This is a genomic window from Yinghuangia soli, assembly GCF_021502675.1.
GTDB lineage: Bacteria > Actinomycetota > Actinomycetes > Streptomycetales > Streptomycetaceae > Yinghuangia > Yinghuangia soli.
In genome coordinates, this window is the sequence record NZ_JAKFHA010000028.1 from 1 (window position 1) to 57,671 (window position 57,671).

At 74.0% G+C, this 57,671-nt stretch carries 42 protein-coding genes, 1 rRNA gene and 1 pseudogene (1 of these 44 running past the window's edge); 35 read left to right on the top strand and 9 right to left on the bottom strand.

The annotated features are described in order from the left end of the window. Positions 1-9: 9 nt before the first annotated feature. Positions 10-126, top strand: a 5S ribosomal RNA gene (gene rrf, locus LZ495_RS32460). A 40-nt stretch (positions 127-166) separates the two neighbouring features. On the opposite strand, the gene LZ495_RS44340 is transcribed toward rrf, so the two are convergent. Continuing rightward, a complete protein-coding gene (locus tag LZ495_RS44340) occupies positions 167-1,948 on the bottom strand; it encodes a hypothetical protein (RefSeq protein ID WP_268823630.1) in 1,782 nt (593 codons plus the stop codon). Positions 1,949-1,975: 27 nt separating this feature from the next. On the opposite strand from LZ495_RS44340, the gene LZ495_RS32470 reads away from it, so the two are divergent. Then, complete coding sequence (locus LZ495_RS32470) at positions 1,976-2,938, top strand: tetratricopeptide repeat protein (protein ID WP_308268674.1); 963 nt, start codon at positions 1,976-1,978, stop codon at positions 2,936-2,938. Between the two features lie 135 nt (positions 2,939-3,073). Here LZ495_RS32470 and LZ495_RS32475 read toward each other — a convergent pair whose 3' ends face one another. Continuing rightward, complete coding sequence (locus LZ495_RS32475; protein WP_235056593.1) at positions 3,074-3,799, bottom strand: DJ-1/PfpI family protein; 726 nt, start codon at positions 3,797-3,799, stop codon at positions 3,074-3,076. 116 nt (positions 3,800-3,915) lie between these two features. Between LZ495_RS32475 and LZ495_RS32480 the strand changes: the two genes are divergently transcribed. After that, positions 3,916-5,019, top strand: coding sequence for a GlxA family transcriptional regulator (locus tag LZ495_RS32480; RefSeq protein WP_235056595.1), 1,104 nt, complete (start codon positions 3,916-3,918; stop codon positions 5,017-5,019). A 73-nt stretch (positions 5,020-5,092) separates the two neighbouring features. On the opposite strand, the gene LZ495_RS32485 is transcribed toward LZ495_RS32480, so the two are convergent. Beyond that, on the bottom strand, positions 5,093-6,391 hold the full coding sequence (locus LZ495_RS32485; RefSeq protein WP_235056598.1) for a DUF1015 family protein: 1,299 nt from the start codon (positions 6,389-6,391) through the stop codon (positions 5,093-5,095). Positions 6,392-6,419: 28 nt separating this feature from the next. Here LZ495_RS32485 and LZ495_RS32490 point away from each other — a divergent pair, with 28 nt between their 5' ends. Together LZ495_RS32490 and LZ495_RS32495 are read left to right on the top strand one after the other, a co-directional pair. Then, complete coding sequence (locus LZ495_RS32490; protein WP_235056604.1) at positions 6,420-6,974, top strand: tetratricopeptide repeat protein; 555 nt, start codon at positions 6,420-6,422, stop codon at positions 6,972-6,974. Beyond that, the gene (locus LZ495_RS32495; protein WP_235056608.1) at positions 6,971-7,993 is read left to right on the top strand and encodes an HAD-IIA family hydrolase; all 1,023 of its coding nucleotides are present in this window, start codon (positions 6,971-6,973) and stop codon (positions 7,991-7,993) included. The genes LZ495_RS32490 and LZ495_RS32495 overlap by 4 nt, the downstream gene beginning before the upstream one ends. 39 nt (positions 7,994-8,032) lie before the next feature. Here the strand turns inward: LZ495_RS32495 and LZ495_RS32500 are convergent, their stop codons facing one another. Beyond that, a complete protein-coding gene (locus LZ495_RS32500) occupies positions 8,033-8,374 on the bottom strand; it encodes a sterol-binding protein (protein WP_235056609.1) in 342 nt (113 codons plus the stop codon). Positions 8,375-8,532: 158 nt separating this feature from the next. Between LZ495_RS32500 and LZ495_RS32505 the strand changes: the two genes are divergently transcribed. The 10 genes from LZ495_RS32505 (at position 8,533) to LZ495_RS32550 (ending at position 20,791) form a co-directional block, all read left to right on the top strand. Continuing rightward, on the top strand, positions 8,533-9,273 hold the full coding sequence (locus LZ495_RS32505) for a histone (protein WP_235056611.1): 741 nt from the start codon (positions 8,533-8,535) through the stop codon (positions 9,271-9,273). 218 nt (positions 9,274-9,491) lie between these two features. Continuing rightward, positions 9,492-9,953 (top strand): hypothetical protein, encoded by a 462-nt coding sequence (locus LZ495_RS32510; RefSeq protein ID WP_235056612.1) that lies wholly within the window; start codon positions 9,492-9,494, stop codon positions 9,951-9,953. A 160-nt stretch (positions 9,954-10,113) separates the two neighbouring features. Beyond that, entirely contained in the window at positions 10,114-10,917 is an 804-nt protein-coding gene (locus LZ495_RS32515; RefSeq protein ID WP_235056615.1) for a TlyA family RNA methyltransferase, read from the top strand. 97 nt (positions 10,918-11,014) lie between these two features. After that, on the top strand, positions 11,015-12,034 hold the full coding sequence (locus LZ495_RS32520) for an NAD kinase (protein WP_235056617.1): 1,020 nt from the start codon (positions 11,015-11,017) through the stop codon (positions 12,032-12,034). A 23-nt stretch (positions 12,035-12,057) separates the two neighbouring features. Beyond that, positions 12,058-13,785: a DNA repair protein RecN gene (gene recN / locus LZ495_RS32525; RefSeq protein ID WP_235056705.1), complete on the top strand. Its 1,728-nt coding sequence runs from the start codon at positions 12,058-12,060 to the stop codon at positions 13,783-13,785. 218 nt (positions 13,786-14,003) lie between these two features. Further along, complete coding sequence (steA, locus tag LZ495_RS32530; RefSeq protein WP_235056619.1) at positions 14,004-15,185, top strand: putative cytokinetic ring protein SteA; 1,182 nt, start codon at positions 14,004-14,006, stop codon at positions 15,183-15,185. Further along, positions 15,182-16,318, top strand: coding sequence for a copper transporter (locus tag LZ495_RS32535; RefSeq protein ID WP_235056622.1), 1,137 nt, complete (start codon positions 15,182-15,184; stop codon positions 16,316-16,318). Before steA ends, LZ495_RS32535 begins: the two co-directional genes overlap by 4 nt. Beyond that, positions 16,315-17,193, top strand: a complete 879-nt coding sequence (locus tag LZ495_RS32540) for a hypothetical protein (protein WP_235056624.1) — start codon at positions 16,315-16,317, stop codon at positions 17,191-17,193. Before LZ495_RS32535 ends, LZ495_RS32540 begins: the two co-directional genes overlap by 4 nt. A 287-nt stretch (positions 17,194-17,480) precedes the next feature. Beyond that, positions 17,481-19,211 carry a murein biosynthesis integral membrane protein MurJ gene (murJ, locus tag LZ495_RS32545; RefSeq protein ID WP_235056627.1) on the top strand — a complete coding sequence of 577 codons (1,731 nt, stop codon included), beginning with the start codon at positions 17,481-17,483 and terminating at the stop codon, positions 19,209-19,211. Positions 19,212-19,657: 446 nt separating this feature from the next. After that, a complete protein-coding gene (locus tag LZ495_RS32550) occupies positions 19,658-20,791 on the top strand; it encodes a glycosyltransferase family 4 protein (RefSeq protein ID WP_235056636.1) in 1,134 nt (377 codons plus the stop codon). Between the two features lie 40 nt (positions 20,792-20,831). Here LZ495_RS32550 and LZ495_RS32555 read toward each other — a convergent pair whose 3' ends face one another. Beyond that, complete coding sequence (locus LZ495_RS32555; protein WP_235056641.1) at positions 20,832-22,199, bottom strand: DUF2254 domain-containing protein; 1,368 nt, start codon at positions 22,197-22,199, stop codon at positions 20,832-20,834. A gap of 61 nt (positions 22,200-22,260) precedes the next feature. Next, on the bottom strand, positions 22,261-24,090 hold the full coding sequence (locus LZ495_RS32560; RefSeq protein ID WP_235056643.1) for a glycoside hydrolase family 15 protein: 1,830 nt from the start codon (positions 24,088-24,090) through the stop codon (positions 22,261-22,263). A gap of 463 nt (positions 24,091-24,553) precedes the next feature. On the opposite strand from LZ495_RS32560, the gene pyrG reads away from it, so the two are divergent. The 18 genes and pseudogenes from pyrG to LZ495_RS45075 all read left to right on the top strand — a co-directional run bounded on the left by pyrG (position 24,554) and on the right by LZ495_RS45075 (position 50,534). Further along, the gene (gene pyrG, locus LZ495_RS32565) at positions 24,554-26,263 is read left to right on the top strand and encodes a CTP synthase (protein ID WP_235056706.1); all 1,710 of its coding nucleotides are present in this window, start codon (positions 24,554-24,556) and stop codon (positions 26,261-26,263) included. Between the two features lie 108 nt (positions 26,264-26,371). Then, positions 26,372-27,040: an NUDIX domain-containing protein gene (locus LZ495_RS32570; RefSeq protein WP_235056644.1), complete on the top strand. Its 669-nt coding sequence runs from the start codon at positions 26,372-26,374 to the stop codon at positions 27,038-27,040. A 106-nt stretch (positions 27,041-27,146) separates the two neighbouring features. Further along, on the top strand, positions 27,147-29,264 hold the full coding sequence (locus LZ495_RS32575; RefSeq protein ID WP_235056645.1) for a tetratricopeptide repeat protein: 2,118 nt from the start codon (positions 27,147-27,149) through the stop codon (positions 29,262-29,264). A gap of 638 nt (positions 29,265-29,902) precedes the next feature. Beyond that, a complete protein-coding gene (ald, locus tag LZ495_RS32580) occupies positions 29,903-31,018 on the top strand; it encodes an alanine dehydrogenase (protein WP_235056646.1) in 1,116 nt (371 codons plus the stop codon). Between the two features lie 255 nt (positions 31,019-31,273). Continuing rightward, positions 31,274-32,164 carry a tyrosine recombinase gene (locus LZ495_RS32585; protein ID WP_268823636.1) on the top strand — a complete coding sequence of 297 codons (891 nt, stop codon included), beginning with the start codon at positions 31,274-31,276 and terminating at the stop codon, positions 32,162-32,164. A 361-nt stretch (positions 32,165-32,525) separates the two neighbouring features. Beyond that, positions 32,526-33,500 carry a ParA family protein gene (locus LZ495_RS32590; protein ID WP_231779721.1) on the top strand — a complete coding sequence of 325 codons (975 nt, stop codon included), beginning with the start codon at positions 32,526-32,528 and terminating at the stop codon, positions 33,498-33,500. After that, positions 33,485-34,105 carry a hypothetical protein gene (locus LZ495_RS32595; RefSeq protein WP_235056647.1) on the top strand — a complete coding sequence of 207 codons (621 nt, stop codon included), beginning with the start codon at positions 33,485-33,487 and terminating at the stop codon, positions 34,103-34,105. Before LZ495_RS32590 ends, LZ495_RS32595 begins: the two co-directional genes overlap by 16 nt. Before the next feature lie 372 nt (positions 34,106-34,477). Beyond that, positions 34,478-35,782 (top strand): segregation and condensation protein A, encoded by a 1,305-nt coding sequence (locus tag LZ495_RS32600; protein ID WP_235056648.1) that lies wholly within the window; start codon positions 34,478-34,480, stop codon positions 35,780-35,782. Positions 35,783-36,120: 338 nt separating this feature from the next. Continuing rightward, a pseudogene (scpB, locus tag LZ495_RS32605) lies at positions 36,121-36,657 on the top strand (SMC-Scp complex subunit ScpB); the annotation flags it as partial. 470 nt (positions 36,658-37,127) lie between these two features. Then, positions 37,128-38,495 carry a pseudouridine synthase gene (locus tag LZ495_RS32610; RefSeq protein ID WP_235056649.1) on the top strand — a complete coding sequence of 456 codons (1,368 nt, stop codon included), beginning with the start codon at positions 37,128-37,130 and terminating at the stop codon, positions 38,493-38,495. Between the two features lie 52 nt (positions 38,496-38,547). Further along, positions 38,548-39,195 (top strand): Uma2 family endonuclease, encoded by a 648-nt coding sequence (locus LZ495_RS32615; RefSeq protein ID WP_235056650.1) that lies wholly within the window; start codon positions 38,548-38,550, stop codon positions 39,193-39,195. Between the two features lie 193 nt (positions 39,196-39,388). Beyond that, a complete protein-coding gene (locus LZ495_RS32620) occupies positions 39,389-39,979 on the top strand; it encodes a Uma2 family endonuclease (protein WP_235056651.1) in 591 nt (196 codons plus the stop codon). Positions 39,980-40,052: 73 nt separating this feature from the next. After that, positions 40,053-40,751: a Pr6Pr family membrane protein gene (locus LZ495_RS32625; RefSeq protein WP_235056652.1), complete on the top strand. Its 699-nt coding sequence runs from the start codon at positions 40,053-40,055 to the stop codon at positions 40,749-40,751. Positions 40,752-40,916: 165 nt separating this feature from the next. Continuing rightward, positions 40,917-43,400, top strand: a complete 2,484-nt coding sequence (locus LZ495_RS32630; RefSeq protein WP_235056653.1) for a hypothetical protein — start codon at positions 40,917-40,919, stop codon at positions 43,398-43,400. A 2-nt stretch (positions 43,401-43,402) separates the two neighbouring features. Beyond that, the gene (locus tag LZ495_RS32635; protein WP_235056654.1) at positions 43,403-45,547 is read left to right on the top strand and encodes a hypothetical protein; all 2,145 of its coding nucleotides are present in this window, start codon (positions 43,403-43,405) and stop codon (positions 45,545-45,547) included. Positions 45,548-45,579: 32 nt separating this feature from the next. Continuing rightward, positions 45,580-45,819, top strand: coding sequence for a hypothetical protein (locus tag LZ495_RS32640; RefSeq protein ID WP_235056655.1), 240 nt, complete (start codon positions 45,580-45,582; stop codon positions 45,817-45,819). Between the two features lie 125 nt (positions 45,820-45,944). Then, complete coding sequence (locus LZ495_RS32645; RefSeq protein ID WP_268823646.1) at positions 45,945-47,036, top strand: prephenate dehydrogenase; 1,092 nt, start codon at positions 45,945-45,947, stop codon at positions 47,034-47,036. Positions 47,037-47,249: 213 nt separating this feature from the next. Then, on the top strand, positions 47,250-50,534 hold the full coding sequence (locus LZ495_RS45075) for a helicase-associated domain-containing protein (RefSeq protein WP_235056657.1): 3,285 nt from the start codon (positions 47,250-47,252) through the stop codon (positions 50,532-50,534). Here LZ495_RS45075 and LZ495_RS32655 read toward each other — a convergent pair. Then, positions 50,527-51,903 (bottom strand): FAD-binding oxidoreductase, encoded by a 1,377-nt coding sequence (locus tag LZ495_RS32655; protein ID WP_235056658.1) that lies wholly within the window; start codon positions 51,901-51,903, stop codon positions 50,527-50,529. The two genes, LZ495_RS45075 and LZ495_RS32655, sit on opposite strands and share 8 nt — an antisense overlap. 230 nt (positions 51,904-52,133) lie before the next feature. Beyond that, positions 52,134-52,820: a TetR/AcrR family transcriptional regulator gene (locus LZ495_RS32660; protein ID WP_235056659.1), complete on the bottom strand. Its 687-nt coding sequence runs from the start codon at positions 52,818-52,820 to the stop codon at positions 52,134-52,136. A gap of 618 nt (positions 52,821-53,438) precedes the next feature. On the opposite strand from LZ495_RS32660, the gene LZ495_RS32665 reads away from it, so the two are divergent. Further along, positions 53,439-55,064, top strand: a complete 1,626-nt coding sequence (locus LZ495_RS32665; RefSeq protein ID WP_235056660.1) for a hypothetical protein — start codon at positions 53,439-53,441, stop codon at positions 55,062-55,064. Between the two features lie 552 nt (positions 55,065-55,616). Next, positions 55,617-57,143, top strand: coding sequence for an MFS transporter (locus tag LZ495_RS32670; protein ID WP_235056661.1), 1,527 nt, complete (start codon positions 55,617-55,619; stop codon positions 57,141-57,143). 58 nt (positions 57,144-57,201) lie between these two features. On the opposite strand, the gene LZ495_RS32675 is transcribed toward LZ495_RS32670, so the two are convergent. Continuing rightward, positions 57,202-57,671 carry the 3' portion of a MarR family winged helix-turn-helix transcriptional regulator gene (locus LZ495_RS32675; protein ID WP_235056662.1) on the bottom strand. Its footprint extends 145 nt past the window's final position, so 470 of the gene's 615 nt are visible here — the last part of the coding sequence; the start codon falls outside the window, past its right edge — the gene reads right to left on this strand; the stop codon is at positions 57,202-57,204.

The window sequence follows — 57,671 nt, forward strand, 5'->3', positions numbered from 1 at the left end:
CGACAGGTTTCCGGTGGTCATGGCGAAGAGGAAACGCCCGGTCCCATTCCGAACCCGGAAGCTAAGCTCTTCAGCGCCGATGGTACTGCACTCGAAGGGGTGTGGGAGAGTAGGACGCCGCCGGAATTAACTTCAAATAAGGGGTTCCACCGCTCGGTGGAGCCCCTTATTTGCTTTTCTGTACAAATTTCTTCCCCGCATGAATTTCCGTGGGCCATGGCCGGCGGTGGCTGCCCGGTGCGCCGGGTGCCTTCGGGTGCGGGACAATGGGGTGCGGCCGTGTTGTCGGCCTGCCCGTTCGATGATCCGAGGAGCCAATCCCATGTCCTATCCCTCTGAGGGGCGACCGCATCGCCGTTCCGGTGGTTCGCAGAACTCGGGGGGTGCCGGCCGGCGCGGACCTGGTGGCGGCGGACGCTTCTCGGGCGGAGGTCAGGGCGGTCAGGGCGGTGGCGACCGCCGTCCGTTCCGTTCGGACAGCGGAGGCTCGGGATCGCGCGAGGGTGGCGGCAGCGGCGAGCGCCGTTCGTTCCAGCAGCGTGACGATCGTGGCGGCCGTCCTTCCTACGGGGACCGGGACCGCCAGGGGCAGGGCGGCGGGGACCGTCGTCCGTTCAACCGCGACCGCGATGACCGCGGTGGCCGTCCCTCCTACGGGGACCGCGACCGTCAGGGCGGCGGCCAGGGCGGAGGGGACCGTCGTCCGTCGTACGGGCAGCGGGACAACCGCGAGGGCGGGGAGCGCCGTTCGTTCCAGCCGCGTGATGACCGCGGTGGCCGTCCCTCGTATGGGGACCGCGACCGCCAGGGCGGCGGCGAGCGTCGTCCGTTCAACCGGGACCGCGATGACCGCGGTGGCCGACCCTCCTACGGGGACCGGGACCGTCAGGGTCAGGGTGGTGGCGGCGAGCGCCGTTCCTTCCAGCAGCGTGACGACCGGGGCGGGCGTCCCTCGTACGGGGACCGCGACCGCCAGGGCGGCGGGGACCGCCGTCCGTCCTACGGCCAGCGGGACGACCGCGGCGGCCGGGGCGAGGGCCGGCCGTACCAGCAGCGTGATGACCGCGGTGGCCGTCCCTCGTTCGGTGGCGACCGTGATGACCGCCGTCCGTCCTACGGGCAGCGTGACGACCGTGGAGACCGCCGTCCGTCGTCGTACGGACAGCGGGACAACCGCGAGGGTGGGGAGCGCCGTTCGTTCCAGCCGCGCGATGACCGTGGCGGGCGTCCCTCCTACGGGGACCGCGACCGTCAGGGCCAGGGCGGCGGGGAGCGCCGGTCGTTCCAGCGGGACGACCGCGGGCCGCGTCGGGACAGTGGCGACCGCCCGTCCTACGGCAACCGGGACCGCGATGACCGCGGTGGCCGTCCGTCGTACGGCGACCGGGACCGTCAGGGTCAGGGTGGTGGCGGCGAGCGCCGTTCCTTCCAGCAGCGTGACGACCGGGGCGGGCGTCCCTCGTACGGCGACCGCGACCGACAGGGCGGCGGCGACCGTCGTCCGTCCTACGGGCAGCGCGACGACCGCGGCGGCGACCGCGGCGGGCGTCCGTCCTACGGGGACCGGGACCGTCAGGGCGGTGGCGACCGCCGTCCGTCGTACGGGCAGCGGGACAACCGTGAAGGCGGCGGCGAGCGTCGTTCGTTCGCGCCGCGTGATGACCGTGGCGGGCGTCCCTCGTATGGCGACCGCGACCGTCAGGGCCAGGGCGGCGGCGAGCGCCGGTCGTTCCAGCGGGACGACCGCGGGCCGCGCCGGGACAGTGGCGACCGCCCGTCCTACGGCAACCGGGACCGCGACGACCGCGGCGGCCGACCGTCGTACGGGAACCGGGACCGCGATGACCGCGGCGGGCGTCCGTCGTACGGGAACCGGGACCGGGACGACCGCGGTGGCCGTTCCTCCTACGGGGACCGCGACCGCGGCAACCGCCGGCCGTTCCAGCACGACGACCGCGAGCGCGCGAACCCGCCGGTGGACCGGCTGCCGATTCCGCCGGACGTGACGGGCGAGGAGCTCGACCAGGCGGCGCGGCGCGAGCTGATGAGCCTGCCGAAGACGCTGGCCGACGACGTCGCGCGGAACCTGGTGATGACCGGGCGCCTGATCGACGAGGACCCGGAAGAGGCGTACCGCTACTCGCGGGTGGCGCTGCGGCTGGCATCGCGCGTGGCCGCGGTGCGGGAGGCTGCGGGTATCGCCGCGTACATGACGGGCCGGTACACCGAGGCGCTGTCGGAGCTGCGTGCCGCGCGGCGGATGACGGGGTCGGCGGAGCACTGGGCGGTCATGGCCGACTGCGAGCGCGGTCTGGGCCGTCCGGAGCGGGCCCTGCAGATGGCCGGTGCGCCGGAGGTCCAGGAGCTGGACAAGGCCGCGCAGATCGAGCTGCGGATCGTGGCCGCGGGTGCGCGCCGCGACATGGGCCAGCTGGACGCTGCCGTGGTCACCCTCCAGGTGCCCGAGCTCAACGCCCAGGGCGCGAAGGAGTGGACGGCCCGGCTGCGGTTCGCCTACGCGGACGCGCTGATGGCGGTGGGCCGCGAGGACGAGGCGCGCGAGTGGTTCGCGCGGGCCGCGGACGCGGACACCGACGGTTCGACGGGTGCCGCACAGCGCCTCGCCGAGCTCGACGGCCTCGAGTTCGTGGACGCTTATGACCCCGAGCTGGACGACGTGGACGAGGACCTCGACGACGCCGAGGAGCGCCGCGACGTGCGGGCCTCGCGGTCGCGCGACGAGGAGGACGTCTTCGCGGACGACGACCTCGACGATGACGACGACCTCCCGGCCGACGAAGGCGACTTCGAGGACGACGAGGACGACGAGGAGATCGACGACGCGGACTCGGACGACGAGGAAGAAGACGACGAAGAAGACGAGGACGAGGACGAGGTCGAGGGTGACGAGCCCGAGGCGGGCGACCGTCGCGCCTGACGTATGACCGAGCGGAGGCCCGGCACCTGATCGAGGTGCCGGGCCTCCGCTTTTTTCATTTCTGCGGCCTGTGGGCCTGCCGGCCTGCGGGCACGCTGTCGTCGGTGCCCGCAGGCGGGGGTGACTGCTCGGCCGTCAGGCCTGCTTCGCGTCGAGCAGCTTGGCCATCAGCTCGGGGTGCCCCTCGAGCGCCGTGCGGATCTGGCCGTCGGCGATCGGGTCGTACGACGGGATGTCGATGGCGTCCCAGTCCAGCGGGCCCTGCGGCGGCTGCGGGTCGTACTCGATGAACAGCTGGGTGAGACGCGAGAATTCGGTGCTGACCAGGCGTTCGACGAGCTTGAGGGCCATGTCGATGCCGGCCGCGACGCCGGCCGCGGTGATGACGGGGCCGTCCTCGACCCAGCGTTCGGCGACCGGGGTCGCGCCGAAAACGGGGAGGCGCTCGCGGTAGATCCAGTGCGTGGTGGCGCGGCGTCCGTCGAGGAGTCCGGCTTCGCCGAGCAGCAGGGCGCCGGTGCAGACCGAGGCGATGACCTGGGCGGTGGCTCCGGCGGTGCGGATGTAGTCGACGAGTTCCTTGTCGGCGAGCGCGGCGAGGGTGGGTTCCTCGCCGCCGGGGACGATGAGGACGTCCGGGGCGGGGACTTCGGCGAAGCTGCGATTCGCGGTGATGCCGAGCGGCGTGTCGGTGCCCATGGGCGTGTCCTTCTGCGCGGCGACGGTCACCACCTCGAAGGGGAGGTTGAAGCGCGGCAGTGCGGCGAGGGTCTGGAGCGGGCCGGCGATGTCGAGCAGGGTCAGCCCCGGGTAGGCCACGAAGGCGATGGTCTTGCGGGGAGTTGCATCGGTTTCCGTCATGGCAGCCACCTTGCCGCCGGGCGGGCCGCCGCAGAGCGTCGATGTCCGTATTCCTGCGATGCCTGTCTGCCGGACCTCCTGCCCGGGCCCAGGCAGGGCTGGGTACCGTCGTCGCCATGGCGAACGAGCAAGCAGTGGAGGCGTTCCGGCGTGTCGTGGTGGTCGGCTACCACGATGCCTCGCTGCTGGACATCGCGTGCGTGGTGGAGACGTTCGACGCGGCCAATACCTTGGGCGCGGTGCCGCCGTACCGGGTCGAGCTGGTGTCGCCGAAGGGCCGCCCGGTGGTCGGTACGGCCGGGTTCACGCTGGCCGTGCACGGGGCTCTGGAGACGGTGACGGGCCGGATCGACACGTTGGTGGTGGCGGGGGGCTACGGGCACGAGGAGGCGGCCGAGGCCGACGGCATGGTGCGGCACGTCCGGCGTCTGGCGCCTGCGTCGCGGCGGGTGGCCTCGGTGTGCACGGGGGCGTCGGTGCTGGCGGCGTCCGGGCTGCTGGACGGCCGGCGGGTGACGACGCACTGGGCGTTCGCGGCACGGCTGGCCCGGCGGCACCCGGCGGTGCACGTCGACCCGGCGCCGCTGTACGTCAAGGACGGGGACGTCTACACGTCCGCCGGGGTGACCTCGGCGCTCGATCTGACGCTGGCCTTCGTGGAGGAGGACAACGGGGCTGCGCTGGCCCGCTCGGTGGCGCGCGGGCTGGTGACGTATTTGCAGCGGCCGGGGAACCAGGCGCAGGTGAGCATGTTCGTGGCCGGGCCGCCGCCGGACCATCCGGTGATCAGGAAGCTGGCCGGCCATATTGCCAAGAACCCTGCGGACGACCTGTCGCCGGCGGCGTTGGCGCGGGCGGCGGGGGTGAGCAGCCGGCATCTTGCCCGGCTGTTCGAGGTGCAGATGGGCACGACGCCGGCGCGGTATGTGCGGGCGGTGCGTACCGAGCATGCCGCGCAGTTGCTGTCGTCGTCGGCGCTGCCGTTGAGCGGGGTCGCGCGGCGGTGCGGGTTCGGGTCGACGGAGACGCTGCGGCAGGCGTTCATGGACATGTACGGGGTGTCGCCGTCGGCGTACCGGCGGATGCACCGGGGCTCGGCCGAGCCGCAGGACACGCAGGACACGCAGGACATGCAGGGCAAGCAGGAAACGCACGAAACGCAGGACGCACGACACCCACAGGCCGCGCAGGCGACAGGGGACGCTTCCGAGGTGTCCTGACCGGTCATCCCCGGCTATATGTCGCTGATGTCCCGTCAGTTGATCTTGATAACTAGCCCGAGCTGACTGGGCCTCAGCCCAGTGCAAGACTCCGCAGCACCAGACCGGTCGCCGGCTTCGGCCCGAACGACGTGGACTTCCGCGGCATCCGCACCGCCTCCTGGGCCAGCTCCCGCACCACGGACTCGGTCGTGGCCCGCAGCAGCAGCGCGCTGCCGCCGGTGCGCTGCGCCTCGCGGATCGCGGCCACCGCGTCGTGGTGGTACGTGATGTGCTCGGGGTCGTCGGGGACCTGCCACACGTGGTCCAGCAGCGCCGAGTGCAGGATCGTCGCGTCCAGGCTGCGCCACGCCTCCGGCCGGTCCTCGCGCACGGTGGCGGCCAGGAGTTCCGGGTCGGGGTCGGTGAGCAGGTGGAAGGCTCCGTCGCCGGCCAGCAGGAAGGCCGGGCCTTCGATGCGTTCGAGGGTCCACAGCACCGACGGCCAGGGGTCCTCGACGCGGCGGGCCAGGAACGCCCCCGAGCCGGCCGGGCCCTGGGTGCGCAGCAGGTCCAGGATGCGCGGCACCGGCAGGCCGGGCAGCACGCGGTGGATCGCGCCGACCTGCAGCGGGTAGCGGGCCGTGTCCACGAGGAGGACCAGGCCGCGGTCCCACGGGCCCGGGCCGCGCCCGGCGGCGTACGCGTCGTCGCGCAGCCTGCGGTAGCCGGCCCAGCGGTGGTGGCCGTCCGCGACGAGCGCCTGGCGCTTCGTCAGGTCGGCGGCGATGAGGGCCAGTTCGTCCGGGTCGGTGATGGCCCACAGGCGGTGCTCGGTGCCGTCCGGGGTGCGCGTGTCGAGCAGCGGCGGGCCGGCGGTCGTGGCGCGGTCGACGGCGTCCGAGGCGGGCCCGTCGCCGGTGTAGACGAGGAGGATCGGCTCGGGGTTGGCGTCGGTGGCGCGCATGAGCTCGGTGCGGTCCGCGACCGGGCCCGGCATGACGTCCTCGTGCGGCAGCACCGCGGGGTTGCCCGGGCCGTCGCCGAGGGCCAGCGCACCGATCAGGCCGCGCTGGTGCGCGGTCGCGGTGATCTGCTCGTAGACGTACAGCGCGGGTTCCGGGTCGGGCCGCAGGACGCCTTCGGCGAGCCAGGTCCGCAGCGTCACGCCCGCGTGCGCGTAGGGGCCTTCCGCGCCGCACGCGTCGGCGCGCGGCAGCACGACGCGCACGATGTTGTGCGGATCGGCGTCTTCGAGCAGCCCCACGCCGCCGGGCTCGACCACGTCGTACGGGGGAGAGGTGACCAGCGACAGGTCGCCGACCATGGCGGGGTCGTAGCGCAGCCCGCGGAAGGGGGCCAGATCAAGCCCGTTCGTGTCGGCGTGGTCCATGACGGGCATGCTACGTCCAAGATCGCGCGTGAGCCGACGGGTCGGGCTGCCGCGCATCGCCGGAGCGGCATCGCGCGACGGACAGGAGCGGACGATGACGGGTGGGCAGCAGGAGCAGTTCGGCGGTGAGGCCGGCGGTGATGCGGACGGCGGGGGCGGCGCCCCGCACGGGGACGTGTACGACTGGTACCGGCGCGGGCTGGACCTGCTGGACCGGGGGCATCCGGCCGCGGCCGCGCAACTGCTGGCGCGGGCGGCGGGGGCGGTGCCGGAGTCGCGCAGTCTGCGCGAGGCGCTCGCCCGGGCGCTGTTCGACGCGGGGCGGCATGCCGAGGCGCTGGCCGAGTTCCGGGCCGTCGCGCAGTCCGATCCGGCGGACGACTACGCGCAGTTCGGCTGGGGGCTGGCGGCCGCGCGGGTGGGTGATTTCGAGACCGCGGTGGAGCACTTGGCGCTGGCGGTCGCAATGCGGCCGGGGACCAAGCACTACCGTGTGGCGCTGACCCAGGCGCGGGCGACGTTGCGTGCGCGGGAGAGCGCCCGGCAGGCCGGGGACGGAGAAATGGGAGGCAGGCGCGCGTGAGCGGTGGCGGTGCGGCAGAAGGCTCGGTGGTCCCGGTCCGGGCGTACGACGTTGCGCTGCTCGACCTCGACGGGGTCGTCTACACCGGGCAGCGGGCCGTGCCGCACGCACCCGAGGCGCTCGCGGAGGCGCGGGCGGCGGGGATGACGCTGGCGTTCGTGACCAACAACGCGTCGCGTACGCCGGAGGCGGTCGCCGCGCATCTGGCCGGGATCGGGGTGCCGGCCGAGCCGTCCGACGTGGTGACGTCGGCGCAGGCCGCGGCGCGGCTGGCGGCCGAGCAGGTGTCGGCCGGTTCGCCGGTCCTGGCGGTGGGCGGCGAGGGGCTGACCGCGGCGCTGCGCGAGCGCGGGCTGGTGCCGGTGGCCTCGGCGGCGGACGAACCGGTGGCGGTGGTCCAGGGGTTCGCGCCGACGGTGGACTGGGCGCTGCTGGCCGAGGCGTCGTACGCGGTGGGTGCGGGGCTGCCGTGGATCGCGTCGAATCTGGACCTGACGATCCCGACCGAGCGCGGTATCGCGCCGGGCAACGGGGCGCTGGTGGGTGTGGTGCGGGCCGCGACGGGGCGGGAGCCGGTGGCGGCCGGGAAGCCGGAGCTGCCGCTGCACCGCGAGTCGATGCTGCGGACCGGGGCGCGGAACCCGCTCGTGGTGGGGGACCGGCTGGACACCGACATCGAGGGTGCGGTCGCGGGCGGGGTGGACAGCCTGCTGGTGATGACCGGGGTGACGGACGTGCCGGGGCTGCTGGCCGCGCCGGAAGGCAGCCGCCCGACGTTCGTGGCGGCGGATCTGCGGGCGCTGTCGGCGGAGTTGCCGCGGGCGCGGGAGGGCGCCGACGGGCGGTGGGAGTGCGGCGGCTGGACGGCGGCGGTCGACGGCAGGTCGCTCGTGCTGGCCGGCGGGGGAGAGCCGTACGACGCGCTGCGGGCGGCGTGCGCCGCGGTCTGGGCTGCGGGCGGCGCGTCCGAGGTCGATGTCGACGAGGCCGCGAAGGCGCTGGCGGCCGCGGGCCTCTAGCCGGATCACCGCAGGTGCCGGGTCACTGCGGCAGCCGGGTCACAGCAGTTTGCGCAGCGTCAGCAGGTCCTTGAACGACGCTTCGAGTTTGACGCGGCCGCGGGCCCAGGCGGAGGCGAAGTTGAGCTCGCCGTCGACGAGCGCGACCAGGTCGTCGCTGCCGGCTTCCAGTCGGATCTGGGCCTTCTCCGGGCTCGGTTCGGTGGTGATGTCCTGCAGTGCGCCGTCGTGCAGCCGGCCGGAGAAGGTGACGCCGAGGTCGGGGACCCGGCAGCTGAGGCTGCGGTCCAGGCGTACCGCCTTGCCCAGGTCGCCCTCGGCTCCGCCGAGCTTGGCGGAGAGCTGCTCGAGTGCGGTGCGGCACTCTTCGACGGTCGCCATAAGGGGAATGGTCCTTTCCGTTCCTGGGCCGCTGCCGACGGTACCCCAGCCCTCGATCGGACCGTTGCGGGCGGCCCGGGGCGCGCCGAGGCGGTAGCGTCGAGAGGGACGAATGGGCGCAGTCCCGCCCGACCCGAGTCCTCAGGAGGCGCCCGACCATGCGTGACGCACTGCGTAGTTACCTGCAGATCGCGACCGGCCTGACCGAGATGACCGTCATGCGGGTCACCGAGGTGGCGAAGCAACTGGTCGAGAAGAGCGGTGTGGACCTCGACACCGTGCCGTCGCAGGTGGCGCAGCAGGCCCAGGCGGTTCCGCAGTATGTGCAGCAGGTCGCGGACGATCTGTTCACGACCGGCAAGGCCAACCGGGACCTTCTGGTGGGCGTGGTGCGCAGCGAGGTGGACAAGGCCATGGGCCGGTTGCGGCCGTGGATGGACGACGTGACCCGGGTGTCGGACGACGTGGAGCGCGTCGAGCGGCGGGTGACGGATCTGGAGCACCGGCTGGCGGTCGCGGCGGCGGCGCCGCGGGCCCCGCGGGTGCAGCCGGTGCCGGAGGCGGACGAGGAGCCGGTGCCGGTGCGGCGGGCGGGTGCGCGGGCGAGTGCTCCGGCGGCTGCGGCCGCTCCGGTGGCGCCGGCTGCGGACGAGGCGGATGTGCCGGTCGCGAAGCGTACGGTGACGCCGGCGCGGGCTTCGGCGAAGAAGGCCGCGGCGAAGAAGAGCCCGGCCAAGACTGCGGCCGCGAAGAAGGCCGCGGGGGACAGGCTGCCGGCGAAGAGTGCCGCGAAGAAGACGGCCGGGGGTGCGGCGGCGAAGAAGACCGCGCCGCGGCGTCCGGTGCCGAAGGCGGCCCCGAAGAGTGCGCCGGAGTCCGCTCCGGGCGCGGGTGAGTAGTCCGGCATGGCCGTGGTGACGGCGAGCCTCGAGGGCCGGAGCGCCGCCGGGGTGCGGGCGGCCGTGGACGTGGCGGTGCGCGGCGGGCGGTGTGCCGGGGGCGGAACGTGCCGCGGCGTGTCGGAGCTTGCGGTGCGGGTCGGGGTCGCGGCCGGTGCGCGAGTCTTGGTCGGACGGGCGGCGTGGGTCCGCGCGAGTGCGATGGCGAAGGACTGCTTGTGAACGTGTGGGATGGCGCGCCGAAGCCGGGTCCGCGGCCGGGGCCGAGGCCTGGCCCGGCGCCGGGCTTCGGGTCGGGGCCGGCCGGCCGGGACCTCGACGAGGACCGGGGCCTCGGGTCCGGTCCGGACCGCGACCCGGACAACGACCTGGACCACGACCTGGACCACGACGCGGACCAGGACCCGGGCCGGGAAGGCGGGTTCGCAGCGGCGGGCACTCCCGAACCTGCCCCGCAGGTCGCCGCTCAGGGCGCGGCCGGTGCGGTCGCCGCGGCTGCGGATCCGGACGAGATCGTGCCGCTCGGGCTGGATGCCCCGGAGCCGTCCGGGGATGCCGTCGTGGACCGTGCCGTGCAGCGGTTGACGCAGGTGGACGTCCTGCCGACGGACCGGCATGGGCAGGTGTACGAAGATGTGCACCGGGAACTGCGTGAGGTGCTGACCGGTCTCGACCGCTGAGCACGCCGCAGCCCGCGGGCGGCACGTGGCGACGCGCATTGCGTGCCGCGCCGTCCGCGCCACCGCACGAAGCAGATCGCGCCCGTGCCGGGGCACGGCCCGAGGTCCGGGCGCGTGCCGCGGGCTCAGGCCGTACCGGATCGAAGGCAGGCAGGACACCGTGGCACGACGCAGGCTCGATGCGGAGCTGGTGCGCAGGGGATTGGCGCGGTCGCGGGAGCACGCGGGCGAGTTGATCGCGGCCGGGCGGGTCTCGGTGGGCGGGGCGACCGCGACGAAGTCGGCGACGCAGGTGGAGACGAGTGCCGCCGTGGTGGTGGCGCAGGACGACTCGGATCCGGATTACGTGTCGCGCGGGGGCCACAAGTTGGCGGGTGCGCTGGCCGCGTTCGTGCCGATGGGGCTGGTCGTCGAGGGGCGCCGCTGCATTGATGCAGGGGCGTCCACCGGCGGGTTCACGGATGTGCTGCTGCGGTCCGGGGCCGGGCATGTCGTCGCGGTGGATGTCGGCTACGGGCAGTTGGCGTGGTCGCTGCAGAGCGACGAGCGTGTGACCGTGGTGGACCGGACGAACGTCCGCGAGTTGACGCTGGATCAGGTGGGCGGGCCGGCCGGGCTGGTGGTGGGCGACCTGTCGTTCATCTCGCTGGGCCTGGTGCTGCCCGCGCTGGTGCGCTGCTCGGCGCCGGATGCGGACCTGGTGCTGATGGTGAAGCCGCAGTTCGAGGTCGGCCGGGAGCGGCTGGGCACGGGCGGTGTGGTGCGGGATCCGGCGCTGCGTGCGGAGGCGGTGCGCGGGGTGGCCGCGCAGGCCGCCGGGCTGGGCCTGGGGGCGCTGGGGGTGGTGGCGAGTCCGCTGCCGGGGCCGTCGGGGAATGTGGAGTATTTCCTGTGGATGCGGCGCGGTGCACCGGAGCTGGAGGCGGCCGCGGTGGACCGGGCGGTTGCGGAGGGCCCGCAGTGAGGCCGCCGCGCGATGACGGGGGTACGCGGTACGGTCGCCGGATGCGGGTGTTCAGGGCGGCCGGCGTCGGTTCCGGCGGAGACGGGTGGGCAGGGGCATGACCGGGGGCTCGATGGCCGGGCGCACTGTGCTGGTGGTCGCGCACACCGGGCGTCCTGCTGCGCTGCGCAGTGCGCGGCTGGTGGTGGACGGTCTGGTCGCGGCGGGGATCGTGGTGCGGGTCCTGGAGTCGGAGGCCGAGGAGCTGGCGCTGCCGGGCATCGAGGTGGTGCCCGCGGAGCCGGGTGCGGCCAAGGGCTGCGAGCTGGCGATCGTGCTGGGCGGCGACGGGACGCTGCTGCGCGGTGCGGAGCTGGTGCGGGATGCGCGGGTGCCGATGCTCGGGGTGAACCTGGGCCGGGTGGGTTTCCTGGCCGAGGCCGAGCGCGAGGACCTCGGCGAGGTGGTCGAGCGGGTGGTGCGGTTCGACTACGACGTCGAGGAGCGCATGACGCTCGATGTGGTGGTGCGTACCAACGGCGATGTGGTGCACACGAACTGGGCGCTGAACGAGGCGGCGGTGGAGAAGGCCGCCCGGGAGCGGATGCTGGAGCTGGTCACCGAGGTGGACGGGCGTCCGCTGTCGCGGTGGGGCGGTGACGGTGTGGTGTGTGCGACGCCGACGGGTTCCACGGCGTATGCGTTCTCGGCGGGCGGCCCGGTGGTGTGGCCTGAGGTCGAGGCGTTGCTGATGGTGCCGATCAGTGCGCATGCGCTGTTCGCGAAGCCGCTGGTGGTGTCGCCGCGTTCGGTGCTGGCGGTGGAGGTGCTGCCGGAGACGCCGAAGGGCGTGCTGTGGTGCGACGGGCGGCGCACGGTGGATCTGCCGCCGGGGGCGCGCGTCGAGGTGCGGCGCGGGGCGGTGCCGATCCGGTTGGCGCGGCTGCACGAGGCGCCGTTCACCAACCGGCTGGTGGCGAAGTTCGCGCTGCCGGTGCGGGGTTGGCGCGGGGGTCCGCACGACGGGCCGGACGCGGAGCACGGAACCGAAGAAGCGGCCGGGCCCGACCGGGTGTTCGCCGCCGAGTCCGCCGATGTTTCCCCGGACGGTGCCGTCCCGGGGCCGAAGAACCCGTAGGGTCGGTCGCCGTGCTGGAAGAGATGCGCATACAGGGCCTCGGTGTGATCGAGGACGCCGTGGTCGAACTCGCGGCCGGTTTCACGGTGGTGACCGGTGAGACGGGTGCGGGCAAGACGATGGTGGTGACCGGTCTGGGGCTGCTGTTCGGCGGCCGGGCCGATGCCGGGCTGGTGCGGACCGGGCAGGGCCGTGCGGTGGTCGAGGGCCGGGTGCGGTTGTCCGCGGACGCGCCGGCCGCGGTGCGGGCCGCGGAGGCGGGTGCCGAGCTGGACGAGGACGCGCTGCTGCTGAGCCGTACCGTCTCGGCGGAGGGCCGGTCGCGGGCGCATGTGGGCGGCCGGGCGGCGCCGGTGGGTCTGCTGACCGACCTGGCCGAGGAGCTGATCGCGGTGCACGGGCAGACGGACCAGCAGCGGTTGCTGCGGCCGTCCCGGCAGCGTGCGTCGCTGGACCGGTATGCGGGCGAGGCGGTGGCGAAGCCGCTGGCGTCGTATGCGCGGGTCTACAAGCGGCTGCGGACGGTGGTCGCGGAGCTGGAGACGATCACCACCCGGGCCCGGGAGCGGGCCCAGGAGGCGGATCTGCTGCGGTTCGGCCTTAACGAGGTCGAGCAGGCCGCGCCGCTGCCCGGTGAGGACGTGGAGCTGGCCGCGGAGACCGAGCGGCTGGGGCATGCGGATGCGCTGCGCGGGGCGGCGACGACCGCGCATGCGGCGCTGCTGTCGGATCCGGAGGCGGGCGACGAGGGCCCGGATGCGGTGACGCTGATCGGGGCGGCGCGGCGGGCCGTGGAGGCGGTCGCGGCGCACGACCCGGCGCTGGCGGCGTTGGCCGAGCGCCTCGGCGAGGTCGGCTATCTGGTGTCGGACGTGGCGACCGAGCTGGCGTCGTACGCGGCCGGGGTGGATGCGGATCCGGTGCGGCTGGCGCTGGCCGAGGAGCGGCGTTCGGTGCTGTCCGGGCTGACCCGGAAGTACGGGGCGGACATCGGCGAGGTGCTGGCGTGGGCGGAGCGTTCCGCGATGCGGCTGGCCGAGTTGGACGGCGACGACGACCGGGTGGGCGAGCTGGCCGAGGAGCGCGAGGCGCTGCGGGCCGAGCTGGCCGAGCTGGCCGGCGAGGTGTCGGCGGCGCGGGCCGCGGCGGCGGGCCGGTTCGCGGACGCGGTGACGATAGAGCTGGGTGCGCTGGCGATGCCGCATGCGCGCGTGTCGGTGGCGATCACCGGGGTCGACGATGCGGAGGGGCTGCCGGTCGGCGGCCGGGTCTTGGCGTACGGGCCGAGCGGGGTGGACGAGGTGGAGCTGCTGCTCGCGCCGCATCCCGGGGCGCCGCCGCGGGCGCTGAACAAGGGGGCGTCGGGCGGTGAGCTGAGCCGGGTGATGCTGGCCGTCGAGGTGGTGTTCGCGGGTGCGGACCCGGTGCCGACGTTCGTGTTCGACGAGGTCGATGCGGGGGTCGGCGGCAAGGCTGCGGTCGAGGTCGGGCGGCGGCTGGCGATGCTGGCCCGGTCCGCGCAGGTGATCGTGGTGACGCATCTGCCGCAGGTGGCGGCTTTTGCGGACCGGCACTTGGTGGTGGAGAAGTCGAACGACGGCACGGTGACGCGGTCGGGCGTGGTGGCGCTGGACGACGAGGCGCGGGTGCGGGAGCTGTCGCGGATGCTGGCGGGTCTGGAGGACTCGGAGCTGGGCCGGGCGCATGCGGAGGAGCTGCTGGCGACGGCGGCGAAGGCGAAGCGCGGCTGAGCGCCGCGCGGCCGGGCGGCTGCGGGTCCGCGGGCCGGTCGGGGCGGCGGCTCAGGGGTGGCCCTGAGGGTGCGTCCGGCAGTTCCCGATCATGAGTCACGACCGGATAACGGCTTGGGTACGGGCGTGCACCGGGGGTCGGCGCGGCGTGTGAAGGGCGCCATAGGGGCCACCAGTACCGCCCTGACCAGGACCGTCTGCATGGCAGGATGACCACGATGAGGATTCCCGTGCTGCGCCGACGCCGCGTGCCCGAATACGAGGGCATCGCCGGCGCAGCCAGGCTGGACCGGCGTACCAAGAACCTCACCAAGCGGCTGCAGCCGGGCGACATCGCGGTCATCGACCATGTGGACCTGGACCGGGTGGCCGCGGAGGCGCTGGTGGCGTGCCGGCCGGCCGCGGTGGTCAACGCGTCGGCGTCGATCAGCGGCCGCTATCCGAACCTGGGTCCGGAGATCATCGTGGCTGCCGGGATCCCGCTGCTCGACTCGGTCGGCCAGGGCGTCATAGGGCGCCTGCCCGAGGGCGAGTGGGTGCACATCGAGGACGACATCCTGTATCGCGGGGACCGTCCGGTGGCGGTCGGCACGATGCTCGACAAGGAGTCGGTGCGCGCCGCGATGGAGGAGGCCCGGGCGGGGCTGTCCACCCAGATCGAGGCGTTCGCGGAGAACACCCTCAAGTACATCCGCGAGGAGCGCGACCTGCTCCTGGACGGGGTCGGGGTGCCGACCATCCGGACCGCGATGGACGGCCGGCAGGTCCTGATCGTGGTGCGGGGCTACCACTACCGCGAGGACATCGCCGCGCTGCGCCCGTACATCCGGGAGTACCGGCCGGTGATGATCGGCGTGGACGGCGGTGCGGACGCGCTCATCGAGGCGGGCTACAAGCCGCACATCATCATCGGCGACCTGGACTCGGTGTCCGACGAGGCGCTGCGCTGCGGTGCGGAGATCGTGGTGCACGCGTACCGGGACGGGCGGGCGCCGGGCATGGAGCGCCTGGACGAACTGGGCCTGGAGGGCATCCCGTTCCCGGCCACCGGCACCAGCGAGGACATCGCGATGCTGCTGGCCGACGACAAGGGCGCCAACCTGATCGTGGCGGTCGGCACGCACGCGACGCTGGTGGAGTTCCTGGACAAGGGCCGTGAGGGGATGGCCAGTACCTTCCTGACCAGGTTGCGGGTGGGCGGCAAGCTCGTGGACGCCAAGGGCGTCAGCCGCCTGTACCGCAGCCGCATCTCGACCACTTCGCTGCTCGTGATGTGTCTGGCCGCGCTCATCACGATCGCGGTGACCATCCGGGTCAGCCCGCTCGGCCAGGCGTACTACCACGTGTTCAAGGCGCAGTGGGACTCGCTGGTCTTCTGGCTCCAAGGAATCTTCTCTTGATCGATTTCCGCTACCACGTCGTGTCCATCATCGCGGTGTTCCTGGCGTTGTCGGTCGGCCTCGTGCTGGGCAGTTCGTTCCTGGGCGACATCGCGTCGAAGAACCTCGACAAGCAGATCAAGGACCTCGGGAAGACCGCGGACGGGCTGCGCCGCGACCTGACCGCGGCGCGCGAGGAGCGCGACGACCTGAGCCGGTTCATCGACGCCGCCAAGCCCGACCTGGTGCAGGACAAGCTCAAGGGCAGGTCCGTGGTGCTGGTGACGCTGCCGGACGCCGACTCGGACGTGACCGCGGCGACCGTGAAGACGCTGGAGGAGTCGGGCGCGACGGTCACCGGCACGGTGGCGGTCAAGTCGGCGTGGGTGGACCCGGAGAAGGAGGCGGCGCTGTCCGCCGCCGCGGGGGTGCCGAACGGGCAGACGCCGACCGACCGCACCACCGAGAAGGCCGCCGACCGGGCCGCGGCCGCGCTGGCCGGCGCGGTGGTGCACAAGTCGAAGAACGGGTCGGGGACGCCGAACCCGGGCGGCGCGCCGACCGGTTCGACCACGCCGCCCGCCACGCCGCCCACCGGCGCGCCGACCGGGGACGCCCCGACCGGCGGCATCGGCCCGACGCCCACCGCGACGGCGAACGGCGGCACCGGCGGCACCGGGAACGGGAACGGGAACGGCAGCGGGAACAGCGATGCCGCGCTGACCGTCCTGGAGCGCCTCAAGAGCGCCGGGTTCATCGACGTGAAGGGCCACCCCGAGAAGGGCGCCACGCTCGCCGTGGTGGTCGCCCCGGCCGGCCCGGTCACCGGCAGCGACCCGGCCCGCGCCAACACCCTCTACCTCGGTCTGTCGCGCACCCTGGACGCGTCCGACGACGGTACGGTCATGGCCGGGGACACCGCGTCCGTGCAGGACGGCGGCACGGTGGCGGCGCTGCGCCGCGACGACCGCACCGCGAAGGTCGTGTCCTCGGTGGACGCGGCCGAGACGACGGCCGGCCAGGTTTCGGTGGACTGGGCGCTGGTGGTCGAGTCCGAGGAAGGCAAGTCCGGCCAGTACGGGGCCACCGGCACGGACGGCTGGCTGCCCGAACTCCCGGACGCCACGAACGAGAATGCGGGGAAGACGTCGTGAGTTCGGCACGCCGCGCGGTGCGCACCGCGCTGGTCGCGGGCACCGCGGCCCGGGTCGCGTACACCGTGGCCGGGCGCGTCCCGCCCGGGCGCGCGGTGGGGGAGCGCCGCAACCACCGCGGCGAGGCGGTGACGCTGCTGGAGGGGCCGGCGGCCGCGCTGGGCACCGCGCTTGCCGCGGCGACCGCGCCGGGCGTGCCGGGCCGGCAGCGGGCCGCGGCTGTGCTGGCGACTGCGGCGGCGGCCGGGTTCGGGGCGTACGACGACCTGCTCGGGGCGACCGACAAGCGCGGTTTCAAGGGCCACTTGGGGGCGCTCGCCAAGGGCGAGGTGACCAGCGGCGCGGTGAAGATCCTCGGGATCGGCGCGACCGGCCTGGCCGCGGGTGCGCTGCTGCAGCGGCGCCCGGTCGACAAGCTGCTGGCCGGCGTGGTGGTGGCCGGGACGGCGAACGCGGTGAACCTGTTCGACCTGCGGCCGGGCCGTGCGGCGAAGGTCGCGGTGCTGGCCGGGCTGCCCGGTGTGCTGCGCGGTGCGCGGCTGGCCGCGGCGCCGGTCGGGGCGGCGGCCGCGCTGCTGCCCGAAGACCTGGGCGAGAAGGCGATGCTGGGCGACACCGGGGCGAACGCGCTGGGCGCGGCACTCGGCGTCGCCGCGGCGGCGGGCGCCTCGCGGCGCGGCCTGGTGGTGCGGGCGGCGGCGCTGACCGCGCTGACGCTCGCGAGCGAGAAGGTCAGCTTCACCAAGGTCATCGCGGGCAACCCGACGCTGCACAAGATCGACATGCTGGGCCGCCGCCCGGTGGCCCAGCGCCCGGCACCGGCCGCCGAGCAGACCGGCGAGCGCTCCGGGACGCAGGCCGGCGCGGCATCGTAGCCCCGATGCCCGACCGCACACCCGCCGATCCGCCCGCTTCCCCGGCAGACCGACCGGCCGACCGACCGGCCGACCCGCAGGCAGGTGCCGCGGCAGACGCGGCACCCGATCCGGCGGCCGAGGCCTCCGCCGGGAAGCCGCCCGGATCCACGGGCGCCTCGGCGGGCCGTGCCGCACGCGGGGCTGCGGGCGAGGCCGGCTCAGGGGCGAACTCTCCGGAGGGTTCGGAAGGTTCTCCGCGCACGTCGCCGTCCGGTGCGTCCGCGGGCCCGTCGGCGGGCCGGCGCGTGGCTCGCGGGCTGGCCGGGGCGGCGCTGGTCATCGCGGTGCTCACCACGCTCGCCCGGGTGGCCGGGTTCGGCCGCCAACTGGTCTTCAACGGGACGGTCGGCCCGACCCTGGTCGGCGACGCGTACGCCGCCGCCAACTACGTGCCCAACATCGTCTTCGACGTCGTCGCGGGCGGTGCGCTGGCCAGTCTCGTGGTGCCGCTGCTGGCCGGTCCGATCGCGCGCGGCACCGTCGAGGAGGCCCGGCGCACCGCGTCGGCGCTGCTCGGCTGGGTGCTGCTGATCCTGGTCCCGGTCGCGGTGGCCGGCATGCTGCTGGCCCGGCCGATCATGGAGCTGCTGCTCCGCGGCCAGACCGATACGCCGGGCATGGTCGACCTCGGCACCGGGTTCCTGGTCGCCTTCATGCCGCAGATCCCGCTGTACGGGCTGGCGGTGGTGTCCGCGGGCATCCTGCAGGCGCACCACCGCTTCACCGCGGCCGCCGTCGCGCCGCTCGTGTCCAGCCTCGTGGTGGCGGGCGCGTACCTGGTGTTCGAGGCCGGGTACGACGGCGACGGAAGCGACCCGCAGTCGGTGCCGCGGAGCAGCGAACTCGTCCTGGGCCTGGGCACCACGGCCGGGGTACTGGCCCTGGCGCTGTGCACGCTGGTGCCGCTGCGCGGGACCGGTCTGCGGCTGCGGCCCGCGCTGCGGTTCCCGGAGGGGGTGGCGCCGCGCGCGCGGCGGCTTGCCGCGGCCGGCGTGGCCACCCTCGTCGCGCAGCAACTCGCCACGGTCACGGTGCTGATGCTGGTCAGCGCGCACGCCCCGGACGGCGGTCTGGTGACCTACCAGAACGCGTGGATGGTCTACACGCTGCCGTACGCGATCCTGGCGGTGCCGATCGCGACCAGCGCGTTCCCGCGGCTGACCGCGGCCGCGCACGCGCGGGACCACGCGCGGTTCGCGGACACCGCAGCGTCGAGCACGCGCGCGGTGCTGCTGGTGTCGTTCGCGGGAGCCGCGGTGCTGGCCGCCACTGCGTATCCGGTGGCGGAGTTCTTCGCCCGATTGGGCGGCGGCAAGACCGACCCGGATGTCCTGGCCCGGGCGTTGGTCGCCTTCGCGCCGGGTCTGGTCGGCTACGGGCTGATGGCGCACCTGGGCCGGGCGCTGTATGCCCGCGGCCACGGGCGGGCCTCGGCCGGTGCGGTGGTGCTGGGCTGGCTGGCGGTGATCGTCACCGACGTGCTGCTGGTGCCCGCGGTGCCGCAGGACTGGGCCGTCGGGGCTCTGGGGTTGGGCAACACGGTCGGCATGACGCTGGCCGGGCTGCTGCTGGTGGCCGCGACCGCGAAGACCGCGGGTGGTGCGGCGCTGGCCGGCGTCGGACGCATCGCCGCGGGCGGCCTGTTCGCGGCCGCCGCGGGCCGCTTCGCCGGTGCCGCGGTGGCCGACCTGGTGGGAACGGGCGCCACGCCCCGCACGTTGATCAGCGGAACGGCAGCGGCGCTGGTCGGCTTGGCGGTTTTCGCCGCCGGGGCCTACATGACCTGCGGAGACGAGGTGCGCGCCCAAGTCCGGCGGGACCGAAAGGGCCAGGGCGAGACGGCCGCCGGAGGAGCCGAGCCGGACAGCCGGACGGACGGGCAGACGGGCGGCAAGACGGACGGCAGCGCGGCCGACGGGACGGCCGACGGCACGGTGGAGGGCGAGGGCGGACGTGATGGCACGACAGCCAGGTGACCCGGTTCCTCCGGCCGGCCGCGCGGACGCGACGGGCCCGCAGGGCATGTCGGGCACGAGTGCGGCCGGCCGTGACCGGCGCCCGACCGCCTCGCGCTTCGCCGGCCTCCGCGGTGGCGTCTCGGCCGTCCGCACGGCGGGCGAGGTGCAGGTTCGCAGGATGGGCTGGGTGCGTGTGCGGCCGACGGTGATCGGTACCCGGCCTCGTTCCGGTGGCCCTGGCAGCTGCGCCACAGGCCTGGACATCCGCGGCTTGCCCGGCGCGGCGGCGAGGCCCGGTCGCGCGGCCTGTCTGCGCCGGGTGGCGGGTGCGGGCGACACGGGCGGGGGTGTGCGCGGGCAATTCGGTGCTGTTGCGGGACCATGGACGCCGGTCGGTGCGGGCCGTCGGCCGGTCGGCGGCCGGGGCGCCGGCACGTACGGGACGGGCGAGACGAAGGAGAGCCGTGGCTGAGGGTACGTCGCAGGAGCGCGCCGGCAAGCCTGCCCGGCTGCGCGCGGTGCTGGTGCTGGCCACGGCGACCGGCGGTGCCGGGGCGCATGTGCGGTCGCTGGCCGAGGGGCTGTCGGCGCGCGGGGTCGCGGTGACGGTGGCCGGGCCGGCGTCGACCGAGGCCCGTTTCGGGTTCAGTGCGGCAGGTGCCCGGTTCACGCCGGTGGAGATCTCCACGTCGCCGCGCCCGTCCGACGTCGCCGCGGTGCGGGCGCTGCGCGAGCTGGCCGCGAGTGCGCATGTGGTGCACGCGCACGGGCTGCGGGCCGGGCTGATGGCCGCGACCGCGGTGGGCCGGCGGCGGCCGGGCCGTACTCCGCTGGTGCTCACGCTGCACAACGCGGTGCTGGCGACCGGCGCCAAGGGCGGTCTCGCGCACCTGATGGAGCGCCGTGCGGTGCGGGCCGCCGACGTCGTGCTGGGCGCGTCCGCGGACCTCGTGGACCGGGCCCGCAAGCTGGGTGCGGCCGATGTGCGGCTCGGTCCGGTCAGCGCTCCGCCGCTGCCCCCGCCGCGCCGCGACCCGGCCGCGGTGCGCGCCGAACTGACCAGTGCGGACCGGCCGATCGTGCTCGCGGTCGGGCGGCTCGCGCCGCAGAAGGCGTACCCGGTGCTGCTGGACGCCGCGGCGCGCTGGAAGACGCTCGACCCGGTGCCGCTCCTGGTGGTCGCGGGCGGCGGTCCGCTGTACGACGAGCTGCAGGCGCGGATCGACGCGGAGTACCTCCCGGTGCGGCTGCTGGGGCATCGCGACGATGTCGCGGACCTGCTGTCGGCCGCCGACGTGGCGGTGATCGCCAGTGAGTGGGAGGCCCGTTCGCTGGTCGCGCAGGAGGCGCTGACCGCGGGGGTACCGCTGGTGGCGACCGCGGTCGGCGGGCTGCCCGAGCTGTGCGGGGATGCGGCGGTGCTGGTGCCGTACGGCGACCCGGTGGCGCTGGGCGATGCGGTGGCCGAGGTGCTCGGCGACCCGCGGCGCCGCGAGGCGCTGGTCCGGCTCGGGCATGCGCAGGCCGAGACCTGGCCGGACGCGCACGACACCGTCGAGCAGGTGCTGAGCGTGTACGAGGAGCTCGGCCCGAACTGAGCCGGCCGCCGTCCGGCCGCCGACCAGTCGGCGGCCGGGGTCAGCCGATGCCCTGCCGGTCCGGGGTCAGCGCGAAGTCGCGTTCCGGGCCGGGCGGGAACGCCGCGTGCACGGCGTCGCGCAGCATCTCCTGCTGCTGGAGCAGCGGGCCGCGCCGGTGCTCCGGGGCGAGCCGCAGCAGGTCCTCCAGCGAGGCCGCCAGCCGCCGGGTGACCTGCGGGGACGCCGCGCCGTAGAGCCGCGTCTCGGTGTAGGCCAGGTCGACGATGTCGGCCCATTCGGGCACCGCCTCGACCACCCGTACGTCGCCCTTGCGGTCCAGGTGGGTGCGGGTGCCGAGCGGAAGCTGCAGCGTGCCGGCGAGCAGCATGTGCAGCCGGTCGAAGGAGTTGACCGCGGTGGTGGGGTCGTTGACGGCGGGGGACAGGGCGCGGGCCGAGATGTCGGACAGCTGCCGGAAGCCGTAGGCGAAGTCCTGGTGCATGCTGCGCTCGGTGCCCAGCTGCAGGGCGCCCGCGACGTCCACGGCCGCCGGAGGGGTGCCGTCGCCGTACACCTCCGCCAGGGGCGTGCCGTTGACGATGAAGTCGCCGACCCGCGGCGCGAGCCGCAGCACGACGCCGTGTCTTCGGGCGATCTTGACCAGGCGGCGGACGTCGACGTAGCGCAGCACGCCGCTCGGCCCGGCGTACGCGATGAAGGACGCGGGCGGCCCGTCCGGGGCCGCGGCGTGGCTGCGTTCGAGGTACCACAGCTCGCGGGAGGTCTCGCCCGCGACCGCGGCGATCACGTGGGTGACGCGCATCATCCGCAGCGTGGAGTCGACGTAGACGACGAACAGCACGAGGGACGTGATGACCAGGCCCATCGCGATGAACGACGAGACGAAGGGCTGGGCCTCCTCGGTGGTGGCCCGGCCCTTCTGCACGCGCAGCGCGAACAGGAACGTGCACAGGAACATCGCGAAGGTGGTCTTGGTGACGCGGTTGCGCACGTAGAGGCGGATCACGCGCGGGGTGAAGCCGGACGCCATCTGCAGCGAGACCAGCGTGATCGAGAAGACCACGCCGATGAAGGTGAGCATCGCCGAGCTGATGGTGCCGATGACCGCCGATCCGGCGCCGCCGACGTTGTCGATGAAGTCGAGCAGCCGGTTGTCCTCGGTGCGCGCCGCTTCGTCGTGGATCTCCTGGTCGATGGTGAGCGTGGCGGTGGCCAGGAAGAACCCGGCGACGAGGCCGAGGACCGGTGCGAAGAGGAAGGAGTCGCGCAGCCGTTCGCGGAGCGTGGGGAACGCCCGGCGGCGCGGCGAGCGCGGCAGGTTGCGCCACGGCGCCGCGGCGGACGCGGCCGGGCCGCCGGCCGCACCGCCCGCATCGGAGCCTGCAGCCGCGCCCGCGTCGTCCATCTGTTCATTACGGCACGCGGGCGCGGCGCGGGCGCGCCGGGCTACTCCATCAGGCGGATGCTCAGGCCGACTCGGCCGCGGCGGCAGCCGAGGCGGCTCCGTTCTGCTCCAGGCGGCGCAGCGAGGTGAGGCGCAGTGCCGTGTCGATGAGCGGGACGTGGCTGAAGGCCTGCGGGAAGTTCCCGACCTGGCGCTGCAGGCGCGGGTCCCATTCCTCGGCGAGCAGGCCGAGGTCGTTGCGCAGCGCCAGCAGGCGTTCGAACAGCTCGCGGGCCTCGTCCACGCGGCCGATCATGGCCAGGTCGTCGGCGAGCCAGAACGAGCAGGCCAGGAAGGCGCCTTCGTCGCCGGTGAGGCCGTCGAGGCCGACGCCGTCGCCGCGGGTGGGGTAGCGGCGGACGAAGCCGTCCTCGGTGAGCTCGTGCTGGATCGCCTCGATGGTGCCGACCACGCGCTTGTCGTCCGCGGGCAGGAAGCCGACCTGCGGGATGAGCAGCAGCGAGGCATCGAGCTCGATCGAGCCGTAGTACTGGGTGAAGGTGTTGCGTTCGGCGTCGTAGCCGTATTCGCAGACCTCGCGGTGGATTTCGTCGCGGACGCCGCGCAGGTGCTCCAGCGGTCCTTCGGTGCCGTCCGCTTCGAGCATCTTGATGGTGCGGTCGACCGCGACCCAGGCCATGACCTTGGAGTGCACGAAGTGGCGGCGCGGGCCGCGGACTTCCCAGATGCCCTCGTCCGGGTTGCGCCAGTGCGACTCGAGGAAGTCCATGAGGCGCAGCTGCAGCTGGTGGGCGTGGTCGTGGCCTTCCATGCCGGCCAGGCGGCCGTGGTGGAGGGCGTCGACGACCTCGCCGTAGACGTCGAGCTGGAACTGCTCGGCGGCGGCGTTGCCGATGCGGACCGGGCGGGAGTTCTCGTAGCCGGGGAGCCAGGAGGCCTCGTACTCGGTGAGGCGGCGCTCGCCGTTGACGCCGTACATGATCTGGAGGTTCTCGGGGTCGCCGGCCACCGCGCGCAGCAGCCATTCGCGCCAGGCCTTGGCCTCGTCGAGGAAGCCGGTGCGGACCAGGGCGGACAGCGTCATGGCGGCGTCGCGCAGCCACGTGTAGCGGTAGTCCCAGTTGCGGACGCCGCCGATGTCCTCGGGCAGGGAGGTGGTGGGGGCGGCGACGATGCCGCCGGTGGGCGCGTAGGTGAGCGCCTTGAGGGTGATGAGCGAGCGGACCACCGCGTCGCGCCAGGGGCCCTCGTACGTGCACTGCTGCACCCAGTCGGCCCAGAACTCCTCGGCGGAGCGCAGGGCTTCCTCGGCGTCCAGGGGCTGCGGCGGTTCGTGGTGCGAGGGCTGCCAGGTGAGCACGAAGGAGATGCGGTCGCCTTCGCGGACGGTGATGTCGGAGTACGTGGTCAGGCTGCGGCCGTAGGTCTTGGCGGCGGTGTCGAACCAGACCGCGTCGGGGCCGGCGACGGCGACCGTGCGGCCGTCGTCGTGGCGGCGCACCCACGGGACGATGCGGCCGTAGTGGAAGCGCATGCGCAGTTCGGAGCGGACCGCGACCTCGCCGCTGACGCCCTCGACGATGCGCATGACGGCGGGGCCGGTGCCGTTGCGCGGCGGCATGAAGTCGATCACCCGGACGGTGCCGCGCGGGGTCTCCCACTCGGACTCCAGGACCAGGGAGTCGCCGCGGTAGGTGCGGCGGGTGGCGTGCCCGCCGGAGAGCGGCGCTATCTTCCAGCAGCCGTTCTCCTCGGTGCCGAGCAGCCCGGCGAAGACCGCCGGGGAGTCGAAGCGGGGCAGGCACAGCCAGTCGACGGATCCGTCGCGGGCCACCAGGGCCGCAGTCTGCATGTCCCCGATGAGGGCGTAGTCCTCGATGCGATTGCTCACGCGGAATCCGTCCTGCCGTTGTCCGGCGTCGCGCTGTTCGTAGGGGGCCGTCCGGTTGGTGCACCGGACCCGGCCGCGAGCGGGCGGGACTGCTTCGGCGCCGGGTCGGCGCGGTGTCGCCGGGGTGCGCAGCGGGCGCCTCCGCGGCGCTCGCGGGCTCTTGATCAGGGTAGTCGACGCGCGTCGGCGATGACGCCTGGTCCGTGACTCTGCGTGCTCCCCGGGCGGGGGTTTCTCGCGAGTCGACACGGTTTCCGGCAAAATGACACCTCGGCGGTCACGCTCCGAATATGCCGGATCGTCCTGCGTGGTGACGGCCTCGCCTACGGGACGATGTCGCCGAGCGCTGTTACCCTGGTCTCCCGTGGACTTCTAGGGACCACTCCGGACCTCTTTGTCGAGGTGGAGATTCCCCGTCGAATTCCCTCCTCGAATCACGACCCACGGGAGCCCCTCCTTGGCAGTGCCCCAGACGCCCGGCAGTTCGACGCGCGGCGCGCGTCCGTCGACTCGTACCCGGCCGACCAAGCACCTTTTCGTCACCGGGGGTGTCGCCTCCTCGCTCGGCAAGGGGCTCACGGCATCCAGCCTCGGCGCGCTGCTGAAGGCGCGCGGGCTGCGGGTGACGATGCAGAAGCTCGACCCGTACCTGAACGTCGACCCGGGCACCATGAACCCGTTCCAGCACGGCGAGGTGTTCGTCACCGACGACGGCGCCGAGACCGATCTGGACGTCGGCCACTACGAGCGGTTCCTCGACGAGGACCTGCACGGTTCGGCGAACGTCACCACCGGCCAGGTGTACTCCTCGGTGATCGCCAAGGAGCGGCGCGGCGAGTACCTGGGCGACACGGTCCAGGTGATCCCGCACATCACCAACGAGATCAAGTCGCGGATCCGGCAGATGGCGGTCGAGGACGTCGACATCGTCATCACCGAGGTCGGCGGCACGGTCGGCGACATCGAGTCGCTGCCGTTCCTGGAGTCGGTGCGGCAGATCCGCCACGAGGTGGGCCGCGACAACGTCTTCTTCCTGCACGTCTCGCTGCTGCCGTACATCGGCCCGTCGGGCGAGCTGAAGACCAAGCCGACCCAGCACTCGGTGGCCGCGCTGCGCTCGATCGGCATCCAGCCGGACGCGATCGTGCTGCGCGCCGACCGCCCGGTGCCGGCCGACATCAAGCGCAAGATCTCGCTGATGTGCGACGTCGACGAAGAGGCCGTGGTGGCCGCGATCGACGCGCCGTCGATCTACGACATCCCCAAGGTGCTGCACGCCGAGGGCCTGGACGCGTACGTGGTGCGCCGGCTCGGCCTGAACTTCCGCGATGTGGACTGGTCGACCTGGGACGACCTGCTGCGCCGCGTGCACCAGCCGGACCGCGAGGTCACCGTGGCGCTGGTCGGCAAGTACATCGACCTGCCGGACGCGTACCTGTCGGTGACCGAGGCGATCCGCGCGGGCGGCTTCGCGAACAACGTGCGCGCCAAGATCAAGTGGGTGACCTCGGACAACACCGCGACGCCCGAGGCCGCGGCGCGCGAGCTGGCCGACGTCGACGCGGTGCTGATCCCCGGCGGGTTCGGCGACCGCGGCGTCGAGGGCAAGGTGCAGGCGATCAAGTACGCCCGCGAGAACCGCATCCCGACGCTGGGCATCTGCCTGGGCCTGCAGTGCATGGTCATCGAGTCGGCGCGCTCGCTGGCCGGCCTGGAGGGCGCGAACTCGCTGGAGTTCGACGAGAAGACCGCGCACCCGGTGGTCTCCACGATGGCCGACCAGCTCGACATCGTGGCCGGCCAGGGCGACCTGGGCGGCACCATGCGGCTGGGCCGCTACGAGGCGAAGTTCGCCGAGGGCTCCATCGCGGCCGAGGTGTACGGCGCGGACCACAGCTTCGAGCGGCACCGCCACCGGTACGAGGTCAACAACGCGTACCGCAAGCAGCTCGAGGCGACCGGCATGGTGTTCTCCGGGCTGTCCCCGGACGGCCGGCTGGTCGAGTACGTCGAGCTGCCGCGCGACGTGCACCCGTACTTCATCGCCACCCAGGCGCACCCCGAGCTGAAGTCGCGCCCGACCCGGCCGCACCCGCTGTTCGCGGGCCTGGTCGCGGCCGCGGTTCGGCGGGTGACCGGCGAGGACCGCACCGCGGCGGAGGTCGCGGGCTGACCTCGCAGGCGGCGCGCGCGATGCCGCGCGTGAAGTGACGTTCCCGATGCGGGGGCGGCCCGGGAAGTCGGGTCCGCCCCCGCGTCGCGTTCCACTACGTTGTGCACCATGAACGCCGAAGCCCAGCCCGTGCCTGCGCCGTCCGCCTCGTCCTCGCGGTTCCGCGACGCGGCCGAGGAGTGGCCGGTCACCGAGACGTCCGTCCCGTACCGGGGCCGGGTGACCGCGATGCGCTCGGACGTGGTGGTCATGCCGGACGGCGCCACCGCGCGCCGCGACTACCTGGACCACCCGGGCGCGGTCGGCGTCATCGCGCTGGACGAGGACGACCGGGTGCTGGTGCTGCGGCAGTACCGCCACCCGGTGCGGCAGAAGCTCTGGGAGATCCCGGCCGGGCTGCTGGACGTGCCCGGCGAGGCGCCGCTGCTCGCCGCGCAGCGCGAACTGTACGAAGAGGCGCACCACAAGGCCGACGCGTGGCAGGTGCTGGTCGACTTCTACAACAGCCCGGGCTCGTCGAGCGAGGCGATCCGGGTGTTCCTGGCCCGGGGCCTGAGCGAAGCAGTGGGGGAGCGGTACGAGGCGCACGGCGAGGAGGCCCACCTGGAGGTCGCGTGGGCGCCGCTGGACGAGGTGATCGGGCTGGTGCTGGCGGGCGAACTGCACAACCCGACGCTGGTGGCCGGCGTCCTGGCGCTGGCCGCGGCGCGCAGCCGCCCGGGCGGCGAGGCGGCCCTGCGGCCGGGCGGCGCCCCGTGGCCGGCCCGGCCGTTCTGACAGCTGCCGCACGCGTACCGCCGTGCGTCGCGCGGGCAACCGCGGCGGCGTTCGCTACCCTGCGCAGCAGGACTGTCAGGGGACTGGGAAGAGGGGGTCGTCGGCAGTGGCCAGCACCGAATCCGCGGCCGCGCTCGACGCGGTCTCCGCCGCCGTCCCCGGGCCCCGCTCCGGTGACGACCCCGGCATCCCCACCCTGCGCCTGGGCCCCGCGCAACTGCCTGCCGTGCCGCCCGGGTTCGTGGGCCGCACCGACGAGCTGCGCACGCTGTACGGCTGGGTCACCGGGCCCGGTGCGGCGGTGCCCGTGCAAGGTGTCGCGGCGCGGGCCTCGCTGCTGCCGCCGGACCGCATCGTGGCGATCTCCGGGCCGACCGGGATCGGCCGCAGCAGCCTGGCCGTGACGCTCGCGCACCGGCTCGCCCCGCACTTCCCCGACGGCGTGCTGTACGCGCGGCTGACCGGCCCGCGCGGCGAGACGACCGCACCTGCGGACGTCCTCGAATCGTTTCTGCATGCGCTCGGCGACCGCGAGCCGCCGGCCGGCGGCGAGGACCGCTCCCGGCGGTTCCGCGAACTCCTGGTCGACCGCCGGATACTGGTCCTCCTCGAAGACCTGACCGGCACGGCCCAGCTGCGGCCGTTACTGCCGGAGAGCCCCACCGCGCTGGTCGTGGTGACGACGGTCGGGCCGCTGACCGGGCTGGGCCGGGCCGCGGTGGTGCGGGCCTGCTCGCTGGACGTGCTGGAGCGCGAGGACGCCGCCGAGCTGCTGGGCAGCCTCGCCGGGCACACCCGGGTGGCATGCGACCCGCGGGCCGCGGAAGAGCTGCTGTCGCTGTGCGATTACCACCCGGGCGCGCTCAAGCTCGCGGGCGCCTGGCTGCGCGCCCGCCCGCGCTATGCGCTCGCCGACGTCGGCCGCCGGCTGCGCGCCGAGCGGCTCCGGCTGCAGAGCAGTGTCGAGGACGGCGAACTGGCTTTGCGGGCCTGCTTCGCGCTCGTGCACCGCGAGCTGGTGCCGTCCGCGGCGCGGCTGCTGCGGCTGCTGGCGCTGGTGCCGGGCCGCGAGTTCGGCCCGGACGCGGCCGCCGCGCTGGCGGACTGCGGCCCGGACGCCGCGGCCCGCTCCCTCACCGAGCTGTGCGAACTGCACCTGCTCGAACCGGGCGGCGCCCCGGGCCGGTTCCGCTTCCACGAGCTGCTGCGCGGCTACGTCCAGGAGTGCCTGGACGCCGAGGAGCGCCCCGGCGAGCGCCGCACCGCCCGCGTCCGGCTCCTGGAGCGGTACGTACGCCTGGCGCGCGCCGCCGAGCACACGCTGGCCGGGCGCGGCGACCAGGTCCCGGCCGATGTGCGGTTCGAATCCCCCGCGCAGGCCCGCGCCTGGGTGCGCGAGGAGCGCCCCGAACTGCTGGCCGCCGCCCGGGTGGCGGCCGCCGCGGGCCTGGACGGGCCGACCCGCCGCCTGGTCGCGGTGCTCACCCGGCTCCTCGACCGCCGCGCGCACTGGCGCGACGTCCGCGAGCTGCACGAACTGGCGCTGGCCACGGCACGCCGGCACGGCTCGGGCCGCCAGGAGGCCGTCGCCCTGCTCAACCTCGGCAACCTGCACGTGGCCCGCGCCGAGCTGGAGCAGGCGCTCGCCTGCTACCGGGCGGCCCTGGAGGTCTCCCGGTCGATCGCCGACCCCGCCGGCGAGGGCCGCGCGATGGTCAACCTGGGCAACGCGTACGCCGACCTCGGCGACCTCCAGCGCGCCGCGGACTGGTACGACCGGGCCCTGCTGCTGCGCCGCACCACCGGGGACGCGGACGGCCAGGCCCGCGTGCTGTCCCACCTGGGCCGCCTGCACGCCCGCATGGGCCGGTTCGAGCAGGCGCTGCGCGACCACCGGGCGGCGCTCGGGGTCCGGCGCCGCCTGGCCGACCCGGCCGAGGTCGGGCGGGTGCTGGCCGACATCGGCGCCTGCCTGGGCGACGCGGGCCGCACCCGCGAGGCGCTCACCGTCTACCGCGACGCCCTGGAGGCGTTCCGCGCCGCGGGCGACGAACGCCTCGAAGCCCTGGCCCTGCTCCGCACCGCGGACCTGATGGAGGACTCCGGCGACCTCCGCGAAGCCCGCGCCCGCCGCAGGCAGGCCCTGGCCCTGCTGGCCGACATCCCCCAGGCCGACGCCGTCCGCCGCCTCCTCGACGACGAGTCCGCCCACCACGGCGGCTGACCGCACCCGCCCGAGGGCAAGGCCGCCCGCTGCGGCGCCGACCGCATCCCGGACCCCCGTCCTGAGCCTTCCCGGTGCCGGTCCGGTGCCTGTCCCGTGCCTGTTCGGTGCCTGTTCGGTGCCTGCGCGACGATCCGGGCGCTCCCCGCTGCGGCCGGGGACCGCCCTCGCGGAATTTTCGGAGCGGGTGCGGCTCGTCCCGCTGCCGGTGGGGTCCTCCGGGCCGGCGTCGGCCGCCCCGGGGTCCGCTGTCCGTCCACGGGCCGCCCTGCGCGGTGCTGCGCTGCGTGCCTCGGCGGTCTTTCCGGTGCCTCTCTGACCTGCGGCGCAGCGTCTCCCGGGCGGTCGGCCGTCCGTATTTCCTCGCGCGCGTACGCGCGCCCGCGCGCGGTGGACCACCCGGCCGGGTGGACTGACGGAGCGGCCCGGCGGGTACCCCTGGAATAGCGACCTCGGCGCCGTCAGCCTGGGAAAGTTAAACAACCTGCTGGGGTCACTGGCACTTTGTAAGGTTGGCAGGGCGTCAGGGCCGCATTAAGCTAGGTTTGCCTCGGAGTCGTGGCGGTGTGCCTCTGCCTGCCCACTGGTCTGTCCGACGGCGTCTTTCAACCCTCTTGTACGTAAGGACGTGGATCGCCGTGAAGGTCGGCATTCCCAGCGAGGTCAAGAACCACGAGTACCGCGTGGCCATCACGCCCGCCGGCGTGCACGAGCTCGTGCGCAACGGCCACGAAGTCTTCATCCAGAAGGACGCCGGCGTCGGCTCCTCGATCACCGACGAGGAGTACGTGGCCGCCGGTGCCACCATCCTCGACACCGCCGACGCGGTGTGGGAGACCGGCGAGCTGATCCTGAAGGTCAAGGAGCCCATCGCCGAGGAGTACGGCCGGCTCCGCAAGGACCAGACCCTCTTCACCTACCTGCACCTGGCCGCCTCGCGCGAGTGCACCGACGCCCTGCTCGCCGCGGGCACCACGTCGATCGCGTACGAGACCGTCCAGCTCCCGACCGGCGCGCTGCCCCTCCTCGCGCCGATGTCCGAGGTCGCAGGCCGGCTGGCCCCGCAGGTCGGCTCGTACCACCTGATGCGCCAGGGCGGCGGCCGCGGCACCCTCATGGGCGGCGTGTCCGGCGTGTACGCCGCGAAGGTCGTCGTCATCGGCGCCGGCGTCTCCGGCCTCAACTCGGCCGCGATCGCGCTCGGCATGCAGGCCGAGGTGCTGCTGCTCGACCGCAACATCGAGACGCTGCGCCAGGCCGACCGCATCTACCAGGGCCACCTGCAGACGGTCACCTCGAACGCGTACGAGATCGAGCGCGCCGTGCTGGACGCCGACCTCGTCATCGGCGCCGTGCTGGTGCCGGGCGCCAAGGCCCCGAAGCTCATCACCAACGAGCTCGTGTCGCGCATGAAGCCGGGCTCGGTGCTCGTCGACATCGCGATCGACCAGGGCGGCTGCTTCGAGGACTCGCGTCCGACCACGCACGACAACCCGGTCTACAAGGTCCACAACTCGATCTTCTACTGCGTCGCCAACATGCCCGGCGCGGTGCCGCACACCTCCACCTTCGCGCTGACCAACGCGACGATGCCGTACATCGTCGCGCTCGCGAACAAGGGCTGGCGCAAGGCGTGCCAGGACGACGCGGCGCTCGCGCTCGGCCTCAGCACGCACGAGGGCGCGCTCACGAACGAGGCGGTCGCCGAGGCCCACGGGCTCGGCTTCGTCGAGACGGCGCAGCTGCTCGCCTGAGCTCCGGCTCGCACGACCTGACCCGACCTCGACCTGACGGACCCCGGTCCGGCGCCGATGGCGCCGCCGGACCGGACCGCAGGTACCCGGTCGGCATCCGCATGGTGCCGGACCCCACAACGGCGTGGGGTCCGGCATTACGCGTTTCCGGGGGCGGCGTTCGCCAGACTGGCCCGTTGACGCACCTCGGCCAGGACCCCGACGAGACCGCCCCCGACCCGGCAGGGGGGTGGGACCGCGGCCCGAAGACCGCGGATGCGGGCGCGCGGGCACGCCGAGCCTGCCGGGCGGCAGACGGCTGCCGCGGACCAACGCGACCTGGGGCGATATCTGGCCGTTCTCGCGGCCGCGGGCCGCAGCGGTCCGGACGGCGTCTCCACCGCCGACGTGACCGCCTACGTGGGCTCGCTGCGCACCGGCGACGCGCACGGGCCCGCGCTGTCCGACGCGTCCGCGGCGCGCGCGGTGGTCGCGGTGCGCGGCTTCCACCGCTTCTGCCTGCGCGAAGGCCTGGTGGCGCGCGACGTGGCGCACGAAGTCCCGCCCCCGGCCCCGCCGATGCGGCTGCCCGAAGCCGTCCCGCTGGACCGCATCGAGGCCCTCCTGGCGGCCGCCGGGCTGCCCGACCCGCCGTTCGGGCCGCGGGACCGCGCGCTCCTGGAGGTCCTGTACGCCACCGGGGCGCGCATCTCCGAGGCGGTGGGTCTGGATATCGACGACGTGGACCTGACCGCTCGTACCGTGGTCCTGGCGGGCAAGGGCGGCAAACAGCGTGTGGTGCCGCTCGGTTCGTACGCCGCGGAGGCGGTCGAGACGTACCTCGTCCGCGGACGATCGGAACTGATCGGAACTGGTCGGGGCGGCCCTGCGCTGTTCCTCAACGCGCGCGGCGGCCGGCCGACCCGGCAGAGTGGTTGGACGGTGCTGCGTTCCGCCGCGCAGCGTGCGGGACTCGAAGACGAGATGTCGCCGCACACGTTGCGGTACTCGTTCGCGACGCACCTGTTGGACGGCGGAGCAGATGTCCGAGTTGTCCAAGAACTGTTGGGACATGCGTCGGTGACGACCACTCAGGTCTACACGCTGGTCACCATTGATCGACTTCGTGAGGTCTACGCAGCTTCCCACCCTCGGGCTCTTGACTGAACCGGTGCGATGTTGCATGGGTCGGGCGGTTCGCCTTGCTGCGACCATGCGACACGCCATAGAGTCGCGAACCGTCAGCAAGGATCGTCAGGCTGACGAAGCAAGAAATGGCCTGGTCGGCAAGGAGGTAAGACGACTTGTGAATGAGTCGACATTTGCTCCCGGGGGTGCCCAGCCAGCGTCGGCCCAGGCCTCCCGTGGGTCGGTTCAGGGATCCGGGACGGGAATTCCGGCCCCGGGCTCTGCCGCGGAGCAGCAGGGGACGCGCGACGCCGCGCTCCCGTCGACGGCCGACCAAGCGGGTACCGCGGGTGGTGCAGGGGTCCCGGGCGGGACCGAGACGGACGAGTACGCGTACGACATGTACTACTACGACGACGAACTCCGCTACGCCGAAGAGCTGCGCGGCGGTCCGTTCGATCCGGACGCCGACTACGAGCCGGACCCGGAGTACGCCGCGACCCTCGCCCCCGACGCCGCCACGCAGCGCCGCGAGCGCGTCGGTCCGACCGGCCGTCCCCTCCCGTACTTCCCGGTGCCCGGGCCCGTCTCGGAGCACGGCCCCGCGAAGATCATCGCGATGTGCAACCAGAAGGGCGGCGTCGGCAAGACCACGTCGACCATCAACCTGGGTGCCGCACTCGCGGAATACGGCCGCCGCGTCCTGCTCGTGGACTTCGACCCGCAGGGCGCGCTCTCGGTGGGCCTCGGGGTGAACCCGATGGAGCTCGAACTCACCGTCTACAACCTGCTGATGGAGTCGCACCTCAGCGCGGACGACGTCCTGCTGAAGACCATCATCCCGGGCATGGACCTGCTGCCCAGCAACATCGACCTGTCCGCGGCCGAGGTCCAGCTGGTCACCGAGGTGGCCCGCGAGACGACCCTGGCCCGCGCGATCCGGCCGCTGGTGCAGGACTACGACTACATCATCATCGACTGCCAGCCCTCGCTGGGCCTGCTCACGGTCAACGCGCTCACCGCCGCGGACAGCGTCATCGTGCCGCTGGAGTGCGAGTTCTTCGCACTGCGCGGTGTCGCGCTGCTGACCGAGACCATCGAGAAGGTGCACGAGCGGCTCAACCCGAACCTGGTGCTCGACGGCATCCTGGCCACCATGTACGACGTGCGCACCGTGCACGGGCGCGAGGTGCTGGCCCGGGTCGTCGAGGCGTTCGGCGAACAGGTCTTCCACACCGTGATCGGACGCACCGTCCGGTTCCCGGAGACCACCGTCGCGGGTGAACCGATCACGACGTACGCGTCGAACTCCGTAGGGGCCGCCGCGTATCGCCAGCTTGCGAGGGAGGTGCTCGCACGGTGCCGCGCCGAGTGAGCCTGCCGGGCGCCGACGAGTTGTTCCGGACCACCGGGGGAGCGTCGCTGACCACCCGTCAGGCGACCGAGGCCGCCGGTGCGTCCGGCGCACCCGGCGGCGCGGCCGCGGCAGCGGGCAGCGGGGCGGCCGGCAACGGGCACGCCCGCGCGGTCCCGGCGCCCTCCCCGGGCCAGGACCCCGAGCCCGAGCACTCCGGGGCGCACAACTCCGCAGCGGACCCGAGCGGTTCGGCGGACCAGCCGGGCGGCCGCCCGGCGGCCCACCAGGAGGCGCGTCCGGTCGAACAGCGCACGGTGCCGGCCCCGGCCCGCGAACCGGGGGCCCCGGCCGCCGCGCCGCGCGCCGTGGTGCCGCGCCGCAAGCAGCGCCGGCCCAGCGGCCGCGAACGGCACGACGAGAAGATCACCGTGTACGTCTCGGCCGAGGAGCTCATGGACCTCGAGCACGCGCGGCTCACGCTGCGCGGCGACTTCGGGCTCGCGGTGGACCGCGGCCGGATAGTGCGCGAGGCCATCGCCGTGGTGCTGGCCGACCTGGAGGCGCGCGGCGAAGCGAGCATCCTGGTGCGGCGGTTGCGCGGCGGACCCGGACCGGGGCACTGACCGGGCGGCTGATCGGATCATCTTCATCGGATGCGGTGCGCGGTGCGGACCTGGTGGCGACGTCGCGGAATGACGAAGACATGAAGTGACGAAGTGACCATGTGACGACGGCGGATCGCCGATGACCGGGGGCGGGAACGCGACCGGGCCGCAAGGCCCGGAAGTGGATCCGCCCCCGATCCGCGTCTCCGGGGCCGGGAGTTCGTCCCGGCGCCCGGCCCGCGCCGCCCGGACGCCCGGCCCGCACGGCCTCGCCGCGGTCCGCTCGGCACCGCCGGAACGTCCGCACCCTTGCGTCGATCAGCGGAAACCCGGCCCCGGCCCGGCGAGCCGACCCGACGGAACCGCCCCTGCCCAGCACGATGGAACCCGATGTCCACTGCGAACCCAGTCCCTCCCGCCCGGCGCGCCCTCGGCCGCGGCGCGCACGCCGCGCTGCCCGCGCAGGCGTCGCACGAGGACGAGACGAACACGGCGACGGCGTACGGAGACGGCACTCCCGGCGGCGGCAGCGTCAGCGGTGGTGATGCCGCGGAAGCGGCGGTGGCCGAGGTCTCCTCGGCGGCCGCGGTCGAGGTGGCCGAGAGCGCACCCGGGGCGGCACCCGGGGGTGGGGCCGAGAGCGAGCCCGAGGCTGCGACCGAGACCGAGACCGAGACCGAGACCGAGACCGAGACCGAGACCGAGACCGAGGCTGAGCCCGAGGCCGGGGCGCCCGCGGGGTCCGGCGGAACGGACGCCGCGGATGCGGCGGGCGATGCGCCTGCCGAGACCGCCGCGGCCGCCGAGTCCGCCGACGCCTCCGAGCACAAGGGCTTCGCGGTCCGCCTCGACAACTTCGAGGGGCCCTTCGACCTGCTGCTCGGGCTCATCGCCAAGCACAAGCTCGATGTCACCGAAGTCTCGCTGTCGAAGGTCACCGACGAGTTCATCTCGTACATCCGCGCCCAGGGCCCCGAGTGGGACCTCGGCGTGGCCACCGAGTTCCTGGTCGTCGCGGCCACGCTCCTCGACCTGAAGGCGGCCCGTCTGCTGCCGTCCGCGGAGGTCGAGGACGAAGAGGACCTCGCCCTGCTGGAGGCCCGCGACCTGCTGTTCGCCCGGCTTCTGCAGTACCGGGCGTACAAGGAGATCGCCTCGATCTTCGAGGACCGCTGGGCCAAGGAGAGCCGCCGCTACCCGCGCGACGTGCCGCTCGAGGAGCGCTACAGCGGCATGCTCCCCGAGCTCGTCATCAAGATGGACCTGGACAAGTTCGCGCGGATAGCGGCCCGGGCCATGACGCCCAAGGGCCCCAAGACCGTCTCGATCGAGCACATCCACGTGCAGCGGGTCAGCGTCCGCGAGCAGTCCGAGATCGTCGTGGCACGGCTCCGTAAGCACGGTGCGCTGACCTTCCGCGCGCTGACCGCGGACTGCCCCGACAACCTGCACGTCATCGCGCGGTTCCTGTGCCTGCTCGAACTCTTCCGCGAGGCCGCGGTCGGATTCGACCAGGTCGAGGCGCTCGGCGAACTGCACGTGCGGTGGACCGGCGGCGAGACGGACGCACCGGTGGTCGGCGCCGAGTTCGACGAGCAGGACGGCGACGTCGACGAGGACGGCGAGGACGACGCCGTACCGGAGGACGTACAGGACGCGGACGAGGCCGCGGCGGACGTGGAGGAGGCGGTATGACCGACGACGGATTCTGGATCGAGCCGCCGGACGAGGTCCCCGGTACGCCGGACGCCGCCACGACGGAGACGGCGGCCGCGGGGCTGCCGATACAGCGCGAGCACGCCCAGGACGAGCAGGCCGCGGAGGAAGGGGCGGACGACGCCTCGGACGGCCCTGCGCCCGTCCCCGAAACGGCTGATGCGCCAGAGGCCCGCACGGTGCCCGCCCAGCCCGCGGGCGGGCAGCCCGAAGGGGCCGGGCAGCCCGAGGAGCCCGAGCAGCCCGTGCGCGCCGAGGAGCCGCAGTACGAGGCACTCGATCCCGCGCTGCTCAAGCCGCAGCTCGAAGCCGTCCTGATGGTCGTCGACAACCCCGTACCGGACGTGGTCCTCGCGCAGGTCCTCGAACAGCCGACCGAAGCGGTCCTGACCGCGCTCCGCGAGCTGTCCGAGGAGTACACCGCGCAGGGCCGCGGCTTCGACCTGCGGCAGGTGGCCGGCGGCTGGCGCTTCTACACGCGCCCGGAGCACGCCGAGGCGGTGGAGAAGTTCGTCCTGGACGGGCAGCAGTCCAAGCTCACCCAGGCCGCCCTGGAGACGCTCGCGGTGGTGGCGTACCGGCAGCCGGTCAGCCGCAGCCGGATCTCCGCGGTCCGCGGCGTCAACTGCGACGGCGTCATGCGCACGCTGCTGGCCCGCGGCCTGGTCGAGGAGTACGGCACGGAGCCGGAGACCGGTGCCTTCCTCTACCGGACCACCGACTTCTTCCTGGAGCGGATGGGGCTGGTGAGTCTGGACGAGCTGCCCGAGCTGGCGCCGTTCCTGCCCGAGGTCGAGGCGCTGGAGGCGGAGACCGAGGGCGGCTTCGACGGCTTCCCGGTCCGCTCCCCGAACGGCTCGGGCCCGTCCGGCGGCAGCGCCGACGCCGACACCGGCGACGCAGCCGACCCGGACGCGGACCCCGACGCGGACCCGGACACCGAAGACGCTGCCGAGAACGACGCCGACCCCGAAGCGGCGGCCGACCCTGACGCCGACGCCGACGCCGACGCCGACGCCGACGCCGACACGGGCCGCGCGGCCGAAGGCCCCGACGTGCCCCGCGACAGCGTCCCCGACCTCCCCGAAGACCCCTCCGCGGACCCCGGCGGCCCCGACTCTGCCCCGGTGGCAGCCGAGGGGGCCGAAACCGGGGATACTGGTGGGGAAGACCCCGCGGCGGCGGATGCCGAGGACAGCGCCGACAGCGCTCCCGCAGACCCCGCTCCCGCGGCCGACGACCCCACCGACACCGGTCGTGTGTCCATGCCCGCCGAAGCGCGGGGCGTGGCCGACGAGGCCGGACTGACGACTACGGACGATTGATGGCTGGCACAGGCAGGCAGGGCTCCGGCCGCGGCAACTACCGCGGCGCGGGCAACAACCGCGACGAGCGCTCCGGCGCACCGCGCGGCGAAAGCCGCGGAGGGGCGGCCGGGCGCGACGGCGGGAGCCGGGGTGCGGGCCAGGGGTCCGGCGGCTACGGCGAGCGTTCCGGCGGTCCGGGCGGCGGCGGTTACGGCGGCAGCCGGGGCGCGGGCCAAGGCTCCGGCGGCCGCGGCGGGTCCGGCGGCGGCTACGGCGAGCGTTCGGGCGGCTCGGGCAGTTCGGGTGGCGGTTACGGCGGCGGCCGAGGCGGTTCTTCCGGCGGCCGAGGCGGCGCGGGCGGCCAGGGCGGCGGCCGCGGTGGCTCCGGCGGCGGGTATGGCGAGCGTTCCGGCGGGTCCGGTGGCGGCTACGGCGGCGGCTCGGGCCGCTCCGGTGGCAGCGGCAGCGGCAGCGGTTCCGGCGGCGGTTCGCGCTCCGGCGGCAGCGCCGGGCGTCCGGGCTCCGGCGGCTACGGCTACGGCGGCACCGGGAACACCGGCGGCCGTCCGGCGCAGAACCGGCGTCCCGCGGGTGGCACGTCGCGCCCCGACCGGCGCCCGACGACCGTCCGCGAGGGCGAGCGCACCCCGCGCGAGGCGCAGGAAGGCGTGCGCCTGCAGAAGGTGATGGCCCAGGCCGGCATCGGCAGCCGCCGCGCGTGCGAAGAGCTCATCGAGATGGGCCGCGTCGAGGTCAACGGCAAGGTCGTGCGCGAGCAGGGCATGCGCGTCGACCCGGCACAGGTCGAGATCAAGGTCGACGGCCTGCGGATCCCGACGTCCAGCGGCGAGGTCTACATAGCGCTGAACAAGCCGGCCGGCGTCGTGTCGACGATGTTCGACCCGGAGGGCCGCCCGACGCTGTCGGAGTACATCACCGACCACGAGCAGCGGCTGTTCCACGTCGGGCGCCTGGACACCGACACCGAGGGCCTGATCCTGCTCACCAACCACGGCGAGCTGTCGAACCGGCTGACCCACCCGCGCTACGAGGTGACCAAGACGTACCTCGCGCAGATCCAGGGCCCGATCCCGCGCGACCTCGGCAAGCGCCTCAAGGAAGGCGTCGAGTTGGAGGACGGCCTGGCGCGCGCGGACAGCTTCCGCATCATCGACCAGCTCGGCAAGACCTACATGGTCGAGGTCGTGCTGCACGAGGGCCGCAAGCACATCGTCCGCCGCATGCTGGCTGAGCTCGGCTTCCCGGTCGAGCGCCTGGTCCGCACGAAGTTCGGCCCGATCCAACTGGGCGACCAGCGCCCGGGCCGCACCCGCCGCCTCTCGAACGAGGAGATCGGCCTCCTCTTCCGCGAGGTAGGCCTGTAGGCGCTCGAATAGGTGTCCACTCCCACGGGTGAAGTGACGGTGATTCCCGGACATGGTCGACCGACGCGACGAAACTGACGGCGCCGAGGACAACCGGACGGAGGGGGTCATGAGTCTTGCTCACGGATTCGGGGGCGGCGATTTCCTGTCGCACCCTGGTGAATGGACAGTGCAGGAGGTTCTGGACCTGCCTGAGGACAGCCATCAGCGCACCGAGCTTGTGGACGGTGCGCTGATCATGTCGCCCAGTGCAGGTGTTCCGCATCAGCGGGCCATGGTCAGGCTGTGGCGCGTGCTGGCGGATGCGGCCGAGGCAGTCGGCGCGCCGGTCGAGGTGCTGCCGGACGTCAACGTCCTGGTGCCGTGCGGGTTGCTGATCCCGGACATTGCGATCCTGGACGCCCAGGTGGCCGCACGTGCGGACAAGGTGGTGCCCGCAGAGGCGGTCTTCGTGGTCGTGGAGGTCGTGTCCCCGTCCAATCGCCGGACGGACATGGCACTCAAGCCGAAGGTCTACGCCGAAGCAGGGATCCCGCAGTACTGGCGCGTCGAGTTGGCGCCGGCTGCGTGCATCACCGTCGATGAACTGGACGGGGGTCGCTACGTCACCACGCAAGTCATCACCGCAGGGCGGCCGGGGCAGGTGCTGAAGCCCTTCCCCGTCGACCTCGACCCGGGAATCCTGCCGGGGCCGCGCTGACGGCCGGTCGCGGCCGATGGGGCCGGAAGAGCGTCGCTACGCGGAGCGTGGCGGCGCTCTTCTACGATGAAGGGGGTCTGTACGGCACCCGCACAGGCGTTCGCTCCGAAGAGTGAAATGACGGTGATTCCCGGACATGGTCGACCGACGCGACGAAACTGACGGCGCCGAGGACAACCGGACGGAGGGGGTCATGAGTCTTGCCCAGGTGGAGGTTCCACAGCGGACTGGAATCAGTCAGCCGTGGACCGTGGAACAAGTCCTGCGGATGCCGGACGACGCGGAGCAGCGGACCGAGCTGGTCGGCGGGTCGCTGCTGATGTCGCCGAGTCCCGGACTGCCGCATCAGATGGCCTCGCGGCGGTTGGCGAACCGGCTGGAGAGCGCCGCTGCGGCGGCGGGGTTCCCGATCGTCGTGTACGAGGCCGTCAACGTCGTGTTCGCCGACAGTCTGCTGATTCCGGACATCGTCCTGGTCGACGACCTGGCGGCGAGCGACGAAGACGGCCGGGCAGTGCCTGCCGAGGCGGTGCTGCTCGCCGTCGAGATCGCGTCGCCGTCCAACCGGGCGAACGACGTCACGGTGAAACCGGCGATCTACGCGGCGGCCGGGATCCCCTGGTACTGGCGCCTCGACATGCGGCCGGCCCCGAAGCTGGTGATCAGCGAGTTGGAGGCAGGCCGCTATGTCGAGCGGTCGGTGGCACCGGCCGGCAAGGACACCTCGTGGGAGGAGCCCTTCCCGATGACACTGAATCCGTTGGAGCTGCTGCGCCTGCGGTGAAAGCGGCCCGAGCCGGAGAGAAGGAAGAGCGTCGCTGCACTTCGGTGCGGCGGCGCTTTTCTATGATCTTGGGATGGATTCGACCGGTTCGGAAGAGCGGCTGGGGCTCAGCCGCCAGGATGTGCGCACGTTCGCGCGGATGTGGCACGGGCTGACCGCGCTGATCGGGCTGGTCGGGCTGATCACGCAGTTCGTGCTGAGTGCCAAGGGCAGTTCCGAGTCCTCGTCGGACAACCCCGCGGTGCGGATCCTGCGGTACTTCAGCTTCTTCACGATCCAGAGCAACATCCTCATCACCGTGACCGCGGTGCAGTTGACGCTGCGGCCGGACCGGGACGGGCCGCTGTGGCGGGTCCTGCGGCTGACCGCGCTGGTGTGCATCACCACGACCGGGATCGTGTACGGGACAGTGCTGGCCGGCACCGTCGAGCTGCACGGGGCCGGGCTGTTCGCGGACAAGCTGCTGCACTACGCGATGCCTGCGGTGGCCGTGCTGGGCTGGTTCCTGTTCGGGCCGCGGCCGCGCATCGACCGGGCGACTCCGGTGCTGATCCTGGCCTTTCCGCTGTGCTGGGCGGTCTACACGCTGATCCACGGGGCGATCACCGACTGGTACCCGTACCCGTTCACGGACGTGGTGGAGCGCGGCTATGCCGCTGTCATCCGCAACATCCTGTTCGTGGGCGTGATGATCGTGGTGTTCGGCATGGCGTACGGGTACGGCGACCGCAAGCTGCCGGTGGTGCCGGACCGGCGGCGGGTGCCCCGCTGAGCGGTCGCGCACGCGTGGTCGACGCGCGTCCGGGGAAGTTGCGGCGTACGACACGCCACTGGGTTCGCCACCCGGCTGCGGCGCCGGGCAACGCCTGCTAGAACGTTGGCAGGGTGACGCGCCGCGTTCGAATGCGCCACCCGGTCGATCGGGGTGGGGGGTGGCGTGGCGGCGAACACGGGCGGAGCGATCCTCGACCGGATCGTCTACCGGTGGCAGGACCGGGACTTGCTGGGCGGGCACGGGTTGGGGCCCGTCGCGACGTCCCTTGCGCCCGGCGGGCTGGATGCATGGGCGGCCGAACTGGCCGGGCACGTGGGCATGGACGTCGACGCCGAGAGCGGCCCGTACACGAGTGTGTGCTGGGCCCGGACCAGTTCGGGGCCCGCGCTGGTGCACCGCGAGTTCGCGCTGCACGGGCGCGACAGCAGGCCCGGCAACGTGGCCCACGTGCTGCTCGACCCGGGGCGGGCGCTGGGGCCGCATGTGGTGCTGGCGCTCGGCAAGTTCGACTGGGCTGGCGAAGGCGGGCCGCCGGGCGAAGTCGCGCCGGGCTACGCGCTCACCGGGATCTCCGCGGAACGCCTGATCGCCGTCGCATACGAGCGTGCCGCCGGGCTGCGGGCGGCGGCCCGGACCAGGCGTCCGGCACTGGAGCGCATCGTCGAGACGCTGCTGGCGCGCCCGCGTGCCACGCTCTCGCTGCTGCAGCGCGACGCCGGCCCGGACCCCACGCCGCTGCTGTGGGGCGTGTTCGACTTGGTCAGCCATCTGGTGCGGGGGAGTTGGAGCTTCTCGACGTACGAGACCCGCGACGATGCGAGCCGCCCCCGGTTCGTCGTGCTGCCGCACTGGCCGCGCGACGAGTCGCCCGCGCGCGAGCGGCTGGACATCGGCGGGGACGCGGGGCCGCGCGGCGGCATCTACGCCGAGGCGGCGCGCCGCCTGGTGGCCTGCTACGCCGAGCGGCCGTGGGAGGAAACCCGGGCGCTGCTCGTCGAGTTGCGCCTTGCCGCGGAGCTGGAGCCGTGGGCCAAGGCGCAGGCGGTGCTGCGGGTGCTGGAGGCGGATCCGCCTGCGCGTGCGGCGAAGGCCGGCGCGAAGGCGGGGGCCGGTGCGAAGGCGGGGGCCGCGCCGGGCGCGGGCGGTACGGCGGACCCGACGTGGGCGGCGGGGGTTTCCGCGGCCGGCGGTGCGCCGAGTGCCGGCGGCTCCGGCGGTTCTGGTGGATCCGGTGGTGCCGTGGGCGCCGCCGCGGCGCTGGCTGCGGCGGCCAGGAACCTGCCGGAGACCGCGCACATGCCCGTGGTCGCGGCCGGTGACGCCGGCCGGCAGGCGGCAGGCGGTGATGCCCCGGACCGCGAGTCCCGGGTGTCGCTGGTGAAGGCCGGGCGCCGGCACGGGGCTTCGCCGCACGGTGCGGCGGGGCGGTCGGGTGCGGCGGCGCCGAGCGGGTGGGACTCGCTGGTGCGGGCGTCGGTCCCGGATCCGGACTCCGGGGCGGCGCGGCGCCGCGCGGAGGCGGTGCCGGGTCCGGCTGCCGCGGGTCCGGCCGCCGCAGGTTCGGCCCCGACGGGTCAGGCTGCCCCGGGTTCGGGCGCGACGGGTCCGGCGGCCGCGGGTTCGGCCGTCCCAGGCGCGGCGCTGTCGGCAGGCCACGCGCAGGGGCCTGCCGGGGCGGTGGATTCCATCGGGCCGGGCGGTCCGGGTGCGGCGCGGCACAAGGTGCGGAGCATGGACATCCCGGCACCGCCTTCCCCGGCCCCCGGCGGTGGTTCGGGCGCGGCGCCCGCGCCGGCCGCACCGGTGGCGCCGCCGCAGATCGAGCGGCCGCACGGGCCCGCCCCGGAGCAGCCCGAGACGCGCTACCTCCCCGTCGCGCTGCCGGTCCCCGAGCGGGCGGCTCCGGCGGCTCCGCCCGGCGCGCGGCGTTCCGGCCGGGCAGGCGGCCCCGGGCAGCCAGGGGGCGGGCCGCTCGCGCCGGGCACGCGCGGGCTGCTGCCACCGCAAGGTGCCCCGGCGGCACCCCCGCCTCCCAACGGGCCGCCCGAGCGTACGCCGCGCGACTGGGACCGGGCCGGGTGGGCCGAGGACGGCGTATCGGACCATGCGCTGCAGGCGCTGGCCGATGCGGCGCGCCGGCTCGCGGGCGGCGCGACCGTGCAGGACCCGGAGTTCCGGGCGCGTCTGGAGCAGGCGGACCTGGTCGCGGTGGCGGTCGGGCTCGAACGCGCGGACGAGGCCTTGCTGCCCGCGCTGGTCGAACGCCTGAGCGTCCTGGTCGCCAGTCCGCCGCGGTTCCCGACCCCGCGCGAGCAGGCCGCGCTCGAACGCGTGCTCGCCGGGCTCGACGGCCCGTTGCGCACGGTCGACCGGTGCGGTGTGGCGCGCCATCAGATCGCGTCAATCATCGGCCAGTTCGCCGCATATGTCCTCGACGGGTGTCAGACTGACAGCGCGGCCGACCACTTGGCCGCGGTCGTCCGCAACCTCGACACCGTCCCCGGCACCTATCGCCCGTACCAGCAGGAACTCATCCGGGCCGCGGTCGTGCACGGCCTCGGCGCACGCTTCTTCGAGGAGATCGGCCGGCTGTGGGCGGCCAGCCGATCCCTCCTTCCCGACCCGGCGGACCCCTTGGAGGGGTAGTCATGGAGGGCACCACCCGACCGGCGACGACCCGGCAGCCGCTGCACCAGATCGTCTACCGGTGGCAGCGCCAGGACCTGTTCGGACGCAAGGGCCTGGGCCCGGCGGCGACTTCGCTACCGGTCGTGGACCTGGCCCGGATAGCGCCGGACCTCGCGGAGGCGGTGGCCGCGGAGTTCGGCGGCGACGGCGCGCCGCTGACCAGCACGTCCCTCACCCACGTCGACAGCTATGCGGCGGTGATCCACCGGGTGGCCTCGGAGTTCGAGCAAGGCCGCCTCGGCAACCACGCGCACGTCCTCCTCGGCACCCGGGCCGGGCTCCTGCCGCACGCGGTGCTGGCCCTCGACAAGTGGACGTGGCGCGGCGGGCAGCCCCCGCTGGGCGAGATCCCGGTCGGGCGGCGGCTCGCGCGCGTCCCGTACACGATCCTCGACGACGCCCTGGCCGACCGGGCGTTCGGCCTGCGCGACGCGGCCCGCGAACGCGCCGCCGAACTCGTCGAGGTGCTGGCCGCGGTGCTGCGGCGGCCCGCGATGAGCTTCTCGATCCGGCTCTCCGACTGCGGCGGCGACCCGGTCGCGCTGCTGTGGGGGCTGTTCGACCTGATCACGGTGCCGCTGCCGGGACCGCTGACCTTCTCCACGTACGAGACCACCGACGGCAACGGGCGGCCCCGGTTCGTGGTGGTGCCGCGCTGGCCCTCGCAGGAGGTGTGGAGCGGCCGGCACCGCATCGACCCCGACGCGGAGGCGCGTACCGACGTGTACCGGGCCGCCGCGGACCACATGGTGCGGCGCTACGTCGAGGCCGACTGGGACACGATGTACCCGCTGCTGCGCAGCCTCCAGGAACTGCGGCGCTATCCGCCGTACGACCGGGCCGTCGAGATCCGCGACCGCTTCGCCCGCAGCGCGGTCGGCACGGGGGCGGACTTCGGCACCGACATCGGCTACACCGAGGCCGCACTCGCGGACGCGACAGTGGACGAGGTCGAGCCGCCGTACCGCGCCGAACCGGTCCAGGAGATCCGCACCCACGCGGGCTTGTGGCGCGACGACCCGGAACCTGCGGAAGGTACGAGGTTCATGCCCGTGCCGCAGCCGCAGGCGCAGGCACAACCTCCGGCTGCAGCACCCGCCCCCGCCCCCGCGCCTGAGCCCGCGCCTGAGCCCGCGCCAGCCCCCGCGCCGGCCGCGACCACTGCCGCTGCCGCGGTCTCCGCCCCCGCGCAGCTTCCCCGCCGCACTCCGGCCAAGCAGCGCGACCGGGGCTTCGAATCCACCCCTGCACCGCGCCCCCGCACCCCCGCGCCGGCCCCCGCCGCTGCTGAGCCACCGCCGCCCCGCAGCCCCGAGCCCGAGGCCCGCACAGCCGAGCCCGAGGCCCCCGCCGAGTTGTCCGCCCCGACCGCCCCCGCCCCCGTGGCGGAGCCCGATCCCCGACGCGATCCCGAGCCGACGGCCTCGCCCGTTGACGCCGGCACGTCCGCCGATGCCCGCACGTCCGCCGAACCCGAGGCCTTCCCCGCCCCCTCCGCAAGCCGCCCCGCCCCCGTGCCGGACCGCCCCGACGACCCGCCGCCCAGCGCCGCCACCGCCGAACGCGACCGCTGGAAGCAGCGCGGCGTCTACGACGAGGACATCGACGCCCTGGAGTTCGCCGTCGACCAGATCGCCGACGGCGGCGCGGACCGCGCCGTCGCCTTCGTCGAGGACGTCGTCGCCCTGGCCGCGGCCCTGGAACTGGCCGACATCAGGCTGCTGCCGTACGTCGCCGAGCACTTCCCCAAGCGCCTCGACGGCGCCCCGAAGTGGTCCCAACGCGAACGCCAGGCCGTCCGGCAGGTCCTGCTGCACCCCACCAGGTACGGCGACCGCCTGGTCGAGTCCGGCACCGACCCCAAGACCGTCCGCAAGCTCTTCGAACGCCTGGTCCGCGTCGTCCTGACCCTGGAGAAGGACCCCGCCAAGCCGTTGCGCGTCCTCGCCAAGGACCTCCTCAGCGAACGCCGCACGCTCGCCCCGTACCCGGTCCTCGACGACGTCCTGCGCAAATCCTCCTGGGAACCGGCCTACTACCAGGAACTAGGCCGCCGATGGGCCGAACTCCACCCCACCCACGACACCCCGCCGACAGGTGAGTGATCGGTCCGTTGCCGACATCCCAAGCAGGTCGCGTGCCACTGCACGACGCGTTCCCCTGGGTACGCCATCTCAGCGAGGCGGAGACCCGCGAGTTCGCCCTCGAACTGCGCGGGGCACTGTCCGGCGACGTGGAGCCCGAGGCGAGGCGCGCGGCGCAGTCCGCCATCGTGTCGTGGCGTGCCACGGCCCGGATCCACGCCGACCCGGTGCAGGAATCGGACGCAGCGCGGCCGCTCGCGGACGGCTTCGGGCGGGTCGAGGTCTGCGGGTAGCGGCAGCCGCCCGGCCACCGAATGGCTGGTCGCCCGGTGTCCACTGGGCAGACAGCGCGTGAGGGGTGGCCGGGGGGCGGTTAGCCTGAGGGGGATTCGCGTCCTCTCGTCTGCAACGGAGTTCCCTGATGCGTAGTGCTGCCGTCGTCGGCACGGGTCTGATCGGGACCTCCGTCGCGCTCGCGCTGACCGCTCGGGGAATCACGGTGTACCTGCGGGACGCCGATCCGACCGCGGCGCGGACTGCCGCGGCGCTGGGGGCCGGGCTGGACGAGGCGCCGCCGGCCGGGGGTGTGGACCTGGCCGTGCTGGCCGTGCCGCCGAACCGGATCGGGAGCACCCTCAAGGAGTGCCAGGACGCCGGGCTGGCGCACAGCTACACCGATGTGGGCAGCGTGAAGGAGCAGCCGCTGCGCGACATCGAGGTACTGGGCTGCGACATCTCCCGCTACATCGGCGGGCACCCGCTGGCCGGCCGGGAGCGGTCGGGGCCGCTGGCCGCCCGGGCGGACTTGTTCGACGGGCGGCCGTGGGTGCTGACCCCGTCCCGGGACACCGACACCGAGACCCTCAACCGGGCGCTGGAGATGGTCGCGCTGTGCCGGGCGGTGCCGGTGGTCATGGAGCCCCGGGCGCACGACCACGCGGTCGCGCTCGTGTCGCATGCGCCGCACCTCGTGTCCGCGCTGATGGCCGCGCGCCTGGAGGACGCGGCCGACACCGCGACCCGGCTGGCCGGCCAGGGCGTCCGCGACGTCACCCGCATTGCCGGGTCGGACCCGCGGCTGTGGATCGAGATCCTGGGCGCGAACGCGACCGCCGTCGCGGACGTCCTGGCCGGTCTCGCCGACGACCTCAACGAGACCGTCACCTCGCTGCGCGCGCTGGCCGCCGAGGACGAGGCGAAGCGGCTCAGCGGCACGGAGGGCATCACCGGGATCCTCCGCCGCGGCAACGCCGGGCACGCCCGGATCCCGGGCAAGCACGGTGCACCGGCCGCGCGGTATGACGCCGTCCCGGTGGTCGTCGGCGACCAGCCGGGCGAGCTGGCCCGCCTCTTCGCGGACGTCGGTGCGTCCGGCGTCAACATCGAGGACATGACCATCGACCACTCCCCGGGCCGCCCGGCGGGTCTCGTCGAGCTGATGGTGGACCCGGCCGCCGCCGAGGGCCTGGTCGTGGACCTCCGCCGCAAGGGCTGGAACGTCCAGCGCTGACTCCTGCCGGAGGTCCTGCGTTCCGCGCGGCGATCGGGCGCCGGTCCGGTTCTTGGCAGTTGCTGACGTGGACGGCGGGGCCGCGGTCTGGGTGCAAGGCCGGTTCGGGCGTACGGGTGGGATGGGTGTTCGGGTTGGGGCGGGTTGTGGCGGGGGATGACCGGATCGTTGCATCGCCACCCCCACGCCACCCCTGGTAACTGCCATGGCGTCGTGGGCATCTGGCAGTCTGGAGGGGTGACGCTGTCCACCACCGACTCGCTCGCGGTGTACCTCGCTTCGCTCTCCGCATCCGACCTCGCGCGTATCGTGACGACGACGCCCACCGTGCCCGATGATCCGCGGCCTACCACTTTGCGGCATGTCGCGGTCTGTCTCGCGGATCCCGAAACGGCCTTGCTGGCTTGTTCGTTCCTCAGCCGGGGCGAGTTGCAGCTGCTCGAGGTGCTGTGGGCGGTGGCGGAGGAGCGGCCGCCGGGCGGGGCCGCGCGGTTGGGGCGCGAGGCCGGCCCGCGGCTGGACGACGATCCCGTGGTGGTGGTCGAGCCCGATGCGCTGCTGGCCCTGGTCGGCGGTGCCGAGCAGGCCGAACTGTCCGAGCTGGGCCCGGCCTTGGAGTCGCTCACCGGGCGGGTGCTGGCGTGGCCCGAGGACGGGCGGATACGGCTGCACCCGGGGGCCGCCGCGGTGTTCCCGCTGCCGCTGGGGCTCGGGGCGCCCGCGTACGGGCTGCTGCTCGGGCAGCGTGCGGAGGATCTCCAGGCGATCGTGCGGGAGTTGGGCGGCCTGCCGGCCGGCCGCAAGGACGACAACGCCTTGCTGGCCGCGCGGCTGCTCGGCGATCCGGCCGTGGTACGCCGGATCGCGGCCCGCCTCGACCCGCCTGCGCGCGCCGCGCTGGACGAGCTGACCGAGATCGGGATCCGCCGTGATCCGGCCGCGGCGTGGGGCTACTACGCGGGCGGCCGGCCCAAGGGTGCCGCGGCGCAGGACGGCTTCGCGCGGCTGCGCCGCCGCGGGCTCCTGCTGCCGACCGGGGACGGCTGGGAGATGATGCCGCGCGAAGTGGCCCTGGCCCTGCGCGGCGACGACTACCGGGTGCCGTTCGAGGCGCGGCCGCCCGCGGTGGCGACGGTGCCGGTCGACCGGGCAGTGGTGCTGCGCGAGTCGGCGGCCGCGGCGTCCGGTGCGCTCGACATCGCGTCGCGCCTGCTGCACACGTGCGCTCTGGCCCCGCCGCAGCTGCTGAAGAGCGGCGGCGTGGGCGTGCGCGAGGTGCGCCGCCTGGCCCGTGAACTCGCCTGCGAGGAGGGCGCGGTCCGCCTGTGGCTGCACATCGCCGAGTCCGCGGGGCTGCTGCTGGCCGACGGCGAGCGCGGCCGCGTCCTGCCGACCGCCGCGTACGACGCCTGGCTGGACAGCGAACCGGCAGGCCGCCTCCTGGCGTTGGTCCGCGGGTGGGTCACGATGCCGGACGTCCCGACCCTGGACGCTGCGGAAGCCGCGGCCGGACGCGCCGGGCGCCCGCCCGCCCCGCTGTCCGGCGCCCCCGTGCACGGGGGCCTGGCCTTGGTCGCGCGCGGGGCGCTGCTGCGGACGCTGGGCTCGCAGGGCCCCGACCGCGCGGTGCCCGACATCGGCGCGCTGGCCCGCTGCGTGGCCTGGATGTGCCCCACGCCGTTCCGGCAGGGGCTGGAGGACATCGTGGCGGGGCTGGACGCGGGCTGGGAGGGGCCGGACGACGGCCCCGACGCAGGCCGCGGCGGCGACACCGCCGGGACGGCGACGCATCTCGCCGCGCACACCGCGGCGTTGGCGGTCGCCCGCGACAGCGTGACGGTACGGGTGGGACCCGCGGCGCCCGGTGAAACGCCCGAAGAGGGGGATCGGGCGGCCGAGTTGCCTGCTGGGGGAGCATCACCGCCCGAGCCGGGTACGACGCCCGCTGCGGCTCCGCCTCAGCCGGGCGGCACGCCTGCCGCGGTGCCCCCTCAGCCGGGTATCGCGCCCGCCGGGGCTCCCCCCGAGCCGGGTAGCACGCCTGCCGCGGTGCCCCCTCAGCCGGGTATCGCGCCCACCGGGGCTCCCCCCGAGCCGGGCAGCACGCCTGCAGCAGCTTCCCCAGATCCGGGCACCGCGCCCGCCGCGGCTCCGCCCGCGCCGACCGCTACCGCGGCTCCGCCGGCGCCGAAGGCTCCGCCCGCCGCACCCGCCGCACCCGCTCCCGTCCCCGCCGCATCCCTCGTCGTGCCGCCGAAGCCGTCGGTGCCGCCCAGGCCGTCCACCCCGCCGCCCCCGCTCCCGCTGCCGCCCGCGCCGCCGCCAGGTGCCGGCGATCCCGAAGCGCCCACCGATGTCGGGGGAGTGGTCACCCCCGGGGACTTCCCGTTCGCGTCCGCGTGCGACTGCCCGGACTGCCGCGATGTCGCCGACGAGATCGAGACCGCGTACCGGGGCCGCTTCGACGCCGTCGCCTTCACCGCGGCCACCCTGCAGGAGGCCGCCCTGCTCGGCCTGGTGGCGTGCGGGGCACTCACCGCGCTGGGCGGCGGCGTGGCGGTGCAGCACAGCGCCGCGGCGCTGCTCGCGGCGGCCGAGGAGCTCCTGCCGCCGGCGGTCCGGCGCGCGCACTTCCCGAGCGACATGACCGCGGTGGTGACCGGTACCGCCGCGGTCGAACTGGCCCGGCTGCTGGCCGGATGCGCCGAGCCGGAGCCGTCCGGGCGCGTGTGGCGCTTCACCGAGGAGTCGGTACGCCGGCACCTGGACGCGGGCGGCAGCGCGGCCGGCCTGCTGGCCGACCTCGCCGCCGTGGCGATCGGCAAACTCCCGCAGCCGCTCGAATACTTGATCCACGACGTGGGGCGCCGCCACGGGATCGTGCGGGCCGCACCCGCCGCCGGCGTCGTCTACTCGGACGACGAGGCCCTGATCACCGAACTGCTGCACCACCGGGGCCTGGCCGCCCTGCGCTTCCGCCGCATCGCCCCGACCGTGCTGCTGTGCGCCCAGCCGGTCGAGGAGGCGGTACGCCGCCTGCGCCGGGCCGGGTACGCCCCGGCCGCGGAGACCGAGACCGGCAGCGCACTCGTCGAACGCCCCGCCGAATACCGGGCGGACACCGAGGACCAGGGCAGCTGGCCTGTCGCCCTGCCGATGCCGGAGGACCTGTCCGAGGACTGGCGGTCGTGGGCCGCCGACCTGCTGGACCGCGCGTCCCGGGCGGCGCCGGCGCTGAGCGCGAAGGCGGCCCGGCTGCACGAGGCGGCGCCGCTGCTGGGCCCGGAGGACTGCCTGGTCCTCGCCGAGGCGCTGGACCGGGGCAGCGCGGTGCGGGTCGCGGCGACGGCGTACAACGGGGAGCCGCTCACCAGCACCGTCGCGCACTTGGCGATGGCCGGCGACAGTCTCTACATGCGCCCGCCCAACGGCCGTCCGGCGCTGCTGCCGTTCCGGCTGGAGACGCTGTGGCTGGTCCTGCCCGCGGAGCCTACATAGGCGGGATGTTCTGGTTGAGGTGGAAGACGTTGTCCGGGTCGTACTCCGCCTTCACCGCCGCCATCCGCCGGTAGTTGTCCGGCCCGAAAGCGTCGACGATGCGGGCCTGTCCCTCGTCGCCGATGAAGTTCAGGTAGGTCGAGCCCGTCGACCACGGCCGCATGTCGGCGCACACCTGATGCGCCCACTGCGCGGCCTGGGCGTCGTCGGCCGGGTCCTCCCAGAGTGCGAACGGGTGGACGCCGTAGCGGGCGTCGGTCCAGGCCAGCGGGTTCCCGGCGGCGCGGGTGGCGACCGCCGCGCCCTGCGGGAAGAAGGCGTTCATGGAGGCGGACGGCTGGACCATCCCGGGCGACCGCGCGCAGAAGGCGTCGACCGCGGCGTCCGGGAAGGAGTCCATGTACTCCGCGGACCAGTAGTTCCGCAGCCCCGGTGGGTCGTCGAGCATGGTCTGGAACATCATGTACGGCAGTTCCGCGATCATCGCCCCGTCGGGGGCCAGGCCCAGGAACGGAGCTGCGGCGTCCCGGCATTCGGCCTCGGTCCCGGCGTACGTGATCAGCACGGCGCAGGCCAGCCGGCCCACCAGGTGCGGCGGGACGAACTCCTCCGGCGGGCCCACCAGGTAGATGAAGCCGCCGCCCACTTCGTCAGGGGCCGTCTCGCAGAAGTCGCGGTAGGTGCGCAGCACGTCCGGGCCGTACTCGGGCGGCCACATCATGAGCGCCATGCTGAACGCCGGGAGTTCGTACAGCTTGAAGGTGAACGACGTGGCGATGCCGAAGTTGCCGCCGCCGCCGTGCAGCGCCCAGAACAGCTCGGAGTGCTCGGTCTCGGAAGCCTCGATCATGCGGCCGTCGGCGGTGACCATCTCGACCGCCGTCAGGTTGTCGCAGGCCAGCCCGAACTTGCGTTCCAGCCAGCCGGATCCGCCGCCCAGCGTGAACCCGCCGATGCCGGTCGTGGAGGCGCGGCCGCCGGTGGTGGCGAGCCCGCACGGCTGGGTCGCGCCGTCGAGGTCGGCCATGGTGCCGCCGCCTTCGATGCGGACCAGCCGGGCGTAAGGGTCCACCGTGACCGCGTTCATGCGGCGCAGGTCGATGGCCAGGCCGCCGTCGGTGAGGGCCTTGCCCGCGACGCCGTGCCCGCCGCCGCGCACCGATACCTCCATGCCCATCTCGCGGGCCGCGGCGAGCGCCGCGGCGACGTCCTCGCGCGAGGTGCACTGCGCGATGGCGCCGGGATGCCGGTCCATGGACCCGTTGAAGAGGGTGCGGGCGTCGTCGTAGCCCGGTGCGTCGGGAAGAAGGACGTCGCCGCGGAAGGCGCCGCGCAGGGCTTGGGCGGCGTCCAGGCCGAGGGTGGTCATGATGGGACCTGCTTTCGGGTGGACTCCCCGAGCCTCCCCGAGCGTGCGGCGGGCACGTGATCCCCTGTACAGCCCACGTGTACGCCGCCTCTATACACCGTAGCCCTGCTTCCGCGAACGGGAAACGGGACGGATAAGAACAAAGCGGCAAAGAATATTGCAAAGTAGGACAAGGTTGAACGAGGCGGACGGAGCAGGCCGACGCGCCCGCTGTGCCGGGCGGCCGTGCGTCAGGTCGCCGTGCGGCCTGCGGCCTCCGCGGCGGGCGCGCCGCCGTGCACCTCGGTCGGGGTACGGCCGTAGATGGTCCGGCCGATGACCGTGGTCAGGGTGTCGAGCAGCTCGTCCGGGACCGGTTCGGTGCCGGACGGGCCGATGGCGTCGGTGAGCGACGCGGTCAGCAGCCGGACGAGGAGGGCGGCCAGTGCCTCGGCGGGCGGGCCGTCCGGGGCGATGCCGGACTCGCGGTCGCGCTCGATGCGCGCGGTGGCGTTGCCGGCCAGCCGGCCCAGGAGGCGCTCGCGGCATTCGAGCAGCGCGCCGCCCGCGTCCTCGCGCAGCATCACCCGCAGCAGCGGGCCGTGGCGCTGCCACAGCGCGGCGACCCGGGCCAGCGACTGGCGCAGCTCGTCGCGGCCGATCGGGTCGGTCAGCCAGGCCTCGGCGACCTCGACGAAGCCGTCCGCCACCGGCTCGAGGAGTGCCTCGAACACGGCCTGCTTGCCGGCGAAGTAGAAGTAGAAGCTGGGACGCGAGATGCCCGCCCCGGCGACGAGGTCGTCGATGGTGATGCGCTCGGGCGGCTTGTTGGCCAGCAGCGTGCTCGCGGTCCGCAGGATCGCCTGCTCGCGCAGGTCGCCCTTGCTGGGGCCGCGCCTGCGGCCGGTGCTGCGGTCGTCCGACGCATGCTCGTCCATGACGTTCATTATCCGGGCCGCGCGGGGGTGTCCGGCGGCAAGGCCGGAGGCAGGCCCGGCAGCAGGGGCCGGAGACGCGGGCCGCGGATATGGCGCAGCGTGCCGCGGGCCGAACGGGATATCGCCGTCGCGGTGCGACTCCGCAATGCTCCCCAAGCATTCGGCGTGCCCCGCCGGCCTCATTCCGGGAATTTTCCCGAGGGAAATGAATGACGTCGCATGGCACGACTTTCGATGCTTTATTAAAGGCTGCTCACTGCGCGATGTCAACAACGGATGACCAAGATTCTTTGAGGTCGTGCGCCTGGCGGCGAGTCGACACGTGTCACCAGCATGAGTGGCTTCGCCGCTGGTGGTCCCGGCTGTCGTCGGCCGGGGAATCGGGGTGGATCGCGCCGCCTCGGCGCGGAAACCGAATTGTTTCCGGGAGCTTCCGGGATACGAAGATCATCGCCGTGGAATTCTTTGCGGTGACACGTGTAATCAGCGATCGAGGGAATTTACCGCTTGATTTTTTGCCGGACTGCGGTCAGATTCCACAAAGGCTGCCGGACCGCTGCTGCGGTGATTTCCGGGCGTACCGGTGTGGGCGGGGCGGATTTGCGAAGGAGCGCAGTGTTGTTGCGAAGCATGGTGCCGCGGCGGGCCGGAGCGGTTGCGGCCGCCGGGGCGCTCACGGCCGCGGGGCTGCTCGCCGCGGCCCCGGGCGCGGACGCCGGCACCGTCACGCCCGTCGTCGAATGCGTCCTCCCGGCCGGCCAGGGCACTGTCACCGGCCCGCAGGACGTCGCGGTGGTCCTGGACAAGTCGGCCGTCGCGCCGGGCGGTTCGCTGAAGGGCTCGGTCACGCTCGGCCCGGGCCCCGCGGTCGGCACCGCCGGCCTGTCGGTCCGGGTGACGCCGTCGATCACCCTCGCGATGCGCGGCGCGGCCACCGGCGAGGTCACCGTCATCGGCGAAGAGAGCACGGTCCAGGTGGAGCCGGGCCAGGCGCCGCCGATCCCGCCGTTCGCGGGCAACTTCACGGTTCCGGCCGCGGCCGCCGCGGGCGGGGGGATCGAGTTCACCGTCGTGAAGGTGGTGACCGACGCGCAGCCCGCCTCCGGGGGACCGCGGCTTCCGACCGTGTGCACGGTCAAGTCCGGCGGGGACGCAGCCGTGGCCAAGGTCGGCGTCGAAAGCCCGGCGAGCGGGCCGGCGACGCTGGCCGCCCCCGCGGACGCGGTCCGGCCCGGCGGCACCTTCACGCTGACCGGCGCGAAGTTCACCCCGAGCGCCGCGCCGCAGATCTCCCTGTGCGACGCGGCCGGGGCGAACTGCGGCGCCGGTCGGTTCACCGCCAACACGCTTGCCATCGACGGCCAGGGCAACCTGTCCGGCAGCGCGACCCTGGCCGCCGCGGGTGTTCCTGACGGCACGTACAAAGTCAAGGTGGCGGGCGGCGAGAAGCAGGCGCAGGCCTCCCTCAAGGTCAAGGCGCCTGCTCCGGCCGGTCCGCGTACGGTCGAGCTGGACCGGCCCGGCGGCCCGGTCGGCACGACCGTGGCGGTGACCGGCAGGAACTGGACCCCGAACGGCAGCGTGACCGTGGTCCAGACGGGCGCGGACGGGCGGGACGGCCCGCACACGATCCTCGCCGCCACCGACGCGGCGGGCTCGTTCGCCACGCCGTACACGGTCACCGACCCGGCCACCGCGAAGATCCGGGTGCGGGAAGGCATCTCCGACAGCGCCGCCGTGTCCGTCCCGTTCGCCCTGGCCGCGGCGCCCGGGCCGGCGCCCGGCGGCGAGGCGGCGATCGTCCCGGCCGCCCCCGGCACCCTGTCGATGAGCCAGGCCGGCAGCGGCATCGGCTTCGGGACCGCGACGCTCGACGGCGAGGAGCAGAGCCTGAAGGCCGCACTGAACCGCATCACCGTCGTCGACACCCGCGGCGGCAGCCTCGGCTGGTCGCTCACCGGCACCATGACCGACCTGGCCGCGGAGAACGGCCGGGACAAGATCGCGGCCGGCAGCATCGGCTGGGCCCCGGCCTGCGTCGCGGCCGCCGGAAGCCTGTCCGCGGTGTCCCCGGGCGCCGCGGGTCCGCTCGGCAGCACCCCGGCGACGCTGTGCAGCCAGGCCGGAAGCGCGGCCGGCCCGACCGGCGGGCAGTTCGCGGCCGACGCGGAACTCACCTTGACCACACCCCGGTTCGCGGCCGCGGGTGCCTATGCCGGAACCCTCACGCTCACGCTCGCATGAGGGGACCGCTCGCCAGGAAGTACCCGGCGCCGCGCACGGCCACCCCGTGACGACGCCCCCGACACGGCCGGGTGTTCGCACCACCCGGTCCGCCCGCTGCCGCACGGCAGCGCGGATGCACGGCAGTTCGACCGCACGCTGCACGACCGTACGAATGCCCGGCCGTTCCGCGGTTCCCCTTGTCCCGCGGTGCGCCGGCGCACAGGTTCGGCTGTCCGCCTGATTCGACTGTTCGACGGCCTGACCACCGGCCGCCGGGCGGCCCGGAGTGCCAGCTCCCGGCCGTACGGCGACCTGCCATCGGGACTCCGCCGCCGGGGGGCGGAGATCGGCCGGCCAGGCGCGGGGAGGACCCTTCCCACCCGCGCCGGACGGCCGCCGGGGCCATGTGCCCCGGTTCCCGAAACCGCGGGCCCGGGAGCATCTGCTCCCGGGCCCGCCGCATGCCTGCGGCGGCCCCGATTCGCGCTTTCGACGCGTCATCGGGAATACTCGACACACTGTCGAGTTTGTGTCTGCGTACTGCCGCCCATCACCCCGAGGACTTCGCCCGTGCCTGCCACCGCAGCTTCGGCGCCCGCGCGCGCCACCCGCGCTCCCCATCCCGGCGCCCTGATCGGCGCGCTCTCCTTCGCCGCGATGGTCGGCGCCATGCTCCAGACCCTCGTGGTCCCGGTCCTCGGCGCGATCGGCGCCGACCTGGACGCCGACGCGGGCGCGATCAGCTGGGTGCTCACCGCCAACCTGCTGGCCGCCGCGGTCATGACGCCGCTGTTCGGGAAGACCGGCGACCTGTACGGCAAGAAGCGCATGCTTCTGGTCGCGCTCGGCATGATCCTGGCGGGCTCGCTGCTCGCGGCCCTCACGTCCTCGCTGCCGCTGCTGATCGTGGCCCGGGTGCTGCAGGGCGCGTGGGGCGGCCTGTTCCCCGTGGCGCTCGGGGCGCTGCGCGACGAACTGCCGCCGCACAAGCTCACCGGGGCGATGGCCATGGTGTCCGGCATGATCGGCATCGGCGGCGGCATCGGCCTGGTGCTGACCGGCCTGCTCACCAACCACGACGGCGACTACCACCGCGTGTTCTGGGCCGCCGCCATCCTGACCGCGCTCGCCGCGGCCGCCGTCGCGCTGGTCCTGCCGCGCCGCACCCCGACCGCGACCGGCCGCATCGACTGGACCGGGGCCGCGCTGCTCGGCCTCGCCCTCGTCGCCCTTCTGCTGCCCGTCTCGCAAGGCAACGCCTGGGGCTGGACGTCCGCCAAGACCCTCGGCCTGTTCGCCCTCGCCGCGCTGCTGTTCGCCGCCTGGGCCACCGCGGAGCGCCGCATCGCCGACCCGATGATCGACATGAAGGTCTTCGTCAAGCGCACGGTCGCCTTCACCAACATCGCCGGCGTCCTGGTCGGCGTGAACATGTTCGTCGGCTTCCTGGCCGTCTCGCAGTTCGTGCAGATGCCCGAGAAGGTCGCGGGCTACGGCTTCTCCGCCTCGGTGCTCTCCGCATCCACCGTCTACCTGCTGCCCGGTGCGCTCTCCGCGATCATCGCCGCACCCGTCGGCGGCATCCTGGTCCGCCGCTTCGGCGGCCGCCACGCGCTTGCCGTCGCCGGGCTGATCAGCCTGGTCGCGTACACCTTCCTGGTGTTCGCGCACGACAAGAGCTGGCACCTCATCGCCACCGCGGTCGCCGTGCAGTCGTCCGTCGCGATCGCGTACGCCGCGATGCCCGCGCTGATCGTCGCCGAGGTCCCGGCCGCCCAGACCGGCATCGCCAACAGCGTCAACGCCATCGCCCGCTCCGTCGGCAGCTCGCTGGCCAGCGCGGTCGTCACCTCGCTGCTCACCGGCCACCTGATCGCCGGACTGCCGGTCGCCGTCCCCACCGAAGGCGCCTTCACCGCGTCCTTCGCCATCGGCGCGGTCGCCGGCTTCCTGGTCCTGGTCGTGGCCCTCACCGGCCTCCCGCGCAGCCGCCCCCGCCTGATCGCCGACCACCGCATCGACCCGGCGGACGCGGGGGACGCAGGGGATGCAGCCGACCGGTCCGAGACTCCGGCGCAGGCTGCCGCCAAGGCCTGACCTGCAGCGCCTCCCGCAACGCGAGAGGCCGTGGCTTCCGCGGCCGAGCCCGCGACGCCTATCCGGCGTTCGCGGGTTCGGCCGCTGCGGCGTCCGCCGGGTCGGCCGCGGTGCCGGTGCGGCGGGCCAGGGTGGCTTCCATTGCCTCGGTCAGGTGTTCCAGGAGTTCGGCGAGCGCGGTGCGCCGGGTGTCGTCGAGGCCGCCGAGGACTTCCTGCATCAGGGCGTGGCGGTCGCGGCGGATGCGGCCGGCGGCCCGGCGGCCCGTGGTGGTGGCGCGGACGACGACGTAGCGGCGGTCGGCGGCATCGGGCTGCCGTTCCGCGAGGCCCAGCCTGACGAGGCGCTCGGCGGTACGGCTGGCCGCGCCCTGGTTGATGTCCAGGGCGCGGGCGAACTCGTGCATGTGCCACTCGGGTTGTGCCGCGAGCGTCTCCAGGGCGTCGACCTGCGCCGGGGTGAGGTCCTTGCCGCCCGCGCGGTACAGGGCGCGGGACAGCTCCGCGTGCGCCGGGCTGCGGGTGAACT

What these genes read in the sequence shown, in the direction of transcription:
- LZ495_RS32555 (WP_235056641.1), bottom strand. Translation starts at nt 22,199, where the DNA reads ATGGACGACGCGGGCGCGGCTGCAGGCTCCGATGCGGGCGGTGCGGCC.
- LZ495_RS32635 (WP_235056654.1), top strand. Translation starts at nt 43,403, where the DNA reads ATGGAGGGCACCACCCGACCGGCGACGACCCGGCAGCCGCTGCACCAG.
- LZ495_RS32625 (WP_235056652.1), top strand. Translation starts at nt 40,053, where the DNA reads ATGGATTCGACCGGTTCGGAAGAGCGGCTGGGGCTCAGCCGCCAGGAT.
- LZ495_RS32500 (WP_235056609.1), bottom strand. Translation starts at nt 8,374, where the DNA reads ATGGCGACCGTCGAAGAGTGCCGCACCGCACTCGAGCAGCTCTCCGCC.
- LZ495_RS32520 (WP_235056617.1), top strand. Translation starts at nt 11,015, where the DNA reads ATGACCGGGGGCTCGATGGCCGGGCGCACTGTGCTGGTGGTCGCGCAC.
- LZ495_RS32585 (WP_268823636.1), top strand. Translation starts at nt 31,274, where the DNA reads ATGCGGGCGCGCGGGCACGCCGAGCCTGCCGGGCGGCAGACGGCTGCC.
- LZ495_RS32590 (WP_231779721.1), top strand. Translation starts at nt 32,526, where the DNA reads ATGTACTACTACGACGACGAACTCCGCTACGCCGAAGAGCTGCGCGGC.
- LZ495_RS32480 (WP_235056595.1), top strand. Translation starts at nt 3,916, where the DNA reads ATGGCGAACGAGCAAGCAGTGGAGGCGTTCCGGCGTGTCGTGGTGGTC.
- LZ495_RS32615 (WP_235056650.1), top strand. Translation starts at nt 38,548, where the DNA reads ATGGTCGACCGACGCGACGAAACTGACGGCGCCGAGGACAACCGGACG.
- steA (WP_235056619.1), top strand. Translation starts at nt 14,004, where the DNA reads ATGAGGATTCCCGTGCTGCGCCGACGCCGCGTGCCCGAATACGAGGGC.
- LZ495_RS32620 (WP_235056651.1), top strand. Translation starts at nt 39,389, where the DNA reads ATGAGTCTTGCCCAGGTGGAGGTTCCACAGCGGACTGGAATCAGTCAG.
- LZ495_RS32570 (WP_235056644.1), top strand. Translation starts at nt 26,372, where the DNA reads ATGAACGCCGAAGCCCAGCCCGTGCCTGCGCCGTCCGCCTCGTCCTCG.
- recN (WP_235056705.1), top strand. Translation starts at nt 12,058, where the DNA reads ATGCGCATACAGGGCCTCGGTGTGATCGAGGACGCCGTGGTCGAACTC.
- LZ495_RS32655 (WP_235056658.1), bottom strand. Translation starts at nt 51,903, where the DNA reads ATGACCACCCTCGGCCTGGACGCCGCCCAAGCCCTGCGCGGCGCCTTC.
- LZ495_RS32660 (WP_235056659.1), bottom strand. Translation starts at nt 52,820, where the DNA reads ATGGACGAGCATGCGTCGGACGACCGCAGCACCGGCCGCAGGCGCGGC.
- LZ495_RS32485 (WP_235056598.1), bottom strand. Translation starts at nt 6,391, where the DNA reads ATGGACCACGCCGACACGAACGGGCTTGATCTGGCCCCCTTCCGCGGG.
- LZ495_RS32610 (WP_235056649.1), top strand. Translation starts at nt 37,128, where the DNA reads ATGGCTGGCACAGGCAGGCAGGGCTCCGGCCGCGGCAACTACCGCGGC.
- LZ495_RS32505 (WP_235056611.1), top strand. Translation starts at nt 8,533, where the DNA reads ATGCGTGACGCACTGCGTAGTTACCTGCAGATCGCGACCGGCCTGACC.
- LZ495_RS32475 (WP_235056593.1), bottom strand. Translation starts at nt 3,799, where the DNA reads ATGACGGAAACCGATGCAACTCCCCGCAAGACCATCGCCTTCGTGGCC.
- LZ495_RS32600 (WP_235056648.1), top strand. Translation starts at nt 34,478, where the DNA reads ATGTCCACTGCGAACCCAGTCCCTCCCGCCCGGCGCGCCCTCGGCCGC.